Here is a 56,944-nt window from a genome sequence, read left to right as displayed (position 1 = left end):
CGGATAATTCGCGATCTTCTGGCGCGCGCCGGTCAGGGCATTGAACAGCGCGCTCTTGCCCGCATTGGGATTGCCGACCAGCGCGACCTTGCGTTGCCGGCTCACAGGACTTCCACTTCCATGGCTGCAGCGTGGGCCCGGCGCACGGCCACGATCATGCGGCCCACCGAGATCGCGATGGGATCGCGGCCGCCGAAGACGCCGCGATGGGAAACGGAAACCTTGGCTCCCTCATCGATGCCGAGCGCACGCAGGCGGTGCGCCTCCTCGTCGACGAGGCAATTCCAGTCGACCGCCGTGATGCGGGCGCCCTGGCCTACGGGAAGCAAGTCTAAAGTCATAGGGCTGCGCTGCCAGATTAGATCGTTATTTGCAACTGGTTCGCAATAGCCAGCCCCACTTGTCATTGTCCGCAATCAAAACGGAAGGGGCGTCCGCAGAAAATTCAGCGCGCCGGGTAGCGCAAACGGCCCAGCAGCCGGGTCACGCTGAACCGGTCGTCAGGAGCACGAAAGACTTTCGCCTTGGTCTTTTCGAAGCGGATGATGCCGTCGATCCGACGGTCCAGAAAAGCGCGGGTTTCAGCCTTGTTCTCGCTCTTGTCGCGGGCATAAACCTGCAGCGTCGCAGCATAGATCGCTCCGAGGATCGCGCGCTTGGTATAGTGGTTGTAGTCCGTCGCGCTATCGCCCGCGAGGCGCCACATCACATCCGCGCTATGCCATCCCAGCTTCGTCGCGGCCACGACGTTTTGCGGCATGGCCATGATCGAAAGCGCCCGGGTCAGGGCTTCCTCACGCCCGGCGACCGCGTCGAGTCGCGCCATGACGAGGCGGCGGATACGCTCACGAATCGGAAGGTTCGCCAGCGATTCGGCCGGCGTCGTGGCCGCCATGCGTTCATCGACGTGTCCGATCCAGGCGGCGATCATCGCCATCGCCCCGCCCTGGAAGGCGAACTGCGCCAGTTCGTTGTCGACGCCAGCCATGGCCGCGGCCTGCGCCACCGCTTCCTCGCTCCAGCCGTCGAACGCGACGGCATCGGCAATTGCCGGGGCGAGCTGACGGCGCAGCGCTTCGAGGGTCTGCGGTTCTTCCATCACCTTGCCTGCCACCTGATCACATCACCGGGCCGTAAACGGCCTGGGCCTTCTTCTTGTTCTTCGCCGCATACTCGTCGAGCACAGACGTCATCGGGCCGGTCTTGCTGTCGAGCGCCGCATAATCGCGCGCCGAACGGCCCGAATTGTCCGCACGGTTAGGATCGGCTCCAGCCTGGAGCAGCGCCTTGACGAGCTGCAGGTCCTTGCGGTGCACCGCATAGATCAGCGGCGTTTCACCGGCGTCGTTCGATGGGTCCGGAGAGGCCTTCTGCTCCAGCAGGAATTCCGCGCCTTCGCGCCAGCCCAGATTGACCGCCATTTCCAGCGGCGTGCGGCCGTGATCGTCCGCGGCATTGACGTTGGCGCCATGCGAGACGAGGTAGTTGAGCCAGGTCAGGTCGCGGCGCGCGGTGACGATGTGCAGCGCCGTCTCGCCGGTGGTCACGTCGCGCGAATTGATGATCTGCGAGGAGGGATCGAGCAGGGCTTCCTCAACCTTGGCTCCATCCTTCTTCTTCACCGCTTCGAGGAACTTGTACCCTTCGGAAAAGCCAGCCTGGGCCATCGCCGGCGAGGACACCGCAAGACCCGCGGCGAGCGCCGGCAAGGCTGCCATCAGGATCGCCCGAGAGATCCGCGCACCGTACCCCAAGTTGTTCCTGGACACTTCGTATTTCCTCCGACTTAGTCGATTCTTCCGGCGCTTGCCGCTGCCCGACCCAGGCATCGCACCTTGCATGGCGCGGCTTAGCAGAGCATGAAGCGACGCGCCATGACCTACCTGAATCGCTGGATAGCACCCCTCGCCCTCGGCCTTGCCGCGAGCCTGTCCCTCACCGCCTGCTCGCAGCAGGACCAGCCCGAGCGACCGCCGCTGGAAGGCGCCGCGATCGGCGGTCCCTTCACGCTGGTGGACAAGGACGGCAAGACCGTCACCTGGGACCAGTTCAAGGGCAAGTGGCGCATCGTCTACTTCGGCTATACCTTCTGCCCGGATGCCTGCCCGCTTGACGTCCAGGCGATGATGCGCGGCTTCAACGCGTTCGACAAGGCACACCCCGCAGAAGCGGCGAAAGTGCAGCCGATCTTCATCTCGATCGATCCCGAGCGCGATACGCCCGAGGTGGTCGGCCAGTGGACTGCCGCCTTCGGGCCCCGGCTACTGGGCCTGACCGGCACGCCCGATCAGGTAAGAGTGGCCGCCGACGCCTTTGTCGCCTATTACAAGAAGGGTGAGGAAACCCCCGGCGGATACCTGATGGACCACAGCCGCATTGCCTACCTGATGGACCCGGACGGCAAACCCATCGCCATGCTTCCGGTAGACAAGGGCCCGGACGCCGTTGCCGCAGAACTTGCCAAGTGGGTGAAGTGAGCAGCGCGACGCCTTTCTGGGAGCGTCCGCTCGAAACGCTCGACCGCGCGCAGTGGGAAGCCCTGTGCGACGGTTGCGGGCAATGCTGCCTGCACAAGGTGGAAGACGCCGACACCGGAGAGATCTTCCATACCAACGTCGCGTGCAAGCTGCTCGACCTCAAGACCGCGCGCTGCAGCGACTATGCCAATCGCCGCAGCTTCGTGCCCGATTGCCTGAGCCTGAGCCTGAAGACCGCAGGCAGCCTCGACTGGCTGCCGCCGAGCTGCGCCTATCGCCTGCGCTCGGAAGGCCAGCCCCTGCCCGAATGGCACTACCTCGTCAGCGGGGATCGCAATGCCGTGCACGAGGCGGGAATGTCGATCATCGGCAAAGTGATCAGCGAGACTGTCGCCGGGCCGCTGGAGCATCACATCGTCTGGCCCTACGGCGAAGACGAGTTCGATGAGGATGCCTGCGAAGAGGAGGAAGGCTGAGGCCGTGCTCGACTGGCTGCGCCGCAATCCCCGCGAAGAGCCCGTCATCGACCTTGACGGCAAGGACGTTCCGATAGTCATTCGCCGCCATGACCGGGCGCGCCGCCTCACCATGCGGTTGGCCCCCGATGGCAGCGAAGTGCGCATCACAATCCCGACCTGGACGCGCACTGCAGAGGCCATCGCCTTCGCCGGATCGCGGCGGGACTGGCTGGCCCGCCAGCTCGCCTCCCTGCCTGTCGCCGAGCCCCTGGCCCATGGCGCGCAGATCCGCTTTCGCGGTGAGATCCTGGTCATCCGTCACGATCCGCTGGCCCCGCGCCGCGCCGTCCATGGCGCAGGCGCGGTTTCCCTCGGCGGTCCCGAATCCTCGCTGCAGTCCCGCCTCAGGCGTTGGCTGGAGGGCGAGGCGCGTGCGCTCATGGCCGACGACCTGGTCGAGTACTGCGCGCGTGCGCAAGTCGATGCGCCCAAGCTGGCGCTTTCCAGCGCGAAACGGCGCTGGGGCAGCTGCGCCCCCGACGGCTCCATCCGCATCAACTGGCGCTTGATCATGGCCCCGGACTTCGTGCGCCGCTCGGTTGTCGCCCACGAAGTGGCCCACCTCATCCATTTCGACCATTCGCCCGCATTCCATGCCTGCCTCGATGGGCTGTTCGAAGGCGATATTCGGACCGCGAATGCCTGGCTCAAGGCCCACGGGCGAGAGCTTTACCTCCCCTTCGGCTAGCGTTTGCTGCCCGAAGCGCCTAAGTAGGGCCCCATGTCGTTGTTCAAACGCTCAGGATACTGGAAGGACGTCAGCCCCACGGGGATGGTCGCCGATTTCAAGGCAGTCTGGAAACAGGCCGGCAGCAACCGCTGGCGCATTGCCGCGCTTTCGGCCGCCTGCACTTTCGGCGTGTTCTTCACGATGTACCAGCAGGAGGCGAAAGGCCCCCAGCCGCCGCCCAAGATTACCTATATCTCGACATTCTCCGGCCATCGCACCGAGGCCGAGATCATCGCGTCCAACATCGCGAACCAGAAGCGCAAGGAAGCGGTCGCCCGCGAACTGGCCAGGCGCGACGAGGAAGTGCGTAACATCTACAAGACGATCGGCCGCATGTCCGGCATGGATGTAGAGAAGATCGCGCGCGAAGCCGAGGCCGAGCAGGCCGCTCAGGAAGCCGCGCAGCAGAAGAAACAGGGCAAGCTGCCCGAGGGCGTGACATCGGTCGACCAGATCGACGCCCAGCAGGACGATGCCACCCGGTGACGGCCGATAGCCGCGAGGACGCGCGCTGGCTGGCCGCAGCCGCCAGCCTCGCCGCCCGCGCCCGGCCGATCAGCCGGCCCAATCCCGGTGTCGGCGCAATCATCGTCACGCAGGGCAAGGTCGTCGCCCGCGGCTGGACCCGCGCGACGGGGCGCCCTCATGCCGAGGCCGTCGCGCTCGATGCCGCCGGTAACGCGGCCCGCGGCGGCACGCTCTACGTAACTCTTGAACCCTGCGCCCACGAATCGCCGCGCGGCCCTGCCTGCGCCGATCTCGTCAGTGCGTCGGGACTTTCCCGCGTCGTGATCGGCTGCATGGACCCCGATCCGCGCACCGCAGGCTTAGGGCTGGAGCGTATCCGCGCTGCCGGGATCGCGGCCGATCACCTGCCCTCCCCCGCCTGCGAGGAAAGCCTCTCCGGCTATCTGGTATCGAAGCGGCTGTGGCGACCTGAAGTGACGCTCAAGCTCGCCATGTCGCTCGACGGCTGCCTTGCGCTTCAGTCCGGCGAGAGCCAGTGGATCACCGGTGCGCAGGCGCGTGCGCATACCCATGCGATGCGCGCCAGGGCCGATGCGATCCTCGTCGGCGGCGGCACCCTGCGCGCCGATGCCCCGCGTCTCGACGTGCGCCTGCCCGGCCTCGAACGACGCAGCCCCGAGCGTTGGGTACTGACCGGCGGCAAGGCTCCCGCAGGCTGGTACGCCCTGCCCTCGCCCGAAGCGATCGCAGGCATGGACGGCGTGCAATACCTCTTCGTCGAAGGCGGCGCTGGTGCCGCTTCGTCGTTCCTGCGCGCGGGACTGGTCGACCGGCTGCTGATCTACCGCGCGCCGATCCTGGTGGGCGGGCAGCCCGCCGTCCGGGATTTCGGCCTCGCATCGCTCGCCTCGGCGCATGGCCAGTGGCGCATTACCGAACGACGGCAGCTTGGCAGCGACACACTCGAAGTCTACAGCCGCATCCCATGTTCACAGGAATAGTCACCGCCGTCGGCCAGATCCGCGAAACCCGCAAGACCGGGGACCTTCGCGCCGTCATCACCTGCCCCTTCGATCCCGCCGGGATAGCGATGGGCGCATCCATCGCCTGTTCGGGCGTGTGTCTGACTGTCGTCGACAAGGGCGGCGTGGCCGGCGATGCCTGGTTCGCGGTCGACATTTCGGCGGAATCCGTGGCGCGCACCGTGCCCGGCCGCTGGGAACAGGGCACCAGCCTCAACCTCGAGCCCGCACTCAAGCTGGGCGACGAACTGGGCGGCCACATCGTCACCGGCCATGTCGACGGGGTCGGCAAGATCGTCTCGGTGACACCGGAAGGCGACTCGCGCCGTTTCGTGATCGAGGCCTCCGCCGACCTTGCACCCTTCATCGCGCCCAAGGGCTCGATCACCGTCGACGGCATTTCGCTGACGGTAAACGACGTGACCGACCAGCCCGGCGGCACCTGCCACTTCGCGCTCAACATCATCCCGCATACCGCGCAGGTCACCACCATCGGTGCTGCCAATGCGGGGGATAGCGTGAATCTGGAGATCGACGTGCTCGCCCGCTACCTCAAGCGGATGCAGAGCCTGCGCGGCTAGGTCTCAGGCCGAGAGCGGCCCGAGTGCAAAACTCTCGCGCGTGATTTCAAAGATCACGTGATCGACCATGACACCGCAGCGTTCGAAGGAACGGCTGCGGCCGGGCACGAGCCTGCCGCCAATGTTGGCCATAGCCTTGCGCGAGATCGCATTGTCGGCACCGACCTGGAAGATGGCGCGATCATAATGCGCGAGGGCGTGGGCGAGCATGAGCGCCTTGAACTCGGCATTGTAGCCAAGCCCCCAATAGGCGCGGGCAAGGAACGACCAGCCGATCTCGATCTCGCCCGGCGCTTCCGCCTCGGGCGCGCCGAAACGGGTCGATCCGATGATTGTCTCGCCGTCCGGCGCCAGCCTGTCGACGATCGCAAGGGCGCCGCCGCCGGCAAGGGCTTCGTCGAAGAAGGCCCGGAACACGGGTTCCTGCCAGCGGTCATGCGATGGATGCCCGGCCCAGATCTCACGATCCGAGGCCACGGCGAACAGCGCGTCCCAGTCGCCGGGGCGCAAGGGACGCAGCGTCAGCCGATCCCCATGGAGGACCGGCTGACGATCCATTGTCAGGCCGTCACGTCCGCGACAGCTGCGATGAACTTTTCGATATTGCCCTCGGTCAGCCCGGCCACGTTGATGCGGCCCGAACCGGCGAAGTAAACGCCATGCTTGTCGCGCATCGCCTGCACCTGTTCAGGGGTGAAGGGAATGATCGAGAACAGGCCGTTCTGCCCGCCGATCGGCGTGAGGTCGACACCGCCGGTCTTGCCGGCCGCGGCGAGCTTCTCGCGCATCAGGCGCATGCGATCGCGCATGTCGTCAAGCTCGGCGAGCCACTGCTTGGTCAGGGCCTCGTCCTCGAGGATCAGGCGAACCGCAGCGCCGCCGTGATCCGGCGGCTGCGACCAGTTGGCGCGGGCCAGGGCGTGGGCGTTCGACATGATCTTGGGAAGACCGTCCTTCTCGGCCGCCAGCACATAGAGTGCGCCGACGCGGTCACGATAGAGGCCGAAGTTCTTGTCGCACGAATAGCACACGATCGCCTCGGGCACCGATGCGATGACGCGGCGCAGGCCGTAGGCGTCTTCTTCCATGCCGTTGCCAAGACCCTGGTAGGCAAGGTCGATAATCGGCAGGATGCCCTTGTCGGCGATGAGGCCGACGATCTCGTCCCATTCGGCGTTCGAGTAGTCGATGCCGGTCGGGTTGTGGCAGCAGCCATGCAGCAGGATCGCGTCGCCCGGCTGGGCCTGCGCTATTGCACCGCGCACCGCGTCCATGTCGGTCTTGCCATCGGCATTGGCATGGCCGAATTCGAAGACTTCAAGGCCGAGATCGGCGCAGATCTGGTTGTGGTTCGGCCAGCTGGGCTTGCCAACGATCAGGCGGGTCACGCCGGCGCGCTTGGCCATCGCAATGGCAAGGCGCAGCGAACCGGTACCGCCCGGGGTCTGCATGCCTTCGATGCGGCCGTCCTGGGTCGGGTTCGCCTGGCCGAAGACATAGGGCATCAGCGCTTCGACGAAGCCCATGTCGCCCTCGGGGCCGAGGTAGGCCTTGGAGTCCTGCGTCTCGACGAGTTTCTTCTCTGCCGCCTTGATCGCACCGAAGACCGGGGTTTCCCCGTCACCGGTCCGGTAAACACCGACACCGAGGTCGATCTTGTCGGCGCGCAGGTCCGAATTGTGGAGCTTGATCAGCGCAAGAAGCGCGTCGGCGGGCTGTTGCTGAAGATTGTTTAGCATGGCGGGCGCGGCCTTACTCTCGCCCGGGAGCGGAAGCAACAGGCGATCTGTGCGAAGCCGCGCCAGCGACGCAACAACGATACAAAAAAGAAAGCCGGTGCGGCAAAAGTGTTACCTTCTGCCGCACCGGCTCCAGCCCACTCCCCATTCCAGCCCCTTCGCGGGCGCCCTGCCCTTCAGTCTTGAAGGGGCTCGGATGGGGAGCGGACCGATCCAGTGATAACTTGCTGACCCGGCCCGGTCAGAAAGGCAGCCAGCGCTGCTTGTGCGAGAACTTCATGTAACCGACGTTGGCGCCAAGGCGCAGGCCGGCGCCGGCCCGAACCGGGATCAGGACGATGTCGCCGCGGCGCAGGTAGCTGACGGTGAAGCCACCGATCAGATAGGCCTGCCCCTCACCTGCCCCGAAGCGATGATAGAGGTCTTCGGTATCGTAGAGGTTGTAGACGAGCACGAAAGCGTTACCCGCATTGGCCCCGGCATCGAAGCCGATGGAAGGTCCGGTCCAGTAGACCGGCCTTTCGCCTTCCACCTTGTGATAGAGCGTGCCCGAGCCGTACCGCAAACCGATTGCGATGGCGCCGCCTGCTTCACGCCCGACGATGTAGCCATTGGGCTCCCCCTGCTTGGCGAGCAGGTCCTTGATGACATCGGCCAGCCCCTTGGCGCCCTTGCCGAACACGCCCTCAGCTGCGCCGATCAGGTCGTCCTCGTGGTACGTTGTCGAATTGTCGACGGCGGGCGTCGCAGGCGCGACCGGAGCGGCCATCTTGTCGGCATTCCAATCCGAGACGCTGCTGCTCGGCTCCATCGGCGTGCCGTTACCCGATGCTGCAGCCGGTCCGTCCTGCGCGGGCAACTCGCCGCTAGGGTTGGACGAGAAAGTGGTGTCTCCGCCCTTGAGATCCCCATCAATCGCCGCGTCGGGATCGACAGTCGTCACTTGCGCCACAGCGGGCGCAAGAGGCGAGACTATGGCGAGAAAGGCCGCCGCGAGCGCGATCAGCGATCGTGATGCACGCGCGCCAGCCCGTTTCGGAGCCTTCTTCCGGCTCTTTTCGGTGATTGGCTTGCAGACTGACATGACTTTCCGATCCTCCCTCGCGGTACGGCGGTAAAACTGGCGCCGAAGCGCGGCAACATTGCGACATCGCACAAGAATCCACTGCTAGGGCGCCTGCAATGAACGGGCGATGGACCGAGTCGGTTTTGCGGCAGACCGAATCGCCAAGCCCCCGAATCAGCCCTCGAGAACTAATTTCACCTTCGGCGCTCATCCCCCCTTGATGCCCCCGATCCCCCCAGCTATAGGGCCCGCCTGCGCCGCATCCGGAGACGTGGGTGAGTGGCTGAAACCAGTTCCCTGCTAAGGAACCGTACTCTATCAGGGTACCGAGGGTTCGAATCCCTCCGTCTCCGCCACTGGCCTATCCCCCGCATCTTTGAAAATCTCGGAACGGCCAGCTTTTCTGCGGCTTTACGAGATAATTCACACTCCGCGCGATCCCGACCGATCCACTCGTGACCGATTGGATCCGTGGTTGAAAATGTGGGAAGAATCGAGATCATGGGAAAGCTTGCCGGGACTGCTGCAACGGCGCGCAACTAGGCCCCCGAACTTCATGGGGGCCAGGGTCCGGACCCCGCGCAAATTTACGCGCCGGCGCGCCAAGCTTCAGGCGTCCAGCGCAGCCCTTGCACTTCTCGCCACCAATGCATGATCAATGTCGCGGGGAGCTCGACTCAAGGGGTCATAAGGCTGGATGAGTTGCTTGTTTCGCAGAAGTGCGAGCCCGTAGATCGTTGACCAATAGCCCATCACGCGCATGGATCGATCATCGAAGGGTGCATCCGGCATGGCTTTCGTGACTGCACCAAGCAGCGCCTTGTAACCCTTTTGCTGGTATTCGAGCAGAACGGGATCCACGGTTGGATTGGTGAGCTCGCTCTCGTACATCAGTTCCATCATCCGCGGCTGCGAGTATGCGAACTCAAGGAACGCCTGCCCCATATTGATCAGTTGATCGAGCGGTGAAAGATTGGCCGTGTCGACGGCTTGCGCCCCGCCGATGAGTTCCTCAAAGCCTTCCAGCGCCAGTGCTAGAAGCAATGCTCTACGATCTGAAAAGTGGTGATACGGCGCTGCAGTCGTGACCCCCACTTGTTGGGCAAGGCCGCGCAGCGAGAGTGATGAGTGTCCGTTCCTGGAAACAAACTCGCGCCCTGCATTCAGCAGGTCGCGCCTCAGATCTTTCTTATGATAGCTCTTAGCGCGGGCCATTGCGTTCCTTCACCTTCCACATGTCCAAGTCCCTAACAGCGATCGAATGCGCAGCAAGCCGTCAAATTGGAGCTTGCGACATTTTCTAGCATCGCTTAGATAAATCTAAGCACCGCTGAAATTATAGGCAATTCGGAAGGGAAGAAGGATGAACGGCTCAAAAGGCCGCATTGCTATTGTGGGCGCAGGGCCGGCTGGCATGGCCGCTGCTCTTGCTGCGCTCAGGCTGGGTTTCGATGTCACGTTATTCGAACGCGCGAAGGAGATTCGGGCTGCCGGTAACATCCTCAACCTGTGGCCGCCGCCGCAGAAAGTGCTGAAGCTCATCGGCGTCGACACCGAGGATCTCGGTGCGCCGTGTCACACCTACTTCGAGAATTCCAAGGGCAAGCGCCGCGCTGACGTCCAGTTGCCGGCTGAAGTCGAAGCCGAGTACGGCGGCGGCTTCATCGGCCTGCTGCGCTGGGGTCTTTACCAGCGCATGATCGATGCGATCCCGCCGGGCGTGGTGAAGCTGGATCACCAGCTCTCCCACATCGAGGACAAGGGCGATTTCGTTCGGCTCAAGTTCGCCAATGGCCTCAGCCACGACGCGGATGTGCTCATCGGAGCCGATGGCATCAATTCGTTCGTCCGCAAGCACCTGTGGGGTGACAAGCCCATTCGCCATCAGCGCTTGCACCTCGTTGGCGGCTACCTGTTCCTCGACGAAGAGCCGCAGGGTGTCGGCATTCTCGCGCACAACCGGACCACGCAGGTCAGCTACACGCCGATCCGCCATGAAGGCAAATGGGGGTACGAATGGTGGGTGCTGGAAGCATGCGACCCTGACGCGGCCCCGCCGGAGGACCTCATCGGTTTCTGCCGGACCCGCGCAAAGGGCTTCTCCAAAACCGTGCGAGACTTGATCGAGGCCACTCCGCTCGAGCACATGCAGCGGTGGGAAATCCGTGACAGGCCACCTCTTAAAGCCTGGAGCAAAGGTCGTGTCACGCTGGTTGGCGACGCAGCCCACCCGACATCGCCTTACGCTGCCTATGGCGCAGGCATGTCCATCGAGGACGGCTACTTCCTGGCTCGTGAGCTGGACGCGGTATCCATGTCCGATACGGCAGCTGTTCGATCAGCGCTCGTCGCGTTCGAGACGCGGCGCATTCCCCACACCGTCCAGATTACCCAAGGGGCCTATTTCACCGGCAAGATCTTCCATCATTGCCCGGCTTTCCTGCGACCGCTTCGCGACTGGGTGTTCGATAACACGCCATTTCTCCAGAGGATGGTCGGTGATGAAATGCCCGCACATATCCTGTCGCAGCTGGCCGAGATCGAAGATGGCGAGCCCTATGTCCCGGTCCACAAGCGCGTGAAGGAGCCTGCGCTATGAGCGGTTTCAAATATGGCGTGTCGCTATACAGTTACACGGACGACCTCGGTACGGTCATGACCCTTGAAGATGCCTTCGACCATGTCGCTGAGACCGGATCAACCGGCATCGAGATCCTCGGCGAAGCCAACATTGCCGGATACCCCGAACCGTCCAGTGCCTGGCTCGACAACTGGTTCGCCTTGATCGACCGGTACAAGCTGGAACCTACCAACCTGGCCTCGTGGCTCGACACCTGCCTGACCCTCGACCACACCATGAGCGTCGAGGAAGGCACGGCACAGGTTGCGCAGGATCTGAGACTGGCGAACCAGCTCGGCTTCAAGTTCATTCGCCCCAAATTCGGCGTCATCGACGAAGAGCTGACGCCGCATCCGATCTGGGAAGCCACGATCGAACGCAACCTCGATCTGGCGCACCAACTCGGGATCGTGATCATTCCGGAAATCCATGCGCCGACCCCAATCAAGCATCCGGTGACGGATGCCTACATCGAGTTCATCGAACGCACGGGAACCAAGAATTTCGGCATCATGATCGATACCGGGATCTTCCAGGATCGCCCGCTGCCTTACTGGCCCGGCGAGACCCCGGAAATCCGCGCGGCGGCCCTGAGCTTCCTCGATGGCATCAAGGTACCGGTCGAACATCTTGCCGACGTCATTCAGTATGTGCCGTTCATTCAGGCCAAGTTCCATCACATCGACGAGAACCTGCACGACCACCATATCCCCTGGGAGAACGTGATCCCGATGCTGAAAAAGCTCGGTTACACCGGCTATCTCTCCAGCGAATACGAAGGCGTCCGGGACCCCTGGGTCGCCATCGAGCAGGTTCGCCGCCAGCACTGTCTCATCCGCAAACTCGAACGCGATTTAGAAGTCGCCCCGGAGAAGCTCGATGCTTGAACGCACCCACATCCAAAGCAGTGGCTTTCGCAATACCGGGGTGCCCGGGGCCTATGATGGTTTTCAGGTCCGTCTCCGCCAACCGAACTACCGTGGGACGCGCCTTAGCCTCCTGGCAGGCATCGATATCACGGTGGATGGCGAGACCTACCGGTCCACCGACAACCGGTTCGTCGTTGGAGGCCGGGAGTACACGCACGCTGAATTGCTTGCTGCCAAAGAAGATCGCTGGGAGGTCGGCACCTGCATGACCGTTCTGATCAAGCGCCCCGGAGGATTGCCGGCAGGAGTGCACGATGTGGCGAGCGAGATTGCCTTTCGGCATCCCTACTTCCCACCACAGTTTCAACCGACGTTCGTGCGAGACAGCCGCATGATCACAATAATTATCTGACCTTTGGACTGGTATAAGGGAGAGCGGGACGTGACAGCCATCAGGCAGGCCCAATTTGCGCCGCCGAAACAGAAAGCCGCAGGAGCTGGCCAGGGCATCGTCGTGGTACTGGCGGGCTTCCTGCCTATCCTTGCGATTGTTGCTCTGGCGCCGGTCGTACCGAGGATGGTCGAGCAATTTGCATCGGTCCCCGGTGCCACAACGCTCGTGCCATTGGCTGTCACCGCGCCGGGCCTGATGATTGCGCTGTTTTCTCCGCTCATGGGGTGGCTTGCGGATCGTTATGGCCGGCGCCGGTTGCTGCTGGTTTCGACCTTCATCTACGGTGTGGTCGGAGTCGCTCCGTACTTCCTGTCCGACCTCACCGCGATTTTTGCATCCCGATTGGCTCTGGGCCTTTGTGAAGCGGCAATCCTGACCGTCACCAATACTCTCATCGGTGACTATTTCGCGCAGGATCAGCGCCGCACATGGTTGATGTTCCAAGCCGCCATCGGTCCCGTGTTCGGTGTATCGGTTCTGACTTTTTCCGGATATCTGGCGGCAATCAGCTGGCACGTGCCATTCCTGATCTACGCTGTCGCAATTCCGATTTTCGCAGCGATGCTGGCTTTCATCTATGAGCCGGACGTCGAAGATACACGCGGTTCGCGTGATAGCAGCGTTGCGTTTCCTGTTCGCCACGCCGTGCTTTGCGGTGCCGTGACCCTCGTGTCGGCAAGTCTGTATTACGTCTATATCGTGCAGGTCGGACTGGCGTTCGGCGGAATCGGTGTGACATCGCCGGAAACCGTCGGGATGCTGATCGGTATAGCCAATGTAGGCGTGTTCATAGGTGGCCTGCTCTTCAAGCCCATCTCCGCGCGGCTCTCCTCTTCGTGGCAGATTGCAATTTTCCTGTCGCTCATGGGAGCCGGAATGGCCGGAATTGGTCTAGCCCGCAGCGAACAGGTCATGACGCTGGCTGCTTGTCTGCAGCAACTTGGCGCGGGGATCCTGATCCCGGCTCTGGTGTTGTGGGCGATGAACGGACTTCCGGCGCAGCATCGGGGACGCGGAATGGGGATATGGAGCGCCTGCTTCTTCCTCGGCCAATTCACCAGCCCGCTTCTCGTGACCGGCGTAGGAGTCTTCACCGCCGGAATTGGCGGAGCCTTCCTGGCCCTCGGAGTCGCCGCATTGCTCTGTGCGCTCGCAGCACGGGTTTTCGCCCGATCGATCGACGCTTGATCGACAGCCAACGGCGTAATTCTGGGAGAAGAACCTGTAAAAGCGGCAAGTACGATAGCGGAGCCGCAAACGCCGTCGCTCGAGAAGTCGGCGCCTTAGGTAGCACCGATCGCCACAGGCCTCATGCCCAATGCGACAAACTCCGCTGAGGATGGGGGCGCAGTACATTCGCAAAAAGTCGCTGCCCGTACCGATGCATCAAGAGACCTGGGAGACAAGAATGACTGATTACGTGCGCAACCTGTGGTACATGGCAGCCTGGGATGATGAGATCCCCGAAAACGGTATGCTCTCGCGCACACTGCTGGACGAGAAATGGCTGATCGCCCGCCTGTCCGATGGAAGCTACGCGATGCTGGCCGACCGGTGCCCGCATCGCTTCGTTCCGCTCAGCAAAGGCAAGCTCGAAGCAGACGTGATCCACTGTCCCTACCATGGACTTGGCTTCGACCGCACCGGTGCGTGCGTACACAATCCCTTCCCGGCCGAGCCGCCGGCCCATGTCCGGGCGCGCACCATGCCCGTCGTGCATCGTCACCATGGGCTCTGGTTCTGGCCGGGTGACCCGCAGAAAGCCGATCCTGCCTTGATACCGGATTTCGGTTTCGTGGAGCGCGCGGGCATGAGCCGCAGTCGGCTGGTCATCAAGGGGCACTACGAACTGTTGACCGACAATCTCATGGACCTGACCCATGCCGAGTTCCTGCATGTCACCAGTTTCGGTGTGAACGGCTCAATCTTTCTCGGCAGCCAATCGGTCAAGACCGACGAAAGCGGGGCGATCTGGAACAACTGGGACATGGAAAATGTGTGCCCGCCCGACTGGGCGAAGGCCATTCTGCAAGACGAATCATCGGTGGACCAATGGCTTCACATGCGCTGGCACGCGCCGGCTTCCATGGCGCTGACGGTCGGCCTGGCTCGCGCCGGGACGGATCGTAACGACATGGTGGTGCCGCAAATGGTCAATCCCCACATCATCACGCCGCAGACAATACGCACCTCGCATTACTTCTTCGATCACGAAGCGAGTGAAGCGGCGGCAGCGCTGGCCCGCCAGGTTTTCGTCGATGAGGACGAGCCGATGATCGAGGCCGCCCAAGAAGCGCTGGGCGATATGGATTTCTGGGACGCGCGCCCAGCCATCCTCGAAACCGACGCAGGCGCAATCCGCGCCCGACGGCGCTTGATGCAGTTGCGCAGGCATGAAGAGCGGGAGCGCGATCTCGAGTCAGACCGATCGGATACCCTGCGATAATCAGGCGGGCCGTCGCTGCCGGCTTATTGCAGGCTCTCTCGTATGAAGCCGCCCGCCTTCATGTGATAGTGGCGGGTGCGTAGCGCGATTGAAGTATCCGCTACGTTCTGAATTTTTCGCGTTCCCGCGCCATGAGCGCGCAAAGTACTCCCAAGACTGACGTCAGGGCCTCGGCTCACAAGCAAGGGCGGCGCAGACCAAATGTCTACGCCGCCCTGAATATCGATGCTTGAGCGGCATCAGCGCCAGCCCGGCCCCTCGAAAGGGGCCGGGCTGGCGTCGATCAAGCGGCCTGCGGCGGAGCGAACTTGGTCAGGTCGATACCCTGCACGGCGCTCTTGTACTCGTCCATGTTCGGCGTGCGGCCCAGGATCGTGGAAAGCACCACGAGCGGAGTCGAGGCCAGCAGCGATTCACCCTTCTTATCGGCAGCGTCTTCCACGACGCGCCCCTGAAACAGGCGGGTCGAGGTGGCCAGAACGGTGTCGCCCTTGGCAGCCTTTTCCTGGTTGCCCATGCACAGGTTACAGCCCGGACGTTCGAGATACAGGGTGTTCTCGTATTCGGTGCGGGCAGCCTGCTTCGGCGCGACGTCGTCGAACTCGAAGCCGGCGTACTTCTTGAGCACATCCCAGTCGCCTTCGGCCTTCAGCTCGTCGACGATGTTGTAGGTCGGCGGAGCGACGACCAGCGGCGCCTTGAACTCGACCTTGCCTTGCGCGGCTTCGATGTTCTTGAGCATCTGAGCCAGGATCTTCATGTCGCCCTTGTGCACCATGCACGAGCCAATGAAGCCCAGGTCCACCTTCTTGGTGCCGCCGTAGTACGAGACCGGGCGGATGGTGTCGTGGGTGTAGCGCTTGGACACGTCCGCGTTGTTCACGTCCGGGTCGGCGATCATCGGTTCGTCGATCAGGTCGAGGTCGACGACGACTTCAGCGAAGTACTTGGCGTTGGCGTCGGGGGCCAGAGCCGGCTTTTCGCCCGAACGGATTTCCGCGATGCGGGCGTCGGCCTTGTCGATCAGGCCCTGCAGGGTCCGGGCGGCGTTGTCCATGCCCTTGTCGATCATGATCTGGATGCGCGACTTGGCGATTTCCAGCGACTCGATAAGGGTCTCGTCCTGCGAAATGCAGATCGAGGCCTTGGCCTTCATTTCTGCCGTCCAGTCGGTGAAGGTGAAGGCCTGGTCGGCCAGCAGCGTGCCGATGTGGACTTCGATCACGCGGCCCTGGAAGACATTCTCACCGCTGAACTGCGCCAGCATCTGCGCCTGGGTTGCATGCACCACGTCGCGGAAGTCCATGTAGGGCTGCATCTTGCCCTTGAAAGTCACCTTGACCGACTGCGGGATCGGCATGGTCGCCTCGCCCGTGGCCAGAGCCAGAGCGACGGTGCCCGAGTCCGCGCCGAAAGCGACGCCCTTGGACATGCGGGTGTGGCTGTCGCCGCCGATGATGATCGCCCAGTCGTCCACGGTGATGTCGTTCAGCACCTTGTGGATGACGTCGGTCATCGCGTGGTAGACGCCCTTGGGGTCACGCGCGGTGATCAGGCCGAACTTGTTCATGAAGGACATGAGCTTCGGGATGTTCGCCTGAGCCTTCTTGTCCCACACCGAGGCGGTGTGGCAGCCCGACTGGTAAGCGCCGTCGACCAGCGGCGAAATGACGGTGGCAGCCATCGCTTCCAGTTCCTGCGCGGTCATCAGGCCGGTGGTGTCCTGCGATCCGACGATGTTTACCTTGACGCGCACGTCCGACCCGGCGTGCAGCACCTTGCCCGGCGTCACGCCTACGGCATTGCGGTTGAAGATCTTCTCGACAGCGGTCAGGCCCTGGCCTTCGACGGAGATTTCCTTGTTCGGCGCGAAGACTTGGGTCGGCTCGACGCCCAGCGTCTCGGCCGCGAAGGTCTGGAGCTTCTTGCCGAAGACGATGGCATACGAGCTGCCCGCCTTCATGAATTCCATCTTCTGCGGCGTGAACGAACTGGCGACGTCGACCAACTCGTTGCCATCTTCGTCGCGCAGGACCTTGTCCTTGACGTCGATCTTGAGGATCGTGCCGGTCTCGACCGAGAACTTCTGCTCCAGGACGGGGTTACCGTCGTTGTTGAGGATCGCCTTCCCGTCTTCGCCGAGCTTCTTGACCCAGTTCTTCAGGTTGATGCCGATGCCGCCGGTCACGTCGACGGTGGTCGCGAAGATCGGCGAGATGCCGTTGGTGCCCGCGACGACCGGCGCATAGTTCACGAAAGGCACATAAGGGCTGGACTGTTTGCCGGTCCAAAGTGCCACGTTGTTCACGCCCGACATGCGCGAGGAGCCCACGCCCATCGTGCCCTTTTCGGCAATCATCATCACGCGTGCGTCGGGATGCTGCGCCTTGAGCGCGACGATCTGTTCCTGTGCTTCGGGCGAGATCATGCACTTGCCGTGCAGTTCGCGGTCGGAGCGCGAGTGAGCCTGGTTGCCCGGCGAAAGGAGGTCAGTCGAGATATCGCCTTCGCCGGCAATGAAAGTGACGACCTTGATCTCGTCCTCGACGTCAGGAAGCTTGGTGAAGAATTCGGCCTTGGCGTAGCTTTCCAGCACGTCCCTGGCGATGGCGCTTCCGGCCTTGTAGGCATCCGCGAGGCGGGCCATGTCGGCGTCGTAGAGGAAGACCTGGGTCTTGAGCACATCGGCAGCTTGCGCGGCAACTGCAGCCTCGTCGCCCAGCGCGATGTCGAGCAGGACCTTGACCGAAGGACCGCCCTTCATGTGCGAGAGCAATTCGAGCGCGAAGCCGACCGAAATTTCCGGGACGATAGCTTCGCCGAGCACGACTTCCTTCAGGAAGGCCGCCTTTACCGCAGCAGCGCTCGTAGTGCCGGGCAGCGTGTTGTAGATGAAGAACTTGAGAGCATCGGCGCGGTGTTCGCTGCCGGCATCCTTGATCAGGACGATGATCTCTTCGATGAGCTTGCCATCGTCGATGGGCTTGGGCGCAAGTCCTTGCGCAGCTCTGCTGTCGATTTCGGTCAGATAATCCAAATAGATGCTCATCGTAATCCCAAGCTCATGAGTGAATGGAGCCAAAAAAGTGCCGTCATCCGGCCTTCTTCGGTTGCCCGAAGGCATGCGCGGCTCCCGCTACGCCAACGCAAATCAACTGGCAAGGCATCACGATTCAACAAAACCGCCTCGGGACAAAGACGAAACGGAGGTCGGCGAGGCGAAGCAGCTGCCCGTCCGCCCTCCTTAAGGATATACCGAAAGTGCGCAGGGCCCTGAAACGTCAGTCCATCTCGTCGACCGGCACGCGCATGCGCAGCGAGGTGGAGCCCGGGTTCGAGACAATCTCCAGCGTCCCCCCGCGCTCGGTCAGGCGTTCGCGGATGGAGCGCGGGAAGATCGGCTCATTGCTCTCGCCGAAGCCCTGGCCGTTGTCCGTCACCTCAATCTCGATCCCGATCGCGCGCATGCGGCACTTGATGGTCACTCTGGTGGCTTCCCCGTGACGCACGCCGTTCGAAACGGCCTCGCGCACGATCTGCTGGATCTCCAACGAGAGCCATACAGGCACCGGCACGCGATAGTCGGACTCGATAATGTCGACAGTGATCTGCCAACGCAGCGCCAGCGCTTCGCTCGTCGCCTCCAGATCGTCAATCAGATTGCGCACACGCGCGTCCGAATCCGTCTCGCGCAATTGCTCGATCAAGCGGCGAACATGGATGTGCTCGGCAGCCAGTGCATCCTTGATGGCGTCGATCTCGCCTGTGATCTCGGCATCGGCACCCGCCTTCGAACGCAGCGCGACGAGCAGGAACTTCGCACCGACCAGAGAATGCGCAACGCTGTCATGCAGGTCGCAGGCAACCGACTTGCGCAGCCGGCTCAAGGCGCGGTCGAGCGCATTGACCGCACTGACCTGCCAAGCCACGCCCTGCGCCACTTCCGAAGCGATGGCGTGGGCAAGGTAGAGATGCCCCCACCCCAGCATCGGAATGCCGGTAAGGATAAGGCAATTGGAGCCCTCCTCGCCGCTGGTCGGGATGCACAAGCCCCGCTCCACTCCAAGCTCCCTGAGGAGCTGGAAGCCCGGTAGCGCGGTGACTTTACATGCCCTCAACATACCTTCTGCCGAAACGATCGCGCGATCGCGGGCGAGATCGAACAGCATCGGCTCAAGCTGTCGCAGGCGATCGGCCGCGCCGAAGCTCAACTTCCTGGGCTGGAGCCGTTCCTCGAGCGAGGCAGGCGTGCAGGAATAACAGCCGAGATCTTCGCGATCGATCCAGCACAGCACGGCATCGGAAGAATCGGCGGCTTCCATGGCATAGCCCATCGCCGATGCGGTGACCGGATAACCGGGCCCCGGCGTCTCTCCGGCGAACCGGGGGAGGTTCGTCTTGATCATCTGGCCGCTCGCCCAGACGAGCACCAGCGAGCCGAGCGGAACGAACAGCCCCCACCGCACCACGCTAGCCCAGGCCACCGTCCCACGAGGAACTTCGACAAGCAGGATATCGCCGATCCACACCGCATTGAGGAAAGCGGCAATGGCGAGCACGAGCGCAAGCCGCCAGCGCAGGACACTGCTGAACAGGATATGCCCGATCAGGCACAGGGACAGCACGACCCACGTCACGCCTTCGTCCATGGCCGGGACCGTCAGTGCCAGGAAAGCCAGGACATCCAGCCCAATAAAAGCTTCGGACGCGATGAAGTCGAGATACCAGTCATTGAAGGCAATGATCAGTGCGACGAACGCAAAGACCGCATAGGTCAGGGCGAAGACGTCGAAGTATCCGCCTTGAAGGCCCAGCCCCGAGGACTTTGTGAAAGCGAACAGCAGCAGCACGAATGCGCAGAAAGCCCGACTAACTGCAACGATGTGATTGGAGTGGGCGCCGCATGTCAGTTCGGACAGGAAATGCAACAGCCGCGCCCCGGCGCCGGACTGCTCGCCCGCCTCCGGCCCGAGCGGCTGCTCCCCGGTCTTGTCGAAGTCATGAACCACGCCGTTCACGCCACTATTCTTTGAAGGAAACGTACTTGCCTGACAGGGAAGCGCGCGAAACTGCACGCAGCAAACCTCGCCGCTGGGTGCTGCACCGAAGCTGGCGGCATTGGGCCTGAGACCGCGAAAGCCATTCGAACGCCATCTTTCTTTGTGTGAGCCTGCGTCCGGAACGATGGCTGAGGGGCACGCGCGCCCCGGTGGCTCAACTTTCGCAACCTTGAATACGCCCCTAGATACGAAGCAGGAACCTCAATAACCTGCCCTCGCAGGCATCTTTTGCTTATGCACTTCGACTGGCCGAAATTAAGTATCTATCGATAGTTAGTCAAGTTTCCTAACTGAGGTAGCTGATGTGGTGCTTCAAGGCCAATCCTGCGAGTTTCCGAGGGGTGACCTGCCCGCCTGCGATACAACCGGTCATCGACCGCGATATCCGGCCGAATGGCTCCCTCCTGCTGCAGAAAGGCTATTCGCCGGCATCTTTCAGACTGTTCGCCAGCTCGGTCCGATTCGAAATGCCCAGCTTGGTATAGATATTGTGGAGGTAGACTTTCACCGTCCCCTCGGTCGTCCCGAGGCGCGCCGCGACCTCACGGTTCCGCAGGCCGCGAGCCACATGCTGGGCCACGTCCAGCTCCTTTGGGGTAAGGCCCGCAAGACGGGAAGACGGGCTTGCGGAACTGGCGTGGGCAATCGCCTTGTCGATCAGATCGCCATCCAGGTAGCGCATGCCATTCTTGACCGAGTCGATCGCCTTGAGCAGACAGTGCTCGGCATCGTGCTTGAAGACGATCCCGTTTACCTGCGACCGGATCACCGAAAGCAGCTGTTCGTCGTTCATTTCCACGGTCAGGATGATCACGGGCCGCGTATCGCCCCGCCTGCGCAGTTCCGAAAGCGTCGAAACGCCGTCACGACAGGGCATGCGCACATCGAGCAGGACGATGTCAGGATCCTCACGCTCTATCGCTACAAGCGTTTCATCGCCGTCGCCGGTCATGGCGACGACTTCGTGCCCCCCCATTCGGAGTACGGCTTCGACACCCAGTCGAAAAAAGGGATGATCGTCGGCAACTAATATTCGCGACACGATTTATACTTCCCACCCGACGACTGCCTTTCGGCAGCTTGACGCCCCCAACCCGATGGTAACGCCCGATCATTACCTATCGCCGGATTTTGCAGGGGTGCACGGACAAGGTCAATAAAATAGCACCCCCCGCTCAACCGATTCTCACAATCGATTTAAGTTCTGGCGCCCGGCGCAGCACCGGTACTCAGATAGTATGACTTGCCCAGGCCAGATCACAGACCGATGCATTAACTTGCGTTAGGAGGATTGACTAACGGTCTATATCTTTAGATACTAAACGCGTCTTTCAGCACAATGACCGATCATGGATAACGGCTCAGGACGCGGAGTTGTCAGATGACAGTGATGGCCAAGATAAATCTGCGCAGCCGAACGGGCTACCTGCACGGGCAACCCACCCGCAAGCTCAGCCTTGAAGGGACCGCCGCCAGCTTCAAGGGGCAGCGCGAGTCGGTTTCCGTCACCAATCTCTCGAAGACAGGGATGTTGCTCGAAACATCGGCTCCCCTCTCGGTCGGCGAACCGCTGTCGATCCTCTTTCCCGAAGGAGAAACGCGCAACGCCAGCATCGTCTGGGCAGCCGAAACGATCTTCGCATGCGAATTCGAAAAGGCCCTTTCCATCGCCACGATCAGGAAGGTGCAACTGCAAAGTCCACCGGAACCGCGCGCCGATGAAGAAGCCGTCACTTCCGAAACTCTCGGTGCCCGCATCAAACGACTGCGCCGCGAGCGAGGCTTTGGGGTGGATCATTTCGCCAGCCAGATCGGCGTGAGCCGCCCTACCCTGTGGAAATGGGAGAAAGGCACTGTCTCTCCGCGTCAGAACATGGTCCAGACGATCGCCAGAGTGCTCGGCGTTCCGGAAAGGGAACTGCTCTACGGCAAACGTCCCGACATGGTGCAGGACGAAGCGCGCCAGGTTACTGCATTCGATGCGTCAAGCTCGGTCATTGCCAGCAAGAAGGTGGAGATTGCACAGCTCATCGGCGTCGATCCCCATCGCGTACGCATCCTGATCGAAACCTGATCCCTGAGCCACTGCTGAGGCGAAACTCGCGCCAGCCTCAAGGCGCGAGGTCAGGTCTGATGGCCACTATCGCCTGGTGCTTTCGCGGATCACCAGCTTGCCCGGCACCGGGGTCGTATCGATGGCATCGCCCGAAGATACCCCGATGAAGTTCGAGACGAGCCGTCTGGCAATGCCCGGCATGTCCTGTTCGACAGTCGTGATCGATGGATTGGTAAGGCGCGTCGCATAGATGCCATCGAAACCGCACAAGGCCACTTGCCCGGGCACACGCAGCCCGCGCTCGTGCAAGGCCCTCAACGCTCCGATTGCCATGAGATCACAGGTGGCGAAAATTCCGTCGACCTCTGCGCCTTCGTCGAGCACCTGGTGCATCAGCTTGAAGCCCTGCTCGAGCCGATCTGTCGGCACATCAGAATAGCGCACCACTTCCTTCATGGTGCAGCGGCTCATGACCGACCGGTAGCCCTCGACGCGATCGGCAAATTGCCGCTGGTCGCCAGGCCGCGGCGAGAGGCAGGCGATCGCCCGGCAACCGATGTCAACGAGATGCTCGACAGCGCCGGCTGCCGCGGCGAAATTGGCCGCGGAGATCGCCGAGAGGCGCTGCGAGGCGATGCCCCATCCCACTACCGGAACCCCATCATCGGCGAGCGCCCGGAAACGATCCCAGCAGACCTTGTCCCGGCCGCTGCCGATGACGATGTAACCATCGGCCAGCCCTCGCATGACAAGGCCGACATCGCCCATCTTCTCGCTCATCAGCGAGGTGAGGACGGCATAACCCTTAGCATTGGCCGCCACTGAGATGTGGCCCTGCAAGGTGGTGTAGAAGGGATTGAGCGAGCCGATACCTTCCTGATCGTCATAAAGCACGACAAGAGCAATTGTGCGCGTGGTGCTGCGCCGCAGGTTGGAAGCGGTGGCATTGGCGATATAGCCCAGCTTGCGGGCCGCTTCCTCGACACGCACACGAATGTCCGGCCGCACCGAAGTCTTGCCGTTGAGGACGCGCGATACCGTCGACTGCGATACGCCCGCCAGACCCGCAACATCATATGCCGTGACGCGGCCCGAATTCACGCCTTCCCCTCCTGCACGACCCGACCGGGACAGCGAACGTCCGGTCAGCCCCTCTATTGGCACAAGCCCATAGCAGCGCAAGCCCGGTGTAGGAACGCCAGAGATCGGCGATGCGTCTATACGGCCTACCGCGCAGGTACGGCCTTGCGGCATCGCATGCGGAAAGAACGCCACAGCCTCCCGGATTACGTCATGCTTCGGGCCGCTTCGCGCGCCTCCTTGTACCGGGCGCGCCGCCCTTCCTCGATCTTGAGCCGGGCATCCAGCCCCGGATCTGCAGGATAATCCCGAAATGCGTCGATCACTTCGGCAAAGACCTCTGCAAGTTCCTCGCGGAATTCCGGGTGCGAGAAGATGTAGAAGCGATTCTCCTTCACCGCATCGATCGTGCGCTGCGCGATCACTTCGGGCTCCATCCCGGCTTCATGGACTTTTTCGAGCTGGCTGACGAATGCCCTGTTCACGTCTTTCGCCCCGGCCCGGAGCGTCGAAGGCCGTATCTCATCGCTGGCGTAGATATGCGTCTTGACCAGGCCAGGACAGAGCATCGATACACCGATCCCGTGCGGGGCAAGGCTGTAACGCAGCGATTCGCTCAATCCTCGTACGGCGAATTTGGTCGTATTGTAGATGCCGGGCACACCGCTGCCCAGGAAAGCGGCCATGGAGGCCGTGTTGCAGATATGGCCACCCTGCCCTCGCTCCTTCATGCGCGGCGCGAAAGTCGCCACGCCATTGATCACACCGTGCAGGTTGACCCCAAGCAACCAGTCCCAATCGTCGTATGAAGATTCGTCGATCGACTGGAAGAGGTTCACGCCAGCATTATTGAACAGCAGGCTGACCGGTCCGAGTTCTCGCTCCACCCGATCGGCGGCCTCGGCGAAGCCCTCACGCGAGGAAACGTCTAGCTGCACGCCCATCACTTCCTGATTTTCGAGGAGCTTCAATGCCTGCTCCAAGGCATCCTCGCGAATGTCTGCGATGGCGACCTTGCAGCCCTCCGCCACGAGCGCACGCGCGAGCCCCAGCCCGACACCGTTTGCCCCGCCGGTTACGAAGGCCGTTCTTCCCGAAAGATCCTGCATAACCATTTCCTCAGGCCGCGCTGATTTCGGAGAGCTGATCGGCGCGCAGCGCGGACTGGCGCTCAATTTCATCAGCGATGGCCGGATTTCGGAACAAAATTGCGAAGGTACGCTTATATTCTTCATTCTCCGGGAGGTGCGTCTGAACCGCAGCAGTGGTCGCTTCGCCCCGTTCGCGCACACCGTCCAGGAACTCACTGTGCGTGAGGATGTAAAGCTCATCATTCACAATGCCGCGCAGCACCCGCTGCCCCACCTCTTCCTTCGTCTGGTAGAGGTGGAAGAACTGGTCACCTGACTGCCGGCGCTTGTCCGCCTCGGCATAGCCGGTTGCACTCAGTTCCTCCGGCCGGGTCTTGCCCGCCTCGGCGATGTTCGACTGAACGGCGCCCGGACAGAAGGCCGAGCAGATCACGCCGCGCGATTCCAGTTCCGGTCGCATGCATTCCATCATGGAAACGACCGCGGCCTTGCCGGATGAATAGATCGTCGTGCCTGCCGCCGGCACCAATGCAGACATCGACGCCGTGTTGACGATATGCCCGCCTTCGCCATGGGCCAGAATTCTCGGCAAAATCGTGACAATCCCGTTGATTGCGCCACCGAGATTGACGCCCATCACCCAGTCCCAATCGGCATAGGTCGCAAGGTCGGTGGGGCCGACAACCGCAACGCCTGCATTGTTGAGCAGCATGTGGATCTTGCCGAACTTCGCCTCTGCGCGGTCTGCAGCCGCGGCAAAGGCCTCGCGGTCGGTCACGTCCAGCTTGATCGCAAGAACCCGGCCACCGCCATCCAGTTCGGCAACGGCTTCGTCGAGATGGTCCTGGCGGATATCGGCAATCGTCAGGTTCATGCCTGCGCCCAGCAAGGCCTTGGCAATGCCGAGCCCAATGCCGCTGGCGCCGCCTGTCACGAATGCGGTCTTACCCTGAAGATCCTGCATGATTTGCGTCCTCTCTGAATGTTTTTCCTGCGTCGAAACGAATCTCCCCTCTTTTGTTCACCATCCAAAGTTAGTATGCAAGACAAACATTCACGATTGATCCCGTGCCCAAGAAGGCATTTGTAGGACGAATGGGAGAAGCCATGGCCTTAGCAACTGCCAATGTCGCGACGCTGGAACAGTCCCCGCAAATTGCAGCACCGGAGCGTGCCAACGCGCGGGAATGGCCAAGTTCAGCTTCAGCCTATTGGGCCCTGACTGTCATCGTGCTCGCGACCTTCATGACCTTCTTCGATCAGGTTGTGTTCGGAATGCTGGCCGAACGAATAAAGATCGATTTCGGACTGAGCGATTCGCAACTCGGCTTCCTCGCGGGCCCCGCCAGCATCATCTGCTATCTCTTCGTAGGCATTCCACTTGCGCGTCTGGCAGACATCTGGCCGCGCAAGTACGTGCTCGCCGGAGGCGTTTCCGTCATCGGTTTCGTCACCGTTCTTGGCGGGATCGCGCAGACCTTCACGCAGTTCGTGGGGACCCGCGTATTCCTTGCAGCGGGTGGCTCTGCCCATGCCCCCTCATCCTATTCGCTCATCGCTGACATGTTTCCCCCTGCGAAGATCACGCGCGCTTTCGCGATCCTGCAGTTCGGTTTCATCGGCGGATCGACTCTGGGACCGCTGGTCGGAGGACAGCTCATTGCGCTGACCGCGTCCTGGGCACCTACCGAGATCGGACCGATCCAGATCCTTGGCTGGCAATGGATCCTGATCTGGACCGGACTCCCAGCGTTCTTCATCGCCCTGCTCTTCCTGACCGTTCGCGAACCGCGCAGAAGACTGCCTGCCGGCGAGGCACCCGCCATGCGAGCCAGTACGGGTCTCGCCCGGCGGGCGCTCACCTTCACCGGCCTCGATGCGGCCAAGGCCATCCGCGCCAATCGCAAGGTCTATTACCCGATGTTTCTCGGTCTTGCCCTGAGCGCACTGGAAAGCACCGGGTTCGCATTCTGGCGGGTTCCCTTCCTGATCCGCACGTACGGCTGGACCGAGGCCCAGATTGGCGCCGTGACATCGGCCGCGATACTCGTAGCTTCGCTTCTCGGCCTGCTGCTAGGCAGCACCCTCGTCGAATGGCTCGCAAGGCGGCACAAGGATGCGAACGTACGCGCGGCCTTCATCTGCTTCGTTGCCGTCACGATCTGCGCGATCCTTGCGCCGCTCATGCCTTCCGCTGTGCTCTCCATTCTCGTCATGTCGATAGGCGTGATGTTTGGCATAGGTGGCGCGGTGCCGCAGAATGCGGCAATCCAGCGCGTCGCCCCAGGCGCCATGCGCGGACAGGTGACCGCCATCTACCTGTTCATGTTCACGTTCTTCGGAGCGATGGGCAGCTTCGCGATCGGCCTCGTTGCGCAGTACGTTGTCGTCGATCCGGCCAAGCTCTGGCTGGCACTGGAGATCACGGCGGTAGTCCTGATGCCGCTTGCAACCCTGTGCATCTACCGCGCCATTCGCCCCTATCGCGAAGAGATCGAGCGCCTCGAGGCAGCAGGAAGCTGATGTCCGGACGGCATTCATAACAACAAGGAGAAGACTGAAATGGCAGAGACCGACCGCATTGCCGTGCTCGAGGCACAAGTTGCGAACCTCTCACAGCGCCTTACCCAGCGTGAAGACGAACTGGACGTGCGCAAGCTGCAGCACCTCTACGGCTATCTCATCGACAAATGCATGTACAACGAAGTCATCGACCTGTTCACGGACGACGGCGAAGTCCGCTTCTTCGGCGGCGTCTGGAAGGGCAAGGAAGGCGTGCGCCGGCTCTACGTCGAGCGGTTCCAGAAGCGTTTCACCCACGGCAACAACGGCCCGATCGACGGCTTCCTGCTCGATCATCCGCAGCTGCAGGACATAGTTACCATCGATCCGGACGGCGTGACGGCCCATGCCAGGGCCCGCTCGATGATGCAGGCCGGTCGTCACCGCGATTTCGTCGATGCCTCCAATCCGCTCACCGCAAGCGCGCGGCAATGGTGGGAAGGCGGCATTTATGAGAACACCTATCGCAAGGTGGACGGCGTTTGGCGCATCCATGTACTCAACTACTTCCCGCACTGGCATGCCGATTTCGACAAGGGCTGGGCTTTCACGAAAGCCGAATACGTGCCCTTCCCTAAGGAGCTTTACCCGCAGGATCCTAGTGGCCCCGATGCCCTGATCGAAGATCACTGGCTTTGGCCGACACACAAACTTCTGCCTTTCCACATGCCGCACCCGATCACCGGAAAGCCGATGGTCGCGCAGAGATGGCAGGGCGACATCGATCGCGAATATGCACGCAAGGAAGGCTTCCCGGCCACGTAATCCCTGCCATCCGCACCTGCCAACCTGTCACCGCGCGCCACTGTACGGCGACAGGTTGGCCACCAGCTCGATTCAGGTGAGGCATGATCCAGTACCCTACGCTTTCCATGATAATCGACGGCGAACGCATCTCCGGCGAAGGACGACGCACCCACACCGTGCTCAATCCGGCCACTGGCGAAAAGCTGGCCGAACTGCCGCTCGCTCGGGCTGAGGATCTCGACCGCGCCCTTGACGTCGCCGCTTCCGGCTTTCGGCTCTGGCGCAGGTCATCGCCTCAGGAACGCGCTGCAGTGCTGCAGGGCGCGGCGCGACTGATGCGCGAGCGATGCGAGGACATCGCGCAGGTCGCCGTGCTCGAACAGGGCAAGACCCTTGCCGAAGCGCGCATCGAAGTAGCCATGAACATCGGCCTGTTCGAATTCTACGCAGGCGAAACCTTTCGCATCTACGGCAGGACCCTCGTGCGGCCCGAGGGGATGCGATCGACCGTCCAGTATGAACCGGTCGGCCCGGTCGCCGCCTTCGCGCCCTGGAACTTTCCGATCGGCAATCCCGGACGGAAGCTCGGAGCACCGATTGCTGCGGGCTGCTCGGTCATTCTCAAGGCGGCGGAAGAAACACCGGCGTCAGCCCTGGCTGTCCTGCAGTGCCTGCTGGATGCTGGCCTGCCCTCCTCCGTGGCACAGGCCGTATTCGGCGTGCCGCATGAAGCCAGCCGGCACCTGCTGGCAAGTCCGGTGATCCGCAAGCTATCCTTCACCGGCTCGACTGCGGTGGGGCGCCACCTTGGGACGCTTGCCGCGGCGGGCCTGCAGCGCACGACGATGGAACTGGGCGGCCACGGCCCCGTGCTGGTCTTCGAAGATGCCGATCTCGACCGCGCGCTGGATACGCTTGTCGCGCAGAAGTATCGCAATGCCGGGCAAGTGTGCGTTTCACCGACGCGCTTCATAGTCGAAGACGGCATTTTCGAGGCCTTCTGCGACGGTTTCGCCGAACGGGCGCAGGCCCTCAATGTCGGAGAAGGCCTCGATCCCGCAAGCCAGGTTGGCCCGCTCGCCAATGCCCGGAGGGTGGAAGCGATCGATACGCTTGTGAAGGAAGCGCTCGAAGCGGGAGCCCGGCTGGAGACCGGCGGAGAACGCCTTGGAAACCGGGGTTTCTTCTATGCACCAACGGTCCTTCGCGACGTGCCGAAGACGGTCCGGATCATGAATGACGAACCCTTCGGACCGGTCGCCCTGATCAACCGCTATCCGAATGAGGAAGCCATGATCGCGGAAGGCAATCGGCTGCCCTATGGCCTCGCGGCCTATGCGTGGACGCGGGACAGTGCTCGTCAGAAGCGCCTCGCCGCGCAGCTCGAAACCGGAATGCTCGGGATCAACACGTCGATGATCGGCGGTGCGGATGCGCCCTTCGGCGGGGTCAAATGGTCCGGTCATGGGCATGAAGATGGACCGGAAGGGCTCATGGCCTGCCTGGTCGCAAAAGCCGTCCACGAAGGCTGAAGGAAATTCATACGATGTCAGATATCGCGACCGCTGCCGATTTGCAGACCGGCGGCAGGCAAGGCTACTTGCGCATCGCCACCGAGGAAGCCTTCGCCACGCGGGACCAGATCGATGCATATCTGCGAATGGTCCGCGATGGCACGGCCGACCGCGGGATGACCTCGCTCTGGGGGTTCTATGCGCAGAGCCCGAGCGCGCGGGCCACGCAGATCATTGAACGCCTGCTGGATCTGGGCGAGCAACGTCTCGCCGACATGGACGCAGCCGGGATCGACAAGGCAGTGCTGGCGCTGACCTCCCCCGGCGTTCAGCCGCTTCTCGACATGGAAGAGGCACGGCGCATCGCGGGCAACGCGAACGACCGGCTGGCCGAACGCTGCGCAGCCCATCCCGACCGCTTCATCGGCATGACCGCCGTCGCACCGCAGGACCCGCATTGGTCGGCGCGCGAAATCCTGCGGGGCGCAACGCAGCTCGGCTTCAAGGGCGTCCAGATCAACAGTCATACGCAGGGCCGGTATCTGGACGAGCCCTTCTTCGACCCGATCTTCCGCGCGCTGGGCGAAGTCGGCCAACCCCTGTACATCCACCCCGGCACGCCGCCCGATTCCATGATCGGCCCTCTTCTCGATGCCGGCCTGGACGGGGCGATCTACGGCTTCGGAGTCGAAACAGGCATGCATCTTCTGCGCCTCATCACGGCTGGCATCTTCGACCGCTACCCCGATCTGCAGATCATGGTCGGCCACATGGGCGAGGCCCTGCCCTACTGGCTCTATCGCCTCGACTACATGCACCAGGCCGGCATCCGCTCGCAGCGATACGAACGCATGCGCCCGCTGAAAAGGACGATCGCCGGGTATTTTCGCAGCAATGTCCTCGTGACCTGCAGCGGCATGGCCTGGGAACCTGCCATTCAATTCGCCCGGCAAGTGATGGGCGAGGATCGGGTAATGTACGCCATGGACTACCCTTACCAGTACGAAGCCGATGAAGTCCGCGCTTTGGATGTGATGGACCTCTCACCGGAGAGCAAACGCAAGTTCTTCCAGACCAACGCTGAACGGTGGTTCGACCTGTGAAGGCAGACGTCAGGAACGCCTTCAAAGCGGATCGCACTTTCGAGCCACCGCGCAAGATCGCCCGTGGCGGATGGTACGCGCTTGCGCTGATCTCACTCACCAATGCGCTAAGCCTACTCGATCGCCAGATACTCGCCATTCTCGCGCCAGCGATCAAGGAGGACCTGATGATCGGCGATGCCGAGATGGGCCTGCTGTTCGGAACGGTCTTCGCCTTGTTCTACGCCCTGTTCTCGCTGCCGGTCGGACGCCTGGCGGACGGCTGGCTTCGGGGTCGTCTCCTGTCGTTGAGCATCCTGCTGTGGTCGGCAGCCACCGCCATCGCCGGCCTGACCTCCAGCTTTGCGATGCTCGCAGCTTCGCGCTTGTGCGTGGGCATCGGCGAAGCGGCGACGCAACCTGCGGGCACATCGCTGATCTACGACTACTGGCCGCGCCATCGTCGCGGCTTCGTAATGGCGGTCCTCGCCGCGGCCATTGCGCTGGGGCTTGGCGGATCGCTCGCCTTGGGCGGGGTCGCCGCACAGACCTGGACCGATGCGTTTCCGCCTGGCGAAGCCCCGTTCAACTTGCGCGGCTGGCAGTTCGCCTTTCTCGTCGCCGCGACGCCGGGCTTCATCCTTGCCTGGTTTCTCTGGCGCCTCAGGGAGCCGGAACGCGGCGCGATGGACGGCATTTCCTCCCCTACCGATCCGCATCCGTTCCGATCCAGCCTTGCTCTGCTCGGCGCTGTCACGCCGGGCCTGCACCTCGTGGCCATGAAGCGCCGCAAGGCTGGCGCGCGCAGCATCGCCCTGAACCTTGCGGTGCTCTTCGCGCTCGTCCTTGGCATGGCTGTCCTGTCCCGGATTGGCGCAGCACACTCGCCGCGCCCGCCACTAGGCTTCGGGTCATTCGCCATCGATCCCCACGTCCTGCAATGGCTGGTCATCGGCATCGGCCTGCTGACCATCGTGAACCTTCTGCAAGGCATCAAGGCCAGCGACAGTCAGGCATTCCGCGTGCTCGCCGGTTCGCCGACACTCATCATGGCAATCGCGGTGGGCACGCTGCAATCGGCAATCAACTACGGGTTGATGGCATTCAATCCAAGCTTCCTGATCCGCACCTACGATCTCTCGCTTTCCGAAGCCGCCTTGCAGTTCGGCCTGCTCTCGGCCGCGACAGGCATAGTCGGCCCGTTGTTCTGGGGGTCGTTGTCGGATCGCCTTCACCAGCGCTTTCCCAGCAGCGGCCGCGCCATGATCGCGCTCGTATCGATGGGCGTTTCGCCCCTGCTTTCGCTATGGGTTTACACCGCAGATGCGCCTTCCGACTTCTACTTGCGCTTCGTCTTCTACGGCCTGCTTCTGACCGGTTGGATGCCCCCGCTTTATGCGATCCTGTATGATCAGGTGCTCCCGCGCATGCGCGGCCTAACCGCCAGCCTCTATCTGCTGGTCATGACGATCCTTGGCATGGGAGTCGGGCCTTACGTCGTCGGTCTGGTGTCGGACGCGACGGGCGACCTTCGCCTTGCAATGCTGTGCATCAACTTCGTGGCAGTGCCGATTGTCGTCCTGATGGTACTGATCGCCCGTCGCTCCGCACGCGACGAAGGCAATCTGCTGAAGCGCGCCGGCCAGTCTGGCTGAAGGCCGGCGCGACTTCCCCTACCGGTGGTTCAGGCAGCGAGGCCGATGGCGTCGGCGTCGGCCCAGTTGCCGTGAAGCCCGAAGCGCAGGCGGATCGGCACTTCGATAGTCGCCACGGGACCCTTCTCGATCTCCAGCGCATCGAAGATCAACAGGTCGCTGCGATGCTCCTCCAGGCGATTGCAGACCTGCAGGATCCAGCCGTCGCCTTCCGGGACATCCGGTGAGCGCGGCACGAAACAGGGTTCCTGCAGACTGCTGACGGGACCGCACCACCAATGCTGCTCGCGTCCTGTCTCCAGGTCTTTCAGGAACAGACAGTTCATCAGCAACCCACCTGCACTTCCACCACGGATCTCTACCGGACGGCGCATGTCCATTTCCAGCATCCAGCCGTAGCGGGTCCTGAGACCGGTAAACCGATCATCGATGCGGGGAAACTCGGCCGCCGTGTCGGTCAGGCGGGTGATCGCCGAAAACTCGGCTCCGTTGGACGCCATGTCGACCGTCCAGTCGGTCAGATAGCTCATCGCTTCCTGCCCGTTGAACGGTGCTCCATGCACATCCGGAAAAAACGGGAACATGTTGTTCTTTGCTTCGGCGGTCAGGAAGTGGATCTGCGATCCTTCCTGCCAGGCATTCAGGACATGGCTGGCAAAGCAATTGTCCCGACGGAACCAGCGGATCTGATCGCCGCTCACGCCTTCGCGCCGCGGCAAAACGCCAAGGTAAACGGGCATAGTCGTATCGAAGCCGAAGTGCGGGAGCCCCTGCTCCAGTCGCTCCCAGCTGCCGATCGAGGGGACGATGTGGATGACGAGGTAATCTTCGGTAATCGCGAAGTCATGCATCATGCAGTAGTAAGGCGCCTTGAACCAGACCTCGCGCACCAATGCTCCGCTTTGATCGACCTCGTAATAGGCCACGTCGTCGCTGCACAGGCCCGAGGCGGCATAGCCGATCGCCACCATGTTGCCGGTCTTCGGATCCACCTTGGGATGCGAAGTGAAAGTCTGCCCCCGCATGGTCCCTCCGAAGGTCTCGAATCCGATCGTCTCCATCGAGGCGGGATCCATCAGCAAGGCAGGACTGTCTTCCTTCATCGCCCAGAGCTTTCCTGCATAGATCCATGCATTGGTATTGGCAGTGGACCGGTAGACACCCTTGACCGCCTCGTCGTCCGTCAGAGGGTTGCGATAGGCACCGAACAGACCGCGCCCAGCCGCTCTCTCATGCAACCACTTGTCGGTTCTGGCCCAACGCTGGCGCAGGTCGCATTGCCCGTCGTGAATGTGGAAGCGGGTGATCATCCCGTCGCCATTGAAGGAGATGTCGTCGCCAAGCCGGGGCGGGAACTGCGGGTCGGGCTGGACGCGGAAGAAAGCACCGTTGAGTTCGCCCGGGATCGTACCCTTGTGGGCAAGGTCAGCGATGTCGGCTTCTATGCGGGACGGGGTATTGAATCCCGTGAAGTTCGGCGTCTCGGGAAAGTGGGACATGGCCTCTCCAGCTCAGATATTTCCGGTAAATTTTGTATGCACTACTAACATATTTATTCCAAGCCATCGCTTGACGATTCCCGAAAACGCAAGCAACAGGGAAAAATGAAGGATGCCGAAACATTCGCAGGACTGACAGCTGGTCGCACCCTGGACCACGTACTGGATCTACATTTGCGCCTCGCGCAAAGTGCCACGCAGCGTCGCTTCTCGGAGATCTTCAGCGATCTGGGAATCACCCAGACACAGCTGACGGCGATGCTGCTGATTGCTGAAAATCCCGGCACCTCTCAGGCGGACATCGGTCGTACCCTGCAGATGGACCGGGCAACGGTAATGGGCATCATCAACCGTCTCGAAGGCCGCGGGCTGATCGTGCGCGGGCAATCGGCGGAAGACAGGCGCCGGCAGACCCTGGAAATCACCGAGGACGGCGTCGCCATGCTGTCGGCGGCGCATGAACTGAGCGGCGAACTGGGCAGATGGCTGCGCGAAAGGTTTTCCGAAGCCGAATTCCACATGCTGGCTGCCCTCCTTAAACGCATCCACGAGGTCGAAATCGGCGGGGTGTAAGCCTCAATCGAACAGGCTTCTGAAATCCTCAAGCCGATCTGCGCCCAAGCAGGCAAGATCGGCCGTCGCCGCTGCACGGATCGGCAATTCTGCAAGGAAGCAAGCCGCAGCAGGTTTCATGCGCCGGGCAACGCCGTCGTCACCCGCCCTGTGAAGGATCCGCAGGGCAATCCAACCGCTGGCAACCATCGTGCAAAGATCGAGATAGGCGACGGCGCCAGCATCAGCATCGCGCTGTCTGTCGCGAAGGGCAACTATCTCCTGCGTCACCCTCTCCAGGCTCGCGATGCCCCTGGCAAGAAGCGGGGACGGCTCGTCCTCGCGCAGGTCTGCCCGAACCATTGCCGTAAAGCGCGCCAGCCCCTCGCCTTCCTCCCGCCAAATGCGGCGATGGACCAGATCGGCGGCCTGCATCCCGGTGGTACCTTCGAACACCGCAAAGACCCGCGCATCGCGCAGGCGCTGCTCGACCGGCCACTCACGCGTATACCCTGCCCCGCCGAAAACCTGCAACGCCGTGCTCGACACATCGAAGGCCAGTCGCGCCGCGCCGTCCTTCACCAGTGGCAGCAGGAACTGCGCAATGGAGGACCAATGGTCTCGCCCTTCAGCGTCCAGGGCGCAAGTGGCAAGGTCCAGGGCAATTGCACAGGCCATCGATAGCCCTCGCGCGGTCTCGATACGTCCGGCCATCTGCAGCAGCATGCGCTGGACGTCGACATGTTCGCAAATCGGCACGGGAGGCGCGTCGGGCCGCCCGCCCTGCCGCCTTTCCCGAGAATAGCGCAAAGCCGACTCGAACGCGCCGGTCGCCACCCCGACACCCTGAGGCCCACAGGACAATCGCATGCGCAGCATCATGTGAAACAGCGTTTGCAGTCCGCGCCCTTCCGCACCGATCAGAACCCCGCGCGCATCCTCGAACCCCATGGCGCACGTCGGCGATCCGTGAAGACCCAGCTTTTCCTCGATGCGCCGAACAAAGACCCCGTTAGGAGTTCCGTTCTCATCGCGATCGGGCACGAGGAAAAGACTGAGACCGCGAACCCCGCTGTCGGTGGCTGAACGGGCCAGCATGAAGTGCCCGATACGCACCGTGAGGTCGTGAGCACCGAAGGAAATCCAGCATTTCTCACCGGTTATATGCCAGCCTCCGCGCCCGTCAGCGACCGCACGCGTGCGGATACGTCCAACGTCCGAGCCTGCATCGGGCTCCGAAATACAGATCGTTGCGCCCCACTCGCCGGCGATAAGGCGCGGCACCCATTCCCTCGCCAGGTCCTCCGGTCCGGCCTCGGCGAGAAGTTGCGCTGCCGTGCGATTGGGCGTCGCCAACATCGCGAAGGCGGGCGATGCGCGATTGAGCAGTTCTTCGCAGGCGGTTTGCAAGGCGAGCGGCAGGCCCATGCCGCCATGCTGTTCGGACAACGGCAGACCGATCCATCCCCCTTGCGCATAAGCCTGCCATGCCGCGCAATGCCCCTGCACGGTGACGACCCTGCCATCGACGAACCTTGCCCCTTGCCGATCCATGACACAATCGACCGGCGCCACCACGCCTTCGCAGAGACCTCCGGCTTCCTCGACGATGGCCTGCCATGTGTCAGCGTCGTACTCGATACCGGTCGCCTCGAGGGCATTGCGAAACGGAGCGATCTCGAGGTGCCGGCAAAGCGACTCGATGTGGGACCGATATTCCAAGCTCATTCTCCTGTAGCCGGAAACGCAGGCTCGAATGCCTCAGTCGCGGGGACGGAACCGCATGGCAATGAGCGCGAACGCAGCCAACAGGGAGCCAGCCGCAATAAGCGTAGAAACCCAGGCCAGGGAAAATCCCGCCTCGAACAGCACGCCTGCCAGGATCGGCGAGAGTGCGGCACCGCCGCGACCGATCCCGATGGCGAATCCGGTCCCGGTGGCCCGCACATGAGTCGGGAAACTTCGAGCAAAGATAACATAGAGGCCGGATACCGCGCTGTTGGTAAAGAGACCCGAGACGAAAGCCAGCGCCGAAAGGCCAGCCAATGTCCGTACACCCGAGGCCCCGAACAGGGCGATCATGAGCGCCGATCCGAACAGCATGGCAACCGTGGCGCCCTTGAGTGGCAGCTTCTGAACGACGAAACCGAAGATCCCGCCACCGATCGCTCCGCCAAGGTTCGCCGCAACCAACACGCCTGCGGCCTCCGGTGCAGGAAAGCCGAGGTCGACGACGATCTTCGGCGTCCACTTCAGAATGAAGTAGAAGCTGACGATATGGGCAAAATAGGCAAAGGTCACGAGGATCGTCGTGGCCAAGAGCCCGGGCCTGAAGATATCCATGATCGACGGCTTGTCCTTGCCTGACCCTTCAGGCGGCAAGGCTGCCAACGGGCCATGCCCGAAACGCGCCATCAGCCGATTGATCCGCTCCAGCGTATGGGGACCGCGGCGGACCAGCAGGTATTGCGCCGTTTCCGGAGCGAATGCCCAGACCAGCGGGATGAAACAGGCCGTCAGCAGGCTGCCGAACCAGAAGATGGCGCGCCAGTCGAACAGGACCAGCAATTCTGCCGAGATGAGCCCGCCGATGACGGCCCCCAGTGGATAGCCGATCACCATCAGGCCCATGGCAATCGTGCGGCGCCGGGCATTGGCGAATTCTGCCGTCACGGCATTGATCGAAGCGAGCATTCCGCCGATGCCAAGACCGGTCAGGACACGCCAGATCGAAAGTTCGGCGATGCTGCTGGCCTGTGTAACCATCGCCATGCCCAGCGCCATCACGGCAAGGCAGCCCAGGATCGTGCGCTGCCGTCCGATGCGATCCGCGACGCCGCCAAGGACAAGCGAACCGACGGCCATGCCGATCAGCTCCATCGACAGGACCGCTCCCAGCGCGACCCTGTCGATACCCCATTCAGCGGCAATACCCGGCGAAGCGAAGCTGATCGACAGCACATCGAACCCGTCTAGCGCGTTCAGACCGACCATGATGGCCACGGCCAGGATCTGCGCGCGCGACATGGGGGCATTATCGACAATGTCCCGTGGATCCTTTGCGTTCACCCATTTCCTCCCTTGCAGGCGCAGCCGCCACAGGAAGGCGCTACTCCAATTTAGTATCCTCAAGATACAGATACGTGTCTGCGAAAGGAATTCAATCGGTTTGGCTTGCGGCGAGCAGATTGCCGAAACGCGGGTGCGCAAAATGCATCGGCACGTCGCGGCGATAGGGCCAGGTCGGACGATGCTCCCTGGACGCAAGCAGCCGATCGGGCCCGACCGGATCTTCCGGGAAGGTCTTCGTCGCCGGCTGGAGATGCGAAGTCGTGTGTGCCCAGCCGTCCTCGTAGTTGGACTGCCACTGCATCATGTAGTCGAGGCGCCTGATCTTCCAGACACCGTCCTCGCGCACATAGTCGTTCTCGTAGATCCCGGCTTCCATGAACTGCTGCGGCATCCCGGGCTCACGCGTATCCTGGAAATCGTCATGCCAGCCGCCGAAGAGCATGCCGCGAAATCGCCCCTTGGCAGTCTGCCGATCCGGCGCGACCGTAATGACGTCCTGCATCTGGAAATGGTCCAGGAGCAACCCATCGACCGGCCCGGGCCTGCCGCCGGTGAAGCGCTGCTGGATCCAGTCACCGTAAAGCCGCCGGACCCCTGCATGGCCGACATATTCGCCGGAGAGGAAGACCACGACACCGTCCTCGGCGAAGAGTTCAGCCACCTGGTCAGGCAAATTGAAGTCGATGTAATACCCGTATGCCCAGTGCAGGCGGCGGATCGCATTGACGTCCTCCAACTCGCCCACGCGATTCTCGAGCCCCCCAAGCCGGTCGAGAATGGAGTCTGCGTCAAGGTCTGGCATCAGAATCTCTCCTTGTATATTAGTATGTATTGCAAACCATAATTTATGAACTTCCGAGAGGACTGTCATGACTGAGAGCAGGCGCGTAGCCTTCATTACCGGCGGCATTTCAGGTATTGGCCTGGGTATAGCCAAGGCTTTCGACGAAGCGGGTTTCGCCCTCGCCCTGACCTACCGCAATGAAGATTACCGCGATCAGGCAAGCCAATGGTTCGCAGAAAACAGCGATATACCACCCCTTTTTCTCAAACTCGACGTCACGGACCGAAACCGCTTCTCCGAAGTCGCCAAGGAAATCGACGCAAGGTTCGGCAGGTTGGACGTGTTGGTGAACAATGCCGGTGTTTCAGTGTTCGGGCCAACCGACGAAGCCACCTTTGCCGATTACGACTGGATCATGAACGTCAATTTCGGAGGTGTGGTAAACGGTATTGTTTCGCTCCTTCCTCTGATCAAGCGAACTGGGCCGGGCAGCCACATCGTCAATGTCGCCTCCATGGCGGCTTACCTTTCCGGCCCGCAGGCCGGGATCTACACGGCCAGTAAATTCGCGGTCCGCGGTCTCACGGAATCGCTGCGCTACAACCTCGCGTCTCTGGGCATCGGCGTCTCGCTGCTATGCCCCGGACTCACGCGGACGAACGCCTGGGACAGCGCCTTCCGCCGCCCGGATGCGTTCGCAGACACGGGCTTCGGTGCGGTGGACAGGGCGGACCTGACCGCATTCGGCAAGGCGTTCGAGATGGGCATGGACCCATTGGAAGTAGGGCGGAAGACCTTGCAGGGGATCGAACGCAACCAGGGCCTCATCTTCTCTCATCCCGAATATGCCGAAGATTTCCGCGAGATTTATGAGACTTCGATTGCCGCCCTGCCCGATGAGGATGCACCGGCCGAGCGCCTGGAGATCGAGCGCCTGCGCCGCGAAGCCAATCGGGCGGCGGCGGCAGGCCGCTCCATTTCGATCGATGACCTGACCTGACTGCCGAAGGGCGGACACCGGACGGTTTCCGCCCTCCCGAACCCGTCAGGCCTTCTCCGGCAGGTATGAGCCGATGACCGACTTGATCTCGAGGAATTCCTCGATGCCGAACTTGCCGAATTCCCGACCGTTGCCTGACTGCTTGTAGCCGCCGAAGGGCATGTCGAAGACGAGACCGCCGGCATTGACGAAGACTGCTCCCGCCCGCAGCTTGCCGACGATCTTGCTCGCCTTGACAGGATCGCCGGCAATGTAGGCGCCCAGACCGTAAGGCGTATCGTTGGCGATGCGCACGGCGTCGTCCTCGTCCTCGTAAGGCATGATGGCCAGGACCGGACCGAAGATTTCCTCCTGGGCGATCGTCATGTCCGGGGTCACGTTGGAGAACACGGTCGGCTTGACGTAGAAGCCACGCTCCAGCCCATCTGGACGCCCCAGACCGCCTGTCACCAGCGTTGCGCCCTCGTCGATGCCCTTCTGGATCAAACCCTGGATCTTGTCCCACTGCGACTTGTTCACCACCGGGCCGATATGCGGCCCTTCCGTCAGCGGATCCCCGACCGGCTTGGCGGCAAACATCTCGCCCACCATCCTGGCCGCTTCGTCATGCTGCGACTTGTGGACCAGCATACGCGTAGGGGCAACGCAGCTCTGACCGGAATTGATCAGCACACCGCCCACCCCTCCGGGCAGCGCGGCGTCGAGCGGGGTTCCCTCGATTATGATGTTGGGCGACTTGCCGCCCAATTCCTGCGACACGCGCTTGACGGTATCGGCAGCATTCTTGGCGACCATGATGCCGGCGCGCGTGGAGCCGGTGAAGCTGATCATGTCGATGCCCGGATGCTTCGCCAGCGCGGTGCCGACACCGGGCCCGTCCCCCTGCACGAGGTTGAAGACGCCAGCAGGAACCCCTGCCGCTTCCATGACCTCGGCAAAGATCGCGGCAGACGTCGGCGCTTCCTCGCTGGGCTTGAGGATCATCGTGCAACCCGCGGCAAGGCATGGGCCGACCTTGGCAACGATCTGGTTCATCGGCCAGTTCCAGGGGGTAATGAGAGCCACGACGCCGATGGGTTCGCGAACGACGGTGTTCTCGCCGAGACTCTCGGCGAACGCGAAGTCCTTTAGTGAGGCCAAGGCCTGACCAAGGTGCGCTACGCCCGATCCCGCCTGCGCGGTGGACGCTGTCGAGATCGGACAGCCCATCTCGATTGCAATGGCCTCCGCAATGTCGGGAATGCGGGCCTTGTAGGCCTCGATCACCCTTTCAAGGAGGGCCATGCGTTCTTCGCGGGTGGTTTGGCCAAAGCTCTCGAAAGCCCGCCGCGCTGCCGCGACGGCCCGGTCGACGTCAGCCGCAGTGCCCAGCACGATCTCCGAGCAGGCATCCTCGGTTGCGGGGCTCACGACTGGTTGTCTGACGCCGCCTTCGCTGTCGACCCAGCTGTCGTCGATATAATTCTGCAAGTAGCTCTTCATGAAAATGGTCCTGTTCTCGGCAAGAATGGAAATATTCGGGATCTCAGGCACCGACAGTCGCGGTGACGAGGCCCAGTTCGCGATCGGTGGCCGGCGTACCCCACTTGTCGCGCGGAGGCATGGGACGCTTCTGCCAAGCCGGATCGAGGGTGAAGCTGGAAATATGCCGCCCTTGAGGAAGGCGACCGTTACCACCGCCCTGGCTGTAATCGTAATACAGGGTCATCAGCTCGCGATGACTGTGCCTGTTCGCGACGGCCGGGTGTTCGGTACAGGCTTCGCGCCAGCGCAGCACGCGCGCCAGGTGCTGAGGCACTTCATAGCCTTCATAGTATTCCAGGAACCAGAGGCGCTTGAACATCGGTGCAAAGACAACTTCAGCCCAACCGAAAGAAGCGAACAGATAGTCGCCGTCAGGGCTATAGTGCCTCAGGAAATCGTCCAGCCGTGCATACTGCGCATCCACTTCCGCCTTGCAGTCGTCGCGCTTTGCGCGGTCCCGGTTGAGGATCATGCGATACCCGGCACCGGTAAACTGCCCGTCCGTGGCGCAAAGCATGGCCTCGACCGCATGTTCGAAGGGATCGCGTTGCGCTACCGGACGTTCGGGAAACCGCTCCTCGAAGTAGCGCAGGATCACCATGCTTTCCTTCAGGGTCTCACCATTCTCCAGCTCGAGCGCGGGAAGCGAGGTGGTTCCGCGGGTTTTCGACAGGAGCCAATCCGGCCGAGGCTTGGAAATGTCGACTTCATGGTCGTCCATGATCCCCGACAGCCCCTTCAGATCGAGCAGGATCTCCACGCGTTCCGAAAAGGGGCAGCCCGGGATGTGATACATCCGCAAGGCGCCCGGCGGCGGCTCTTCGTGCCATGCCATCGTCACTCTCCTCTCAGTCCGCCATCTCTGCACTTCGTGCAGTCCCGTGGTTGACCGGAGCCACTTCGATCCCCGCCCCATCACGAGCGAACGGCTCTGGGTCTCCTTCCCGCAGGCGGAGGCCGAAGAGACTGTGCATCCCGGGGTGCCGACCAAGCCCGGCGTAGAGATCGAAACCGCGATCGAGCCAGCCGCGCAAGGGATCGTCCTCGGTCAAAGGCGGTGTCGTCGCGACCGAGGCCGTCCACAGAAAGACGGCAAGCGCCGTGTAATCGGCGAAATTAGGCGCATCTCCGCCAAGCCAGGGCGTATCGCGCAGCAACTTGCGGAAGGGTTCCAGCGTCGGAGGCACCAGCGGCAGGCGATCTTCCCTGCCCGCCTGCACTTCCTCCAGCGTCTTTCCGCCCAGAAACATCGTCTCGCGCGAGTGGCGGACGTAGGCCTGGTCCTGAGGCAAGGACAAGTCGTGATAATCCTGGATATAGCAACGGAACCAGGGGCCGATGGCAGTCTGCCACAGCCAGGCATCGAGAAACTTGGTGAGCTGTTTCATCGAAGGACCTTCGAACAGCATCGGCCGGTCCGGATAGCGCTCATCGAGGTATTCGGCGATTTTCCAGCTGTCGAGCACCCACTCACCGTCATCGACGATGACCGGAACGCGCTCGCTGCGCCCGCCCGTACGTTCGGCAATTCCGGTAAATCCTCCGGGCACGATATCGACATCGAACCCCTTGTGCGCCAACGCATATTTCGTACGCCAGACGAAGGGGCTGATCGTGCAACCCGAAGCAAGTTGCAGATCGTAAAGGGTAATGCGGTTGTCTTTGGCCATCCCGTGAAGCTCCTTGGTCGCAGTTTGGTGGCGGCGGGGACCGTCAGGCAGTGACTTTCTGGCCGCGGTCGGCGAACTCGCTTTTCGAGTTGGCGAACATCGCCTTGCAGGCCGGGCGATCATTGATCTTCTCGATCCAGGCCACGAGGTGCGGCGTGGCTTCGCGGTTGACGATATCGGAAAATCCGTTCTGCATGCCGTTGGCGATGGCGAAATTGCACACGTCGGCCAAGCTGAAATTCTCGCCGGCGAGCCAGGGGCTTTCCGCCAGCCGCGTTTCGAGCCGGTTCACCGATACGCCGATCTTGCGCATCTCTTCGTCCAGCACCTCCTTCGGGAAACCGGTGCGCGCTGTGCGCCACTTCGTACGTTGCTCCGGGACAGGAATGCGCGCGACCTTCGCCTCGAATTCCTCGTCCGAAAGCGCCCGCGCCATTGGCCCGATCATCCGCTCCCAGCCGATCGTGGAGACGCACCAGCAGAAGTATTCGTCCACCCACTTGGTCCAGACCCGCATTTCGGCGATCATGACCGGGTCGACGGGCCGCAGGCGCGGCGCCTCGGGAAAGGCATCTTCGAGATATTCGCAGATCACCGTCGATTCGGTGATGATGTGTCCGTCATGGTCGAGAGCCGGAACCTGCCCTCGCGGATTGATCTTCTTGAACCATTCCTCGTGGTGCTCGAACCGCGTGGGATCGACGAAACGCGGCGTGAATTCCAACCCCTTCTCATAAAGTGCGAGCAGTGGCTTGAGCGAATTGGCCCCCGGACCAAAGCTGTAGAGCGTCAACATGAACTGGCAGTCCCTCTCCGTCTTTCATTCTCCATATGACATGCAAGGTGCGGCACGGTTCGCGGGTGAGGAAGTCCACCGCCAATACTATTAGAATCGCCAACTGGTTAAGCGCTCCGCGAAGCTGTCATTCCCACTAATACTGTTTTCGCTCTTCTGGTTGCGAGGGCGCTACTCTGCTTGTCTCGCCCCTCAAGGCGCGGCGAATCGCGCGAAATGCGGGGAGAGACGCTTGCTCGAATTGCTCACATCGGAAACGCCGAACGGATGGAAGACCACGATCATGCTCGAGGAGCTCGGCGTGGCCTACAAGGTGCGTCCGATTTCGCTCACTGATCGGGAGCAGAAGGAAGAATGGTATCTCCGGCTCAATCCCAATGGCCGTATTCCAACGCTGATCGATCACGATGTCGAAACTGAGGGCGGTTCCTTCGCCGTCTTCGAATCCGGTGCGATCCTCATCTACCTTGCTGAGAAGTTCGACCGCTTCCTGCCCAAATTTGTCATAGGACGCAGCGAAGCGATCCAGTGGGTCATGTGGCAGATGTCGGGGCTGGGGCCGATGATGGGACAGGCGACCGTCTTCAATCGCTACTTCGACGAAAAGCTGCCTTCCGTGATCGACCGCTATACGCGCGAGAGCCGGCGCCTGTTCGAGGTGATGGACCGCCGACTCGCCGATCGGGAATATCTTGCCGGCGACTATTCGATCGCGGACATCGCCTGCTTCCCCTGGGTCCGTGGCCGCGACTGGGCCTGCATCGACATGGATGGCCTGTCGCATCTCCAGCGATGGTTCGACACGGTCGCTGCCCGCCCGGCCGTGCAACGCGGACTCCTCATTCCCGAACCACCCGCGGCATCGGAAATGGCGGCTCAGACGACCCGACAGGGCAAGAACATCCTGGCCTGAAAGATGCAGTCATTCCTGATACGCGAGCATCGCATCGAATGGGGCCAGTGCGACCCTGCCGGGATCGTCTTCGCCCCGCGCTTCATCGACATGTTCGCCGAGAGCACGATCCTGCTTTTCGAGGCGGCCGGCCTGCCCCGCAAGCGCGACATGCTTGACCAGATGGGGGTGGTCGGCTTCCCACTTGTCGACCTTTCGGCGCGGTTCACCTCCCCGGCCAGCTATGGCGATGTAGTGAGGATCGAGGCAGATGCGCCGATCTTCGGAAACAGCAGCTTCACGATCGCGCATCGTATCCTGCTGGGGGATCGACTCTGCGTGGAAGGCACCGAGAAACGCGTCTGGACGGTCGCGTCGCCTGGCTCACCCTCTGGCCTGCGCTCTGCCCCTGTACCGCAAGACGTGAGGGCCCGTTTCGCCGGATCGCAATGACCGAAGTCCTCAGAGCTTCGGAATAGAACAGAAGAGAAGTTCGGGAAGAGGGCCATGGCCATGGAGGAGACGAAGGATCGCAGCCGCCCCGCAGAAGCGATCCGGACGACGATCGAATACCTCGTCCCGACTTCGCGCATCAATCGCCGTTTCTGGGCTCCGGGCAAGGAATTCAACACGGGCATCTACCAGCCCTACCCCGTGACGATCTGCAATGCGCGGTTGGCCAGGCAGCCCTTTACGTTGGACAAGCACGGTTTCTGCCTTGCACGGTACCCCAGTGCCGTCACCGACTTCACTGATCCGGCTCAGCTGGAGATCTATCCGGACGAGGTCGCCAAAGTTGCGATGGCCCTGACCGGGGCCAACTTCATTATTCCGATGGGAGGCCAGTTGCGCTCTCCGCTCATTGCTGGCGAAGCCTATCAGCCTCCAGCGGCCGAGGCACACGTCGATTTCAATTCAAGTACCGCGCACAAGATCGCACGGCGCCTTTACGCGGCAGCGCGTCCCGATGGCCCGGACTTCGAGCGCTTCATTACTTTCAGTCTGTGGCGCACGTTTTCACCGGCACCGCAGGACTGGCCGCTCGCCTTGTGCGAAGGCCCCTCGGTCGGCGAAGAGGACAGCGTCGCCAACGTGAAGATCGACGTGGACGAGATCCCTGAAGGCGACGCGCTCTACGCGCCGATCCCCGGTGAGGAAGACATGGTCGCAGCCACCATCTTCAAGTTCAGTGCCGAGCATCGCTGGTGGTATTTCCCCGACATGACCCGAGACGAGGTCATATTCATCAAGTTCCACGACAGCGACCACAACCGGGCGTGGCGCGCACCGCATACGGCATTCCACGACACCAGCCGCCCGGACGCGGCAATTCGTGAAAGCTATGAGTTCCGGGCCATCGCCTACTTCGAAAGGTCGCAATGAACGAAGGCGCGCTCCATTTCGGCCCCACCGACAGACGCGGTTCGCGGACGCAGGATCATAGGCCCGTTGTGCCGAGGGATGGAGAGCGTCCACCCGATCCTCGCATGATCGCGATCATGGTCGCGTTCATCATGTTCCTCTCGATCCTCGAAGCCACGATCATCGCAACGGCCCTGCCGGATATGGCGCGCGACTTCAGGATCTCTCCCAGCGAGCTGGGAATCGGGATTACCGCCTACCTCCTGGTCTCGACGGCATGCCTGCCGTTAAGCAGCTGGCTCGCGCAGAAGCTGGGGCCGCGACGGGTGCTTGCGGTCGCCGTTCTCGGCTTCGGCGTCGCATCGCTGCTTTGCTCTCTCGCCACGACCCTCGCCCTTTTCGTAACGGCGCGAGGCTTGCAGGCGTTTTGCTCAAGTCTCATGGCGCCAGTGGGCAACCTCATCCTGCTGCGCATGACGCCAACGCACCGGCTGGTCGAAATGCTGGCGATCAGTACGACCCCCGCCCTCGTCGCGCCGGTCATCGGCCCTCCCCTTGGCGGCTTCCTGACTGAGGCCTTCGGTTGGCAGTCCATCTTCCTGATCAACCTGCCGCTTGCCCTCGTCGGTTCGGTCCTCGTGCTACGGCTGATCCCATCCATTTCGCCGCAACCGACCCGCTTCGATCCGCTTGGCTTCGTCCTGATCGCCAGCGCCCTGACCATGCTCATCTATGGATTCGACAGGCTTGGCGCGCATCCGGACAGCCCTTCCTTTCCAACGCTCATGCTGGTCGGCGGAGCGGCAATCGGGCTGCTCTCCTATCGCCATCTTCGACGGCATCCCGACAGCCTGGTTGCTCTCGACGCCTTGCGACATCGCACGTTTCGATCGATCGCGTTCGGGGCGGGCATGCTCATGCGCATTCCCTTCATGGCGCAGGCACTCGTCCTCCCGCTGTGCTTCCAGCTTGCCTTCAACCTCTCACCCGGCGCAGCTGGCCTGTTGCTTCTCGCCAACAACCTGGGCGACCTCGTGCTCAAACCGATAGTCGGGCGCGTCATTCGCCTGACCGGTTTTCGAGCCTCCCTCGCCTGGGGGACGGGCCTGATGATGGGCACGATGGCCGCCCTTGCGCTTCTCGATGCGAAAACGCCATTCTGGCTGATGGCGCTGACGATGTTCACGGCAGGCCTGGCTCGCTCGGTTCCGTTCACGGGGATGGTGTCCATTGCCTTCGCAGACGTCGCGCAAGAAGAACTGCCCGGGGCCATCGTCCTCAACAGCATCGGCAACGCCCTGTCGGCCGCAGTCGGCATTTCGCTGGGTGCACTGTTCCTCAACCTGCCTTTCGCAACCGAAATTCAAGACGAAGCTTCGCCCTACCGGCTGGCCCTGGTCTCACTTGCGCTACTGGGGTTTGGCGCGGTTCCCCTCTTCGCCCGGCTTCCCGCCGGCGCCGGGGCGAAGATCATCGATCGCACTACGCTCGAACATCCAGTTCCGGCTTGAGCTTGCGCAGACGTTCGAGCAGAACGGCATCGCGTTCCTCGTTCGGCGCGAACAGGATCAGGCGCTGGCTCGGGGCTTCCTCGATCGCATAGGACGTATGCCGAAACCAGATTTCTCCGATTTCCGGGAAGAAGCTGGAATTGATCCCCTCAAAGTGAGCCCGGATCTCGCTACGCTCCCAACTCTCCCTGAACAGCGCGGATCGCTCGGTCATCTCGGCAATGATCTCGTCGAAGACTTCGGGCTGCGCGGTCTGGCTATAATCCCACTTGAAACGGGCTGTGAGGCGCTGTCCCATTTCACGGAAAAAATCGGGATCGGCCTGATAGCGCTCATTGAGCATCAGGATCTTGAACAGGTTGCGTTCGTTGCGCGGCAAAACGCTGTAGTCACGAAAGGCGACGGAAACGAAGGAGTTCCATCCCACGACCGTCCAGTCCTCGACGATCACGAGCGCCGGAATAGCGAGATGGTCGAGCAGATGCTGCGTGCCAGGACGTATCGTCTCATCGAAGCGTGAAACGAGTGGCGGCGGGCGATGTTGTGCCAACGCGAAGAGGTATTCGCGCTCGGTATCGGTCAGGTGCAGCGTACGGCCCAGCCGTTCGATCATCGGCGCAGATAACTGCACTTCGCGGCCCTGTTCGAACCAGGTGTACCAGGTCACGCTCATGCCGGCGAGCGCTGCGACTTCCTCGCGCCGCAATCCCTTGGCACGGCGTCGCTCGCCCGGCGGGAGTCCGACATCGCCGGGCTTCAGCCGACCGCGCGCGGACTTCAGGAATCGCGACAGCTCTTCGCGATGCGACATCGTTCTGCTTCCTCCTCCAGTGCCATCCTGAACCAGTTACCTTACCTGATAGGATAGGCGCTGGTCTGTTCCGACCTTTCCGAATTTGCGAATCCCTCGAATCAGCAAATCAGAAGAACCGAGGAGAGCGAGATTGGCGCGAAAAGTCTATATTACATGCGCAGTTACAGGAAGTTCACCGATGCCGGAGCATCCTAACTTTCCGTTTCGGCCCGATCATGTCGCCAATGAGGCCCTGGCAGCTGCCGAAGCGGGTGCATCGATTATCCACGTCCATGTCCGCGACCGCGAAACCGGCGAACCATCGCAGGCGCTCGACGATTATCGCGAAGTCGTGGGCCTGATCCGCGAAAAGAACCGCGAGGTCATTCTCAACGTCACGACCGGACCGGGCTGCAACTGGATGCAGAGCGAAGAAGATCCGGCCGTATGCGGCGAAGGCACGCTCATGTTCACGGCGGAGCGCAGGCTGGAACACATTCTCGATCTCAAGCCGGACATGTGCACGCTCGACATCTGCACCATGCAACTCTGGGGCGGTGTCGCGATCAATCTCGATCCGATGATCACCCGCATGGGCCACATGATCCAGGATGCCGGGGTCATGCCCGAGATCGAATGCTTCGAGGCAGGCGACTTCGTATTCGCCGATGACCTCATGGCGAAAGGGGCGATACCCAGCAACGCGCCGTTCTCCTTCGTCCTCGGCACCAAGTACGGATTGCCGGCGACACCGGAAGCGATGCTCTACGCATCCAACCAGATCCCGAAAGGCGCACATTTCACCGGCTTCGGCATCAGCCGTCACTCCTACCCCATGGCCGCGCAGTCAGTGCTCCTGGGCGGCCATGTCCGCGTTGGCTTCGAAGACACGATCTACCTGCGCAAGGGACTTATGGCGCCCGACAACGCCGCTCACGTGCGCTGGGCGGTCGAACTGATCGAACGCCTGGGGGCAGATGTCTCAAGCGCCGCAGAAACGCGCGACATGCTCGGGCTGGAGAACCATGCCTACGCCTGAAAAAACACGATGCTCAAGGGAGAGTGAAGATGACACAAGTCGCAGGCCGCACAGCCTTCATAACAGGCGGCGGATCGGGCGTGGCATTGGGCCAGGCCAAGGTCTTCGCGAAGGCCGGTTGCAGGATCGCCATTGCCGACATCAGGCAGGACCATCTCGACGAGGCGATGGCCCACTTCGCCAATACCGACGCCACGGTAATGCCGGTCCTTCTCGACATCACCGACCGCGAGGCCTACCGGCGCGTCGCGGACGACGTGGAGGCAGAGCTGGGACCGGTCGAACTGCTCTTCAACACCGCTGGCGTATCTCATTTCGGCGCTATCCAGGATGCCACGTACGATGACTGGGACTGGCAGCTCGACGTCAATCTTCGCGGTGTCATCAACGGCATACGCACGTTCGTCCCGCGCATGGTGGAGCGGGGCAACGGCGGACACATCGTCAACACCGCATCGATGTCGGCTTTCGTCGCGCTGAAGGGAACCGGCATCTACTGCACCACCAAGATGGCCGTTCGCGGCCTGACCGAGACCCTGGCTCTCGATCTGGACGGCACCGGGATCGGCGTATCACTGCTCTGTCCCGGGGCCGTGAATACCAATATCCATGAAGCCTTGCTGACGCGGCCGAAGCATCTTGCCGAGACCGGCTACTATCAGGCCGACCCGGCCATGTTCGAGCACCTCAAAAAGGTAATCGAAATCGGAATGGAGCCCGAAACACTGGCCCAGCACGTGCTCAAGGGCGTGCAGGAAGACCAGCTGTACATCCTCCCCTACGCCGAATTCCGCGGCACTCTGGAGGATATCCACGCCAGGGTCATGAGCGCACTTGCGCGGCCCGAAGACGATCCGGACTTTGATCGCCGCGTTGCCCGGGGCGTGCCCGGTGGCGAACGGAAGCAGGAGGAAGCGGCATGAACAGCCCCTTCATGGCTTTCGAGACGCGGATTCGCGCCCGCGTCGTCGCTCTCGATCACTTCAACGTGATCGTCTCCGACCTCGACCGAAGCGAGGCATTCTACCGCGATGTCCTTTCGCTGGAAAGCTGCGCTCCGCCGGCCCCGCTCACCCGGGAGATGGCGCGCTGGATCTACAACAGCGATGAGCGCCCCATCCTTCACCTGAATGCACAAGACGTGCCGCGCGCCATGGACCGGGACATGACACCGGGACCGACCGGGGCGCTCCACCACATTGCTCTTCGCTGCGAAGGTTTCGATGAGATCCGGGATCGCCTGGAAGACCGCGGACTCCGCTACGAAAGCAATGTTATCCGAAGCATCGGCCTGCGCCAGATCTTCGTCCATGATCCGGACGGCGTCCTGCTCGAACTCAACTTCTTCGACGAGTAAGGCGGGCAAGCGAAGGCGCGTTCGCCTGGACAGACAGGGTCCCGAGCACGCCGCCATCTACCGCAAGGCTCTGTCCCGTCACGTGCGATGCGGCATCGGAGAGCAGGAATGCAGCGACACCGGCCAGTTCCTCGGCGCGGCCGGTGCGGCCTTGCGGGATGCGGGACGCCAGCTGCGACATGGCCTCATCCGGCAAGGCGTCGAACATCTCGGTCTCGATAAAGCCGGGAACGATGCAATTGCATCTCACGCCGAAGGGAGCCGCCTCCAAAGCCACGGCGCGCGCAAGCCCGAGAAGTCCGTGCTTCGATGCAACGTAGGCCGCGTTGTTCGCCATGCCGCGCTCACTCGCCAGACTTCCAGTGACGAGTATAGCGCCATTCCCCCGTTCCTTCATCATCGGCAGCACATGAGCGATAGCGCGAAACGCAGACAGGAGATTGACCTGCATGACATGCATGAAATCACTGTCCGGGTAACTCTCCACCGGGGCGAAGGTCCCCCCGGTTCCGGCGTTGAGGAAAAGGCCATCGATTGGACCGTTAAGTGCGACGGCGTGGTCGATCGCGGCAAGCAGTGCATCGTTGTCAGACACATCGACTACCTGCCACTCGGCCCGCTCTCCCAACGAAGCGGCCAGCGCTTCGAGACGCTCGGCACGGCGCGCCAGCAAGGTCACACGCCCTGCTTGCGCGGAAATGCACTGAGCCGTCGCTCTTCCGATGCCGCTCGACGCGCCGGTAATGACAACGTGACGGTCCGAAAACGGCATCCAGCGAGACGATGCTGAAGCGCGGTCAGTCAAGGCCGAGCACTCTGACCGCATTGTCCTTCATGATCCCGGCCATGACGCTTTCCTTGAAACCGATATCGCGAGCCGCCTCGATCCACTTGTCAGGCCGGATCAAGGGGAAATCCGAACCGAACATCATTTTGCCCGAAAGTTGCCCGTTGGCGTAGCGTACGATCTGGGGCGGAAAGTACCGGGGGCTCCAGCCCGAGAGGTCGATGAAGACGTTCTCCTTGTGCAAGGCCATCGACAGGCTCTCATCCACCCAAGGCCAGCTGGGGTGGGCCAGGATGATCTTCATGTCGGGAAAGTCCGCCGCGACATCGTCCACCAGCATGGGGCGGCCGTATTTCAGGCGTAGCCCTCCGCCGCCGCGCATCCCCGTGCCCATGCCGGAATGCCCGGTGTGGAATATGGCCGGCAATCCGAATTCGGCGATGATCTCGTATATCGGATAGCCGACGCGATCGGCCGGGTGACAGTCCTGCACGATGTGATGGAACTTGAATCCCCGCACGCCGTGGTTCTCGACAAGATCGCGCGCTTCGCGAGCTCCGAGCTTGCCCTTGCGCGGATCGATCGAAGCGAACGGCAGGCAGATGTCCGCATGTTGCGCGGCAAAATCCGCAACTTCGTAATTGGAGACCCGGCGCGCTCCCAGGCCACTCTCCGCATCGACCGTAAACAGGCAGAAGGCGATATTCTGGCGCCTGTAGATCTCTGCGATCTCGGGCATCTTGGGACGTTCGCGCGGCGCCTTGAAATAGGCCGAGGCAGCATCGAAGAACTGGGCCATGACCGGATCCTCGGGATCATGACAGGACACTTCGGCGTGGACATGAACGTCGATCGCACGGATCGCCTTTGCGTCGATGGTCATCGGCTTGCAGCCTTGGGGGCCCCAGTATCGAGATCGCGATCCTCGTTCGCACGATGGATGACGTATTGGCGGACTGCCTCGATTTCATCGGGGTTCAGCACATTGGCGAAACTGACCATGCCGTTGGCTTCAAGGGCACCGTCATGGACCACGGTCTGGAAAGCCGCCTTGTCTGCAACGATCGCAGAGCGACACAGATCGGGCAGCAGGCCGCCGCCAATGGCCGCATCACCGTGGCAGGTTCCGCAGAAGCGACCATAGCGATAAGCGCCCCTCTTCACCTGCTGCATCGTGCCGATGAAGGGCGGCGGATCGATCGGCATCTGATTGACCGGCGGGCTTGCAGGAAGCTTGGCCTTCCCGCCGAGCTTGAAGACGAGAAGCCGGCTGACATTGTGCACCGGCCCACCGTCCTGCGACAGCAGCCCCGGTGCGAGGGCCCAGATGCCGCCCCACCCCGCGACCACGGCCAGATACTGCGTATCGCCGATCTTGTAGGTCACCGGCGGGGCTACCACGCCCGTCTGGACCGGATAGGACCACAGCTTGGCCCCCGTATCGGTGGCGTAGGCCGCCATTTCGCTTTTCATGTTGCCCTGAAACACAAGTCCACCGCCGGTCGCCAGGAGGCCACCGTTATTGGCGCTGGGGAATGTGACCCGCCAGCGCTCCTTCTGTGCCACCGGGTCCCAGGCGATCAGGACGCCCTGCGTCGCCTGTTCGGCTCCGGCGCGGACCTTACGATCGGCCGGCATGGCCCCGGCGGACATGTCGACGCCGGTATTGAATCCCTTCTTCGCCGGCTTCCAGTCCTTGTCCGCAAAATAGGGGAAGGCTGCGATCTGGGCCGGAATGAATACCAGCTTCTCCTTCGGGTCCCACGCCATCGGATGCCACGAGTGTGCCCCGCCTGCACCCGGCGATCCGATCCATGGGCGACCGGTCTTGTAATACCGCGCCTCGGGGTTCTCGATCGGCCGGCCGCTCTTCGGATCGAGGCCGCTGGCCCAATTGACCGGCACGAAGTTCTTGCCCGATATGAACTCACCCGTCTCGCGGTCGATCACGTAGAAAAAGCCATTCTTGGGCGCCTGCATCAGCACCTTGCGAATTTTTCCGTCGATCTCGAGGTCGGCAAGCATGATGTGCTGCGTCGCCGTGAAGTCCCAGGTTTCGCCCGGCGTTTCCTGGAAATGCCAGACATATTCCCCGGTTTCCGGGCGGACCGCGACGATCGATGAAAGATAGAGATTGTCGCCCTTGCCCTCCGACCGGATGCCGTGATTCCACGGGCTGCCATTGCCGACGCCAATATAGAGCAGATCGAGTTCGGGATCGTAGGCCATCGAATCCCAGACCGTGCCGCCACCGCCTTCGGCCCACCACTTCCCGTTCCAGGTCTTCTCGGCGTCCTTCAGATATTTCTCGCTATTCTTTCCGGGCTGGTCGGGCACCGTATAGAAGCGCCAGGCCTGTTTGCCGGTCTGAGCGTCATAGGCCGTGACGTACCCGCGCACGCCCATCTCTGCCCCGCCATTGCCGATGATCACTTTCCCGCCGATGACGCGCGGGGCACCGGTGATCGTATAGGGCTGGCTCTGGTCGACGGTAATCTGACTCCATAGCGTCTTTCCACTCTTGCGATCGAGAGCGATGAGGCGCCCGTCGAAGGTTCCCAGGAACAGCTTGTCGCCCCAGGCCGCCAGTCCGCGATTGACCACGTCGCAGCAGCCATTGACGCCCGCCTTGCCGGGAACCTCCGGATCGAAGGCCCACAGTTCCTTGCCCGTCACCGCATCATAGGCTTTGACCTTGGACCAGGCCGTGGAAATGTAGATGACGCCATCGATCACCAGCGGCGTCGCTTCCTGGCCTCTGGAGGTATCAAGATCCGCAAACCAGGCAAGACCGAGATCCTTGACGTTCTGCCTGTTGATGTCGGTCAGCGGCGAATAGCGCTGTTCGTCGTAGGTACGCCCATAAGAAGGCCAGGCATCATTCGCTCCCTCAGCGATGAGTTTCCCGTTGACGCCGTCGCGGGCAAGATCCTCCGAGCCATTGGCGAGACCCATTCCGCAGCCTGACAGGGCCAGACATGTCCCCGACACGACAACCGCCAGCAACGAGAAACCCTTCGCAACCATTTCACTCTTCCCGCATTCCGGCCAACTGCTGTCCCGGATCATGATTTTATGGATTTATTCGGGGCGACGCACGGTCATCCCCAGCGGTTGATCTCCGGACCGGGAGCCCAGAACGTCGCGGCTCGAGCCCCGCCATCGGCGAGGGCAGAGGCCACAGCGGGACGAGAGCGAACGCGCTGTAGCCAGGCCGTCGTCAGCGGCTTGTCCCGGAAAGACTCGGGAAGGACCTGCTCCATTCCCGCAAGCCAGGCGAAAGTGGTGAGATCAGCGATTGTCAGTTCGCCCATGAGCCATTCGCGCCCGTCACCGAGCTGCTGCTCACAGCGCTCGACGGCCTGCAGGACCTTGGTCCGACTGTCTGTAATCTGCGCAAGATCCACCGCGCCGTCGCGCAGGATCTCCCAGCGCGAACGCAGGTCTGCACTAACGATTCGATCCGTCAGTTCCTCGAACTGTTCATCCGACATCGCCCCGAGAGTTTCCTGCGAGAATTCGACATTGCCCAGCAGGGCCGCAGCCGGAGACAGGCGCTCGGTGATCTGGCGGCACCACATCATCATCTCCCAGTGTGCATAGGGATCGCTTGGCTGGAGCGGGGCCTTCTCCGAAAGCTCGTCGAAATACTGCGCCAGGAAGACGGCATCGGTCATCGCCTCGCCATCGACCACCAGCACAGGGCCTTCCCCTTCGATGCCCATGTTCAGGGCCACCGGTTCACCGATGCCGGGCAGGACGTGCCGGTCACCGGCAAGCAAATCAATCCGGCGCCGTTCAACGGCCACGCCGGTTTCGGCAAGGGCCGCCAGCACGATCAGCGACGGGCCATTGGGCGCTCCATGGTAGAGAATCATCGCCATCAGATCTGCTCCCCGTCGAGAATGGCGACACGCTTCACCATGTCGGTCCGGCCCAAGGCCCAGCATTTCTTCACGGCCGGCCGGGCATAGACCGCCCGCAGCCAGCGCAGGAGATTGGGCGTCCTCTCATCGTTGCAAAGTGACGGTTGTGAGAGCGGGATGGCGTAGGCAAGATTGAAGCCGTTGATATCTGCGAGGCTATAGGCGTCGCTGGCAAGCCACTCGCGCTTGCCCAGTTCTTGTTCCAACATGCCGATACCCAGGGCCACGCGCCGTTGGCTTTCGCCGATCTCCGCTTCGGAAAACGTGCCGTGGATTGCCTTGCGCCAGGACACGCGCCGCTCGGGCAAGGGAATGCGCTCAATCGCCGCTTCGAGTTCGGCCGGATCCCGCTGGCGAACCATCGGGCCGACAAAGACGCTCCAGCCAATCATCGAAAAACTCGGCGCCAGCCACTGATCCATGAATTTCATCCACCAGCGGACCCGCCAGCGATCCAGCGCATCCTTCGGCATGAGGTCCGGCCCGGAGAACTCCTCGTTCACATATTCCATGATCGCCGTGCTCTCGACCAGGACCCGGGAACCATGCGTCATGGCCGGTATCGTGCCCTGCGGATTGATTGCCAGGTATTCAGGACGATGCTGATCGAACTCCAGCATATCGATGTAGTGACTATCGAATTCGACACCCTTCTCCATCAGGGTCAACATCGGCTTGCCTGAATTGGCATTCGGCTCCCAGTGGTACAGTGTCACTTGCGCCATGGCGCTTGTCTCCCGTTCGTATTCATGCCCGTCCCTGAATCGGGCCAGATCGCCTTGATCCCACTAGCATTATGCGGTTGCAGCAGGCGGGGGAAGCCAGCTGCAACCGGAATGATCAAAAGGTCTTCCGGGCGGTCACGGCCCATTCGCGCGGTCGCCCAACCGTGCTGTACCCGGTCCCCGCCGTGGCGTAGACAGCCACGAACCGCAGTGGGAGCAGGTAGTACTTGTCGAAAAGGTTCTGGACTTCGAAGGAGATGGAAAGATCCTCGTCCCTGTTTTTCCAGGTCAGCCGCGCATTCGCCAGGATGAAATCAGGCCGGTATTCCAGCGGAGAGGTGAGCGTCAGACGCCCCACACTGCGCTTGCCGGTATAGGCAAGATCGAAGCGCGGCGTGATCGATCCGGATTCGCCCAGATCGGCTCGATACTGAATGCCTGCGCTCCACTTCCAGTTGGGCGTGGTAATCGGGTCATCGATCTTGATGGCTCCGCCCACAACCTCATCGATCCGTTTCCACTTGCCATCGATCCAGCTGAGCGACGCATCGATATCGAGACCATCGACGAAGTTTGCGAAGAACTCCGCCTCGAGGCCGTACATCTTGCCGTCGCCTGCGTTCTGGATTGCCGCGCAAGTATTCGTACCCGTTCCCACCGGCACTTCATCGAGTACCGAACAGTCCGAAATCGGCAACTGGATATTCTTGTAGTCGTTATAAAACCCGGAGAGGTTGAGGCGCACACGATGACCGAGGAAGTCGGTCTTCACGCCCATTTCATAGGCCGTGAGCGTCTCCGGATCGAAAGCACCGTTGATGGCCTGGAGAGCCGTGAAAGGCCGCGCAACAACGCCGCCGCCCTTGAAGCCGGTGCTCACCGTCGCATAACCCATGATCTCGGGGCTGAAACGATAGTCGGCGGAAATACGCCAGTCGACACGATCACCGTCGTAAAGGCCAACGAGCCCATCGAGGAGGCCGACCCCGAAGCTGTCATTCAGCACGCCCCCATCCAGGCCCTTTCGAACGAATGTATAGTCCTTGTGCTCCTTGGTGTACCGCAAGCCGCCGGTCAGTGTGAGCTCGGCAGTCGGACGCACGATGACCGTACCGAATACCGCCTTGCTGTCGGCATTCACGGGATCGTTGCCCTGGAACTGCAGGTTGCAAGCGCCCATGCCTCCGCAGAAGGCATAATCGATGTAGCGGATATCCTGCCGCGTGAAATAGAGAGTCTTCTGATCGCTGTAGAAGCCGCCCAGGGTCCATTCCGCGTCAGGCCCGATATCGCCGGAAAGGCGCAGTTCCTGGCTGAAGAAGCGAAACTTCAAGTCATTGAAGCCAGCGCCGACGATGTTGGGATTGGGCGTGAAATCGTCGTCGGTGCCAAAGACCTGTCGATAACGCCGGTAAGCGGTGATCGACTGCAACTTCAGATGGGAACTGAACTCGTAGCTAACGTTGCTCGAAACGCCCCAGCCCTCGAACTTCGTCTTGCTGGGCATGTAATATGCCTGATCGATAATGCCGCCCGCCGGTGCGAAGAAATCCGCGTATGTACAGAAGCGTCCGCAGATGAAATTGACGCCGTCGGTCTTGCTCGTATCGTTGACCGTCAGGACGCTCGCGCTGTAGGAGCGATTTTCATAAGTGTAATCGCCCGTGATCGTCCAATCGAGCTTGTCATCCGGATTGAAGCGGAGCGAACCGCGAAGGCCCGTATAGTTCTTCTCGCCGAACTTATCGACGACGCAATCCGAAGGCGTAGATGGACGAGCACCGATGCCTAGCGGATTGCCGGGATTGGCGCAGCCGA

At 62.0% G+C, this 56,944-nt stretch carries 55 protein-coding genes and 1 tRNA gene (2 of these 56 only partly in view); 27 read left to right on the top strand and 29 right to left on the bottom strand.

Annotated features, from left to right (window positions below; all coding sequences use genetic code 11):
* From J3474_RS02400 to J3474_RS02385, 4 genes are all read right to left on the bottom strand, one after another.
* A protein-coding gene (locus J3474_RS02400) for a ferrous iron transporter B (RefSeq protein ID WP_207092967.1) crosses the window boundary here: on the bottom strand, positions 1-105 show its 5' end (the start). 1,737 nt of this gene lie to the left of the window's left edge; the window shows 105 of its 1,842 coding nt (coding positions 1-105); it begins with the start codon at positions 103-105; its stop codon lies off the left edge, out of view.
* Positions 102-341, bottom strand: a complete 240-nt coding sequence (locus J3474_RS02395; RefSeq protein ID WP_013832518.1) for a ferrous iron transport protein A — start codon at positions 339-341, stop codon at positions 102-104. Before J3474_RS02395 ends, J3474_RS02400 begins: the two co-directional genes overlap by 4 nt.
* A gap of 104 nt (positions 342-445) precedes the next feature.
* On the bottom strand, positions 446-1,099 hold the full coding sequence (locus J3474_RS02390) for a COQ9 family protein (protein ID WP_013832517.1): 654 nt from the start codon (positions 1,097-1,099) through the stop codon (positions 446-448).
* Positions 1,100-1,118: 19 nt separating this feature from the next.
* Positions 1,119-1,718, bottom strand: a complete 600-nt coding sequence (locus J3474_RS02385) for an ankyrin repeat domain-containing protein (RefSeq protein WP_013832516.1) — start codon at positions 1,716-1,718, stop codon at positions 1,119-1,121.
* 156 nt (positions 1,719-1,874) lie between these two features.
* Between J3474_RS02385 and J3474_RS02380 the strand changes: the two genes are divergently transcribed.
* From J3474_RS02380 to J3474_RS02355, 6 genes are read left to right on the top strand one after another with little or no spacing between them, the layout of a single operon-like run.
* Complete coding sequence (locus tag J3474_RS02380) at positions 1,875-2,477, top strand: SCO family protein (RefSeq protein ID WP_013832515.1); 603 nt, start codon at positions 1,875-1,877, stop codon at positions 2,475-2,477.
* Entirely contained in the window at positions 2,465-2,953 is a 489-nt protein-coding gene (locus J3474_RS02375; protein WP_041558821.1) for a YcgN family cysteine cluster protein, read from the top strand. The genes J3474_RS02380 and J3474_RS02375 overlap by 13 nt, the downstream gene beginning before the upstream one ends.
* Positions 2,954-2,957: 4 nt before the next feature.
* Entirely contained in the window at positions 2,958-3,683 is a 726-nt protein-coding gene (locus J3474_RS02370; RefSeq protein ID WP_242528154.1) for a M48 family metallopeptidase, read from the top strand.
* A gap of 33 nt (positions 3,684-3,716) precedes the next feature.
* Positions 3,717-4,211 carry a hypothetical protein gene (locus tag J3474_RS02365; protein ID WP_207092965.1) on the top strand — a complete coding sequence of 165 codons (495 nt, stop codon included), beginning with the start codon at positions 3,717-3,719 and terminating at the stop codon, positions 4,209-4,211.
* Complete coding sequence (ribD, locus tag J3474_RS02360) at positions 4,208-5,194, top strand: bifunctional diaminohydroxyphosphoribosylaminopyrimidine deaminase/5-amino-6-(5-phosphoribosylamino)uracil reductase RibD (protein WP_207092964.1); 987 nt, start codon at positions 4,208-4,210, stop codon at positions 5,192-5,194. Before J3474_RS02365 ends, ribD begins: the two co-directional genes overlap by 4 nt.
* A complete protein-coding gene (locus tag J3474_RS02355; protein ID WP_207092963.1) occupies positions 5,179-5,796 on the top strand; it encodes a riboflavin synthase in 618 nt (205 codons plus the stop codon). Before ribD ends, J3474_RS02355 begins: the two co-directional genes overlap by 16 nt.
* Positions 5,797-5,799: 3 nt before the next feature.
* Here J3474_RS02355 and J3474_RS02350 read toward each other — a convergent pair whose 3' ends face one another.
* From J3474_RS02350 to J3474_RS02340, 3 genes are all read right to left on the bottom strand, one after another.
* A complete protein-coding gene (locus J3474_RS02350) occupies positions 5,800-6,354 on the bottom strand; it encodes a GNAT family N-acetyltransferase (RefSeq protein WP_207092962.1) in 555 nt (184 codons plus the stop codon).
* A 2-nt stretch (positions 6,355-6,356) separates the two neighbouring features.
* Entirely contained in the window at positions 6,357-7,535 is a 1,179-nt protein-coding gene (locus tag J3474_RS02345; RefSeq protein WP_207092961.1) for an amino acid aminotransferase, read from the bottom strand.
* 241 nt (positions 7,536-7,776) lie between these two features.
* Positions 7,777-8,619 (bottom strand): DUF1134 domain-containing protein, encoded by an 843-nt coding sequence (locus J3474_RS02340; RefSeq protein WP_207092960.1) that lies wholly within the window; start codon positions 8,617-8,619, stop codon positions 7,777-7,779.
* A gap of 247 nt (positions 8,620-8,866) precedes the next feature.
* Between J3474_RS02340 and J3474_RS02335 the strand changes: the two genes are divergently transcribed.
* A tRNA-Ser gene (locus tag J3474_RS02335) sits at positions 8,867-8,957 on the top strand.
* Between the two features lie 253 nt (positions 8,958-9,210).
* Here J3474_RS02335 and J3474_RS02330 read toward each other — a convergent pair.
* Complete coding sequence (locus J3474_RS02330) at positions 9,211-9,816, bottom strand: TetR/AcrR family transcriptional regulator (protein ID WP_207092959.1); 606 nt, start codon at positions 9,814-9,816, stop codon at positions 9,211-9,213.
* A gap of 148 nt (positions 9,817-9,964) precedes the next feature.
* Between J3474_RS02330 and J3474_RS02325 the strand changes: the two genes are divergently transcribed.
* The 5 genes from J3474_RS02325 (at position 9,965) to J3474_RS02305 (ending at position 14,990) form a co-directional block, all read left to right on the top strand.
* Positions 9,965-11,200: an NAD(P)/FAD-dependent oxidoreductase gene (locus tag J3474_RS02325; protein WP_207092958.1), complete on the top strand. Its 1,236-nt coding sequence runs from the start codon at positions 9,965-9,967 to the stop codon at positions 11,198-11,200.
* Positions 11,197-12,108 carry a sugar phosphate isomerase/epimerase gene (locus tag J3474_RS02320; RefSeq protein ID WP_207092957.1) on the top strand — a complete coding sequence of 304 codons (912 nt, stop codon included), beginning with the start codon at positions 11,197-11,199 and terminating at the stop codon, positions 12,106-12,108. The genes J3474_RS02325 and J3474_RS02320 overlap by 4 nt, the downstream gene beginning before the upstream one ends.
* Positions 12,101-12,502: a DUF6379 domain-containing protein gene (locus J3474_RS02315; protein ID WP_207092956.1), complete on the top strand. Its 402-nt coding sequence runs from the start codon at positions 12,101-12,103 to the stop codon at positions 12,500-12,502. Before J3474_RS02320 ends, J3474_RS02315 begins: the two co-directional genes overlap by 8 nt.
* 30 nt (positions 12,503-12,532) lie before the next feature.
* Positions 12,533-13,732, top strand: a complete 1,200-nt coding sequence (locus J3474_RS02310; RefSeq protein WP_207092955.1) for an MFS transporter — start codon at positions 12,533-12,535, stop codon at positions 13,730-13,732.
* A 220-nt stretch (positions 13,733-13,952) separates the two neighbouring features.
* On the top strand, positions 13,953-14,990 hold the full coding sequence (locus tag J3474_RS02305) for an aromatic ring-hydroxylating dioxygenase subunit alpha (protein ID WP_242528152.1): 1,038 nt from the start codon (positions 13,953-13,955) through the stop codon (positions 14,988-14,990).
* A 283-nt stretch (positions 14,991-15,273) separates the two neighbouring features.
* Here J3474_RS02305 and J3474_RS02300 read toward each other — a convergent pair whose 3' ends face one another.
* The 3 genes from J3474_RS02300 to J3474_RS02290 form a co-directional block, all read right to left on the bottom strand.
* Positions 15,274-18,039 (bottom strand): bifunctional aconitate hydratase 2/2-methylisocitrate dehydratase, encoded by a 2,766-nt coding sequence (locus J3474_RS02300; RefSeq protein WP_207092953.1) that lies wholly within the window; start codon positions 18,037-18,039, stop codon positions 15,274-15,276.
* Between the two features lie 232 nt (positions 18,040-18,271).
* Positions 18,272-20,008, bottom strand: coding sequence for a sensor histidine kinase (locus J3474_RS02295; RefSeq protein WP_242528151.1), 1,737 nt, complete (start codon positions 20,006-20,008; stop codon positions 18,272-18,274).
* 460 nt (positions 20,009-20,468) lie between these two features.
* Positions 20,469-21,092 (bottom strand): response regulator transcription factor, encoded by a 624-nt coding sequence (locus J3474_RS02290; protein ID WP_013832499.1) that lies wholly within the window; start codon positions 21,090-21,092, stop codon positions 20,469-20,471.
* 339 nt (positions 21,093-21,431) lie between these two features.
* On the opposite strand from J3474_RS02290, the gene J3474_RS02285 reads away from it, so the two are divergent.
* Entirely contained in the window at positions 21,432-22,124 is a 693-nt protein-coding gene (locus J3474_RS02285; protein ID WP_242528150.1) for a helix-turn-helix domain-containing protein, read from the top strand.
* Between the two features lie 66 nt (positions 22,125-22,190).
* Here the strand turns inward: J3474_RS02285 and J3474_RS02280 are convergent, their stop codons facing one another.
* The 3 genes from J3474_RS02280 to J3474_RS02270 form a co-directional block, all read right to left on the bottom strand.
* Positions 22,191-23,207, bottom strand: a complete 1,017-nt coding sequence (locus J3474_RS02280) for a LacI family DNA-binding transcriptional regulator (protein ID WP_232512653.1) — start codon at positions 23,205-23,207, stop codon at positions 22,191-22,193.
* Between the two features lie 185 nt (positions 23,208-23,392).
* Positions 23,393-24,295 (bottom strand): SDR family NAD(P)-dependent oxidoreductase, encoded by a 903-nt coding sequence (locus J3474_RS02275; protein WP_207092952.1) that lies wholly within the window; start codon positions 24,293-24,295, stop codon positions 23,393-23,395.
* Between the two features lie 10 nt (positions 24,296-24,305).
* On the bottom strand, positions 24,306-25,241 hold the full coding sequence (locus J3474_RS02270) for an SDR family NAD(P)-dependent oxidoreductase (protein ID WP_207092951.1): 936 nt from the start codon (positions 25,239-25,241) through the stop codon (positions 24,306-24,308).
* Positions 25,242-25,384: 143 nt separating this feature from the next.
* Here J3474_RS02270 and J3474_RS02265 point away from each other — a divergent pair, with 143 nt between their 5' ends.
* From J3474_RS02265 to J3474_RS02245, 5 genes are all read left to right on the top strand, one after another.
* A complete protein-coding gene (locus tag J3474_RS02265; RefSeq protein WP_207092950.1) occupies positions 25,385-26,800 on the top strand; it encodes an MFS transporter in 1,416 nt (471 codons plus the stop codon).
* Positions 26,801-26,839: 39 nt separating this feature from the next.
* Complete coding sequence (locus J3474_RS02260; protein WP_013832493.1) at positions 26,840-27,604, top strand: nuclear transport factor 2 family protein; 765 nt, start codon at positions 26,840-26,842, stop codon at positions 27,602-27,604.
* Between the two features lie 83 nt (positions 27,605-27,687).
* On the top strand, positions 27,688-29,118 hold the full coding sequence (locus J3474_RS02255; protein ID WP_207092949.1) for an NAD-dependent succinate-semialdehyde dehydrogenase: 1,431 nt from the start codon (positions 27,688-27,690) through the stop codon (positions 29,116-29,118).
* A gap of 14 nt (positions 29,119-29,132) precedes the next feature.
* Positions 29,133-30,203 (top strand): amidohydrolase family protein, encoded by a 1,071-nt coding sequence (locus J3474_RS02250; RefSeq protein WP_207092948.1) that lies wholly within the window; start codon positions 29,133-29,135, stop codon positions 30,201-30,203.
* Positions 30,200-31,837, top strand: coding sequence for an MFS transporter (locus tag J3474_RS02245; protein ID WP_207092947.1), 1,638 nt, complete (start codon positions 30,200-30,202; stop codon positions 31,835-31,837). Before J3474_RS02250 ends, J3474_RS02245 begins: the two co-directional genes overlap by 4 nt.
* A 29-nt stretch (positions 31,838-31,866) precedes the next feature.
* On the opposite strand, the gene J3474_RS02240 is transcribed toward J3474_RS02245, so the two are convergent.
* Positions 31,867-33,336, bottom strand: a complete 1,470-nt coding sequence (locus tag J3474_RS02240; protein ID WP_207092946.1) for a carotenoid oxygenase family protein — start codon at positions 33,334-33,336, stop codon at positions 31,867-31,869.
* 105 nt (positions 33,337-33,441) lie between these two features.
* Here J3474_RS02240 and J3474_RS02235 point away from each other — a divergent pair, with 105 nt between their 5' ends.
* Positions 33,442-33,909, top strand: a complete 468-nt coding sequence (locus tag J3474_RS02235; protein ID WP_013832488.1) for a MarR family winged helix-turn-helix transcriptional regulator — start codon at positions 33,442-33,444, stop codon at positions 33,907-33,909.
* Positions 33,910-33,912: 3 nt separating this feature from the next.
* Here the strand turns inward: J3474_RS02235 and J3474_RS02230 are convergent, their stop codons facing one another.
* From J3474_RS02230 to J3474_RS02220, 3 genes are all read right to left on the bottom strand, one after another.
* Positions 33,913-35,610 carry an acyl-CoA dehydrogenase family protein gene (locus J3474_RS02230; RefSeq protein ID WP_207092945.1) on the bottom strand — a complete coding sequence of 566 codons (1,698 nt, stop codon included), beginning with the start codon at positions 35,608-35,610 and terminating at the stop codon, positions 33,913-33,915.
* 39 nt (positions 35,611-35,649) lie between these two features.
* A complete protein-coding gene (locus tag J3474_RS02225; protein WP_242528149.1) occupies positions 35,650-36,957 on the bottom strand; it encodes an MFS transporter in 1,308 nt (435 codons plus the stop codon).
* A 91-nt stretch (positions 36,958-37,048) separates the two neighbouring features.
* Positions 37,049-37,762: a nuclear transport factor 2 family protein gene (locus J3474_RS02220; RefSeq protein ID WP_207092944.1), complete on the bottom strand. Its 714-nt coding sequence runs from the start codon at positions 37,760-37,762 to the stop codon at positions 37,049-37,051.
* Positions 37,763-37,829: 67 nt separating this feature from the next.
* Here J3474_RS02220 and J3474_RS02215 point away from each other — a divergent pair, with 67 nt between their 5' ends.
* Positions 37,830-38,744 carry an SDR family oxidoreductase gene (locus J3474_RS02215; protein WP_207092943.1) on the top strand — a complete coding sequence of 305 codons (915 nt, stop codon included), beginning with the start codon at positions 37,830-37,832 and terminating at the stop codon, positions 38,742-38,744.
* A gap of 45 nt (positions 38,745-38,789) precedes the next feature.
* Here the strand turns inward: J3474_RS02215 and J3474_RS02210 are convergent, their stop codons facing one another.
* From J3474_RS02210 to J3474_RS02195, 4 genes are read right to left on the bottom strand one after another with little or no spacing between them, the layout of a single operon-like run.
* Positions 38,790-40,226 carry an aldehyde dehydrogenase family protein gene (locus J3474_RS02210; protein WP_207092942.1) on the bottom strand — a complete coding sequence of 479 codons (1,437 nt, stop codon included), beginning with the start codon at positions 40,224-40,226 and terminating at the stop codon, positions 38,790-38,792.
* Between the two features lie 43 nt (positions 40,227-40,269).
* Positions 40,270-41,103 carry a glutathione S-transferase family protein gene (locus J3474_RS02205; protein WP_242528148.1) on the bottom strand — a complete coding sequence of 278 codons (834 nt, stop codon included), beginning with the start codon at positions 41,101-41,103 and terminating at the stop codon, positions 40,270-40,272.
* Between the two features lie 13 nt (positions 41,104-41,116).
* Positions 41,117-41,938, bottom strand: coding sequence for a beta-etherase (locus J3474_RS02200; protein WP_207092941.1), 822 nt, complete (start codon positions 41,936-41,938; stop codon positions 41,117-41,119).
* A 43-nt stretch (positions 41,939-41,981) separates the two neighbouring features.
* On the bottom strand, positions 41,982-42,734 hold the full coding sequence (locus J3474_RS02195) for a glutathione S-transferase family protein (protein WP_013832480.1): 753 nt from the start codon (positions 42,732-42,734) through the stop codon (positions 41,982-41,984).
* Between the two features lie 232 nt (positions 42,735-42,966).
* Here J3474_RS02195 and J3474_RS02190 point away from each other — a divergent pair, with 232 nt between their 5' ends.
* The 4 genes from J3474_RS02190 (at position 42,967) to J3474_RS02175 (ending at position 46,499) form a co-directional block, all read left to right on the top strand.
* On the top strand, positions 42,967-43,647 hold the full coding sequence (locus tag J3474_RS02190) for a glutathione S-transferase family protein (protein WP_207092940.1): 681 nt from the start codon (positions 42,967-42,969) through the stop codon (positions 43,645-43,647).
* Positions 43,648-43,650: 3 nt separating this feature from the next.
* On the top strand, positions 43,651-44,079 hold the full coding sequence (locus J3474_RS02185) for a thioesterase family protein (protein WP_207092939.1): 429 nt from the start codon (positions 43,651-43,653) through the stop codon (positions 44,077-44,079).
* Positions 44,080-44,133: 54 nt separating this feature from the next.
* Positions 44,134-45,009 (top strand): CmcJ/NvfI family oxidoreductase, encoded by an 876-nt coding sequence (locus tag J3474_RS02180; RefSeq protein ID WP_207092938.1) that lies wholly within the window; start codon positions 44,134-44,136, stop codon positions 45,007-45,009.
* Between the two features lie 104 nt (positions 45,010-45,113).
* On the top strand, positions 45,114-46,499 hold the full coding sequence (locus J3474_RS02175; RefSeq protein ID WP_207092937.1) for an MFS transporter: 1,386 nt from the start codon (positions 45,114-45,116) through the stop codon (positions 46,497-46,499).
* Here the strand turns inward: J3474_RS02175 and J3474_RS02170 are convergent.
* Positions 46,471-47,310, bottom strand: coding sequence for a helix-turn-helix transcriptional regulator (locus tag J3474_RS02170; protein WP_013832475.1), 840 nt, complete (start codon positions 47,308-47,310; stop codon positions 46,471-46,473). The two genes, J3474_RS02175 and J3474_RS02170, sit on opposite strands and share 29 nt — an antisense overlap.
* A gap of 85 nt (positions 47,311-47,395) precedes the next feature.
* On the opposite strand from J3474_RS02170, the gene J3474_RS02165 reads away from it, so the two are divergent.
* The 3 genes from J3474_RS02165 to J3474_RS02155 are packed head-to-tail and all read left to right on the top strand — an operon-like array spanning position 47,396 to position 49,688.
* Positions 47,396-48,331: a 3-keto-5-aminohexanoate cleavage protein gene (locus tag J3474_RS02165; protein WP_308632742.1), complete on the top strand. Its 936-nt coding sequence runs from the start codon at positions 47,396-47,398 to the stop codon at positions 48,329-48,331.
* 29 nt (positions 48,332-48,360) lie between these two features.
* Positions 48,361-49,254 carry an SDR family NAD(P)-dependent oxidoreductase gene (locus J3474_RS02160; protein WP_207092936.1) on the top strand — a complete coding sequence of 298 codons (894 nt, stop codon included), beginning with the start codon at positions 48,361-48,363 and terminating at the stop codon, positions 49,252-49,254.
* On the top strand, positions 49,251-49,688 hold the full coding sequence (locus J3474_RS02155; RefSeq protein WP_242528147.1) for a VOC family protein: 438 nt from the start codon (positions 49,251-49,253) through the stop codon (positions 49,686-49,688). The genes J3474_RS02160 and J3474_RS02155 overlap by 4 nt, the downstream gene beginning before the upstream one ends.
* On the opposite strand, the gene J3474_RS02150 is transcribed toward J3474_RS02155, so the two are convergent.
* The 6 genes from J3474_RS02150 to J3474_RS02125 all read right to left on the bottom strand — a co-directional run.
* Entirely contained in the window at positions 49,669-50,460 is a 792-nt protein-coding gene (locus J3474_RS02150; protein ID WP_207092935.1) for an SDR family NAD(P)-dependent oxidoreductase, read from the bottom strand. The genes J3474_RS02155 and J3474_RS02150 overlap by 20 nt on opposite strands.
* Before the next feature lie 25 nt (positions 50,461-50,485).
* Complete coding sequence (locus J3474_RS02145; protein WP_207092934.1) at positions 50,486-51,358, bottom strand: amidohydrolase family protein; 873 nt, start codon at positions 51,356-51,358, stop codon at positions 50,486-50,488.
* Entirely contained in the window at positions 51,355-53,502 is a 2,148-nt protein-coding gene (locus tag J3474_RS02140; RefSeq protein ID WP_207092933.1) for a PQQ-dependent dehydrogenase, methanol/ethanol family, read from the bottom strand. The genes J3474_RS02145 and J3474_RS02140 overlap by 4 nt, the downstream gene beginning before the upstream one ends.
* Positions 53,503-53,576: 74 nt before the next feature.
* Positions 53,577-54,359, bottom strand: coding sequence for a glutathione S-transferase family protein (locus tag J3474_RS02135; protein ID WP_207092932.1), 783 nt, complete (start codon positions 54,357-54,359; stop codon positions 53,577-53,579).
* A complete protein-coding gene (locus J3474_RS02130) occupies positions 54,359-55,126 on the bottom strand; it encodes a glutathione S-transferase family protein (protein ID WP_013832467.1) in 768 nt (255 codons plus the stop codon). Before J3474_RS02130 ends, J3474_RS02135 begins: the two co-directional genes overlap by 1 nt.
* A 115-nt stretch (positions 55,127-55,241) precedes the next feature.
* On the bottom strand, positions 55,242-56,944 hold the 3' portion of the coding sequence (locus tag J3474_RS02125) for a TonB-dependent receptor (protein WP_242528146.1). The gene runs 700 nt beyond the window's last position; only the last 1,703 of its 2,403 coding nucleotides appear in the window; its start codon lies off the right edge, out of view; the stop codon is at positions 55,242-55,244.

Origin of the sequence: Novosphingobium sp. PY1 (assembly GCF_017312445.1) — a bacterium.
Taxonomy (GTDB): domain Bacteria; phylum Pseudomonadota; class Alphaproteobacteria; order Sphingomonadales; family Sphingomonadaceae; genus Novosphingobium.
Note: the sequence above shows the minus strand (reverse complement) of the source record. Positions and strands in the feature narration are given on the sequence as shown.

Coding starts and splice junctions, on each gene's coding strand:
- J3474_RS02395 (WP_013832518.1), bottom strand. CDS start 341: ATGACTTTAGACTTGCTTCCCGTAGGCCAGGGCGCCCGCATCACGGCG.
- J3474_RS02390 (WP_013832517.1), bottom strand. CDS start 1,099: ATGGAAGAACCGCAGACCCTCGAAGCGCTGCGCCGTCAGCTCGCCCCG.
- J3474_RS02385 (WP_013832516.1), bottom strand. CDS start 1,718: ATGGCAGCCTTGCCGGCGCTCGCCGCGGGTCTTGCGGTGTCCTCGCCG.
- J3474_RS02380 (WP_013832515.1), top strand. CDS start 1,875: ATGACCTACCTGAATCGCTGGATAGCACCCCTCGCCCTCGGCCTTGCC.
- J3474_RS02365 (WP_207092965.1), top strand. CDS start 3,717: ATGTCGTTGTTCAAACGCTCAGGATACTGGAAGGACGTCAGCCCCACG.
- J3474_RS02355 (WP_207092963.1), top strand. CDS start 5,179: ATGTTCACAGGAATAGTCACCGCCGTCGGCCAGATCCGCGAAACCCGC.
- J3474_RS02350 (WP_207092962.1), bottom strand. CDS start 6,354: ATGGATCGTCAGCCGGTCCTCCATGGGGATCGGCTGACGCTGCGTCCC.
- J3474_RS02345 (WP_207092961.1), bottom strand. CDS start 7,535: ATGCTAAACAATCTTCAGCAACAGCCCGCCGACGCGCTTCTTGCGCTG.
- J3474_RS02340 (WP_207092960.1), bottom strand. CDS start 8,619: ATGTCAGTCTGCAAGCCAATCACCGAAAAGAGCCGGAAGAAGGCTCCG.
- J3474_RS02330 (WP_207092959.1), bottom strand. CDS start 9,816: ATGGCCCGCGCTAAGAGCTATCATAAGAAAGATCTGAGGCGCGACCTG.
- J3474_RS02325 (WP_207092958.1), top strand. CDS start 9,965: ATGAACGGCTCAAAAGGCCGCATTGCTATTGTGGGCGCAGGGCCGGCT.
- J3474_RS02320 (WP_207092957.1), top strand. CDS start 11,197: ATGAGCGGTTTCAAATATGGCGTGTCGCTATACAGTTACACGGACGAC.
- J3474_RS02315 (WP_207092956.1), top strand. CDS start 12,101: ATGCTTGAACGCACCCACATCCAAAGCAGTGGCTTTCGCAATACCGGG.
- J3474_RS02305 (WP_242528152.1), top strand. CDS start 13,953: ATGACTGATTACGTGCGCAACCTGTGGTACATGGCAGCCTGGGATGAT.
- J3474_RS02300 (WP_207092953.1), bottom strand. CDS start 18,039: ATGAGCATCTATTTGGATTATCTGACCGAAATCGACAGCAGAGCTGCG.
- J3474_RS02285 (WP_242528150.1), top strand. CDS start 21,432: ATGACAGTGATGGCCAAGATAAATCTGCGCAGCCGAACGGGCTACCTG.
- J3474_RS02275 (WP_207092952.1), bottom strand. CDS start 24,295: ATGCAGGATCTTTCGGGAAGAACGGCCTTCGTAACCGGCGGGGCAAAC.
- J3474_RS02270 (WP_207092951.1), bottom strand. CDS start 25,241: ATGCAGGATCTTCAGGGTAAGACCGCATTCGTGACAGGCGGCGCCAGC.
- J3474_RS02265 (WP_207092950.1), top strand. CDS start 25,385: ATGGCCTTAGCAACTGCCAATGTCGCGACGCTGGAACAGTCCCCGCAA.
- J3474_RS02260 (WP_013832493.1), top strand. CDS start 26,840: ATGGCAGAGACCGACCGCATTGCCGTGCTCGAGGCACAAGTTGCGAAC.
- J3474_RS02255 (WP_207092949.1), top strand. CDS start 27,688: ATGATCCAGTACCCTACGCTTTCCATGATAATCGACGGCGAACGCATC.
- J3474_RS02250 (WP_207092948.1), top strand. CDS start 29,133: ATGTCAGATATCGCGACCGCTGCCGATTTGCAGACCGGCGGCAGGCAA.
- J3474_RS02240 (WP_207092946.1), bottom strand. CDS start 33,336: ATGTCCCACTTTCCCGAGACGCCGAACTTCACGGGATTCAATACCCCG.
- J3474_RS02235 (WP_013832488.1), top strand. CDS start 33,442: ATGAAGGATGCCGAAACATTCGCAGGACTGACAGCTGGTCGCACCCTG.
- J3474_RS02220 (WP_207092944.1), bottom strand. CDS start 37,762: ATGCCAGACCTTGACGCAGACTCCATTCTCGACCGGCTTGGGGGGCTC.
- J3474_RS02215 (WP_207092943.1), top strand. CDS start 37,830: ATGACTGAGAGCAGGCGCGTAGCCTTCATTACCGGCGGCATTTCAGGT.
- J3474_RS02210 (WP_207092942.1), bottom strand. CDS start 40,226: ATGAAGAGCTACTTGCAGAATTATATCGACGACAGCTGGGTCGACAGC.
- J3474_RS02205 (WP_242528148.1), bottom strand. CDS start 41,103: ATGGCATGGCACGAAGAGCCGCCGCCGGGCGCCTTGCGGATGTATCAC.
- J3474_RS02200 (WP_207092941.1), bottom strand. CDS start 41,938: ATGGCCAAAGACAACCGCATTACCCTTTACGATCTGCAACTTGCTTCG.
- J3474_RS02195 (WP_013832480.1), bottom strand. CDS start 42,734: ATGTTGACGCTCTACAGCTTTGGTCCGGGGGCCAATTCGCTCAAGCCA.
- J3474_RS02185 (WP_207092939.1), top strand. CDS start 43,651: ATGCAGTCATTCCTGATACGCGAGCATCGCATCGAATGGGGCCAGTGC.
- J3474_RS02180 (WP_207092938.1), top strand. CDS start 44,134: ATGGCCATGGAGGAGACGAAGGATCGCAGCCGCCCCGCAGAAGCGATC.
- J3474_RS02175 (WP_207092937.1), top strand. CDS start 45,114: ATGATCGCGATCATGGTCGCGTTCATCATGTTCCTCTCGATCCTCGAA.
- J3474_RS02170 (WP_013832475.1), bottom strand. CDS start 47,310: ATGTCGCATCGCGAAGAGCTGTCGCGATTCCTGAAGTCCGCGCGCGGT.
- J3474_RS02160 (WP_207092936.1), top strand. CDS start 48,361: ATGACACAAGTCGCAGGCCGCACAGCCTTCATAACAGGCGGCGGATCG.
- J3474_RS02155 (WP_242528147.1), top strand. CDS start 49,251: ATGAACAGCCCCTTCATGGCTTTCGAGACGCGGATTCGCGCCCGCGTC.
- J3474_RS02150 (WP_207092935.1), bottom strand. CDS start 50,460: ATGCCGTTTTCGGACCGTCACGTTGTCATTACCGGCGCGTCGAGCGGC.
- J3474_RS02145 (WP_207092934.1), bottom strand. CDS start 51,358: ATGACCATCGACGCAAAGGCGATCCGTGCGATCGACGTTCATGTCCAC.
- J3474_RS02140 (WP_207092933.1), bottom strand. CDS start 53,502: ATGGTTGCGAAGGGTTTCTCGTTGCTGGCGGTTGTCGTGTCGGGGACA.
- J3474_RS02135 (WP_207092932.1), bottom strand. CDS start 54,359: ATGGCGATGATTCTCTACCATGGAGCGCCCAATGGCCCGTCGCTGATC.
- J3474_RS02130 (WP_013832467.1), bottom strand. CDS start 55,126: ATGGCGCAAGTGACACTGTACCACTGGGAGCCGAATGCCAATTCAGGC.